At 69.5% G+C, this 57,671-nt stretch carries 48 protein-coding genes and 1 pseudogene (1 of these 49 running past the window's edge); 30 read left to right on the top strand and 19 right to left on the bottom strand.

Features of this window, described 5'->3' with window-relative positions:
• Positions 1-72: the beginning of a flippase-like domain-containing protein gene (locus IPN47_10815; protein ID MBK9408515.1), read on the bottom strand. 924 nt of this gene lie to the left of the window's left edge; the window shows 72 of its 996 coding nt (coding positions 1-72); its start codon is at positions 70-72; the stop codon falls past the left edge of the window.
• Positions 73-211: 139 nt separating this feature from the next.
• Here IPN47_10815 and IPN47_10810 point away from each other — a divergent pair, with 139 nt between their 5' ends.
• The 5 genes from IPN47_10810 to IPN47_10790 all read left to right on the top strand — a co-directional run bounded on the left by IPN47_10810 (position 212) and on the right by IPN47_10790 (position 3,574).
• A complete protein-coding gene (locus tag IPN47_10810; protein ID MBK9408514.1) occupies positions 212-775 on the top strand; it encodes an RNA polymerase sigma factor in 564 nt (187 codons plus the stop codon).
• Positions 772-1,500, top strand: coding sequence for a zf-HC2 domain-containing protein (locus IPN47_10805; protein ID MBK9408513.1), 729 nt, complete (start codon positions 772-774; stop codon positions 1,498-1,500). The genes IPN47_10810 and IPN47_10805 overlap by 4 nt, the downstream gene beginning before the upstream one ends.
• Before the next feature lie 8 nt (positions 1,501-1,508).
• Positions 1,509-2,414 (top strand): DUF4097 family beta strand repeat protein, encoded by a 906-nt coding sequence (locus tag IPN47_10800; GenBank protein ID MBK9408512.1) that lies wholly within the window; start codon positions 1,509-1,511, stop codon positions 2,412-2,414.
• Positions 2,415-2,561: 147 nt separating this feature from the next.
• Positions 2,562-3,122 carry a hypothetical protein gene (locus IPN47_10795; GenBank protein MBK9408511.1) on the top strand — a complete coding sequence of 187 codons (561 nt, stop codon included), beginning with the start codon at positions 2,562-2,564 and terminating at the stop codon, positions 3,120-3,122.
• A gap of 38 nt (positions 3,123-3,160) precedes the next feature.
• Positions 3,161-3,574: a prepilin-type N-terminal cleavage/methylation domain-containing protein gene (locus tag IPN47_10790; GenBank protein MBK9408510.1), complete on the top strand. Its 414-nt coding sequence runs from the start codon at positions 3,161-3,163 to the stop codon at positions 3,572-3,574.
• A gap of 61 nt (positions 3,575-3,635) precedes the next feature.
• On the opposite strand, the gene IPN47_10785 is transcribed toward IPN47_10790, so the two are convergent.
• Entirely contained in the window at positions 3,636-6,152 is a 2,517-nt protein-coding gene (locus IPN47_10785) for a TonB-dependent receptor (GenBank protein ID MBK9408509.1), read from the bottom strand.
• Positions 6,149-7,258 carry a DUF4974 domain-containing protein gene (locus IPN47_10780; GenBank protein MBK9408508.1) on the bottom strand — a complete coding sequence of 370 codons (1,110 nt, stop codon included), beginning with the start codon at positions 7,256-7,258 and terminating at the stop codon, positions 6,149-6,151. The genes IPN47_10785 and IPN47_10780 overlap by 4 nt, the downstream gene beginning before the upstream one ends.
• 141 nt (positions 7,259-7,399) lie before the next feature.
• On the opposite strand from IPN47_10780, the gene IPN47_10775 reads away from it, so the two are divergent.
• Both IPN47_10775 and IPN47_10770 read left to right on the top strand, forming a co-directional pair.
• Positions 7,400-8,050, top strand: a complete 651-nt coding sequence (locus IPN47_10775; GenBank protein ID MBK9408507.1) for an RNA polymerase sigma-70 factor — start codon at positions 7,400-7,402, stop codon at positions 8,048-8,050.
• Between the two features lie 47 nt (positions 8,051-8,097).
• On the top strand, positions 8,098-8,928 hold the full coding sequence (locus IPN47_10770; protein ID MBK9408506.1) for a hypothetical protein: 831 nt from the start codon (positions 8,098-8,100) through the stop codon (positions 8,926-8,928).
• Between the two features lie 93 nt (positions 8,929-9,021).
• Here IPN47_10770 and IPN47_10765 read toward each other — a convergent pair whose 3' ends face one another.
• The 6 genes from IPN47_10765 to IPN47_10740 form a co-directional block, all read right to left on the bottom strand.
• On the bottom strand, positions 9,022-9,828 hold the full coding sequence (locus tag IPN47_10765; GenBank protein MBK9408505.1) for a DUF4397 domain-containing protein: 807 nt from the start codon (positions 9,826-9,828) through the stop codon (positions 9,022-9,024).
• A 14-nt stretch (positions 9,829-9,842) separates the two neighbouring features.
• Complete coding sequence (locus tag IPN47_10760; GenBank protein ID MBK9408504.1) at positions 9,843-11,216, bottom strand: RagB/SusD family nutrient uptake outer membrane protein; 1,374 nt, start codon at positions 11,214-11,216, stop codon at positions 9,843-9,845.
• A gap of 19 nt (positions 11,217-11,235) precedes the next feature.
• On the bottom strand, positions 11,236-14,283 hold the full coding sequence (locus IPN47_10755) for a TonB-dependent receptor (protein MBK9408503.1): 3,048 nt from the start codon (positions 14,281-14,283) through the stop codon (positions 11,236-11,238).
• A gap of 87 nt (positions 14,284-14,370) precedes the next feature.
• A complete protein-coding gene (locus tag IPN47_10750; GenBank protein MBK9408502.1) occupies positions 14,371-15,054 on the bottom strand; it encodes a methyltransferase domain-containing protein in 684 nt (227 codons plus the stop codon).
• Between the two features lie 289 nt (positions 15,055-15,343).
• Positions 15,344-17,929 (bottom strand): zinc-dependent metalloprotease, encoded by a 2,586-nt coding sequence (locus IPN47_10745; GenBank protein MBK9408501.1) that lies wholly within the window; start codon positions 17,927-17,929, stop codon positions 15,344-15,346.
• Positions 17,930-18,153: 224 nt separating this feature from the next.
• On the bottom strand, positions 18,154-19,125 hold the full coding sequence (locus tag IPN47_10740; GenBank protein MBK9408500.1) for an SMP-30/gluconolactonase/LRE family protein: 972 nt from the start codon (positions 19,123-19,125) through the stop codon (positions 18,154-18,156).
• A gap of 204 nt (positions 19,126-19,329) precedes the next feature.
• Here IPN47_10740 and IPN47_10735 point away from each other — a divergent pair, with 204 nt between their 5' ends.
• The 11 genes and pseudogenes from IPN47_10735 (at position 19,330) to IPN47_10685 (ending at position 31,305) form a co-directional block, all read left to right on the top strand.
• Positions 19,330-20,691 carry an aspartate aminotransferase family protein gene (locus tag IPN47_10735; protein ID MBK9408499.1) on the top strand — a complete coding sequence of 454 codons (1,362 nt, stop codon included), beginning with the start codon at positions 19,330-19,332 and terminating at the stop codon, positions 20,689-20,691.
• Between the two features lie 8 nt (positions 20,692-20,699).
• Positions 20,700-22,043: an acetyl ornithine aminotransferase family protein gene (locus tag IPN47_10730; protein MBK9408498.1), complete on the top strand. Its 1,344-nt coding sequence runs from the start codon at positions 20,700-20,702 to the stop codon at positions 22,041-22,043.
• Positions 22,044-22,057: 14 nt separating this feature from the next.
• Positions 22,058-22,943, top strand: a pseudogene (locus IPN47_10725) (CoA transferase subunit A).
• A 112-nt stretch (positions 22,944-23,055) separates the two neighbouring features.
• Complete coding sequence (locus IPN47_10720; GenBank protein MBK9408497.1) at positions 23,056-23,793, top strand: CoA-transferase subunit beta; 738 nt, start codon at positions 23,056-23,058, stop codon at positions 23,791-23,793.
• Between the two features lie 114 nt (positions 23,794-23,907).
• Positions 23,908-25,062, top strand: a complete 1,155-nt coding sequence (locus IPN47_10715) for a P1 family peptidase (protein MBK9408496.1) — start codon at positions 23,908-23,910, stop codon at positions 25,060-25,062.
• A 200-nt stretch (positions 25,063-25,262) separates the two neighbouring features.
• Positions 25,263-25,838 (top strand): hypothetical protein, encoded by a 576-nt coding sequence (locus IPN47_10710; protein MBK9408495.1) that lies wholly within the window; start codon positions 25,263-25,265, stop codon positions 25,836-25,838.
• A 27-nt stretch (positions 25,839-25,865) separates the two neighbouring features.
• Positions 25,866-26,378, top strand: a complete 513-nt coding sequence (locus IPN47_10705) for a hypothetical protein (protein ID MBK9408494.1) — start codon at positions 25,866-25,868, stop codon at positions 26,376-26,378.
• Between the two features lie 70 nt (positions 26,379-26,448).
• Positions 26,449-26,979, top strand: coding sequence for a Rieske (2Fe-2S) protein (locus IPN47_10700; protein ID MBK9408493.1), 531 nt, complete (start codon positions 26,449-26,451; stop codon positions 26,977-26,979).
• Between the two features lie 115 nt (positions 26,980-27,094).
• The gene (locus IPN47_10695) at positions 27,095-28,534 is read left to right on the top strand and encodes an aspartate aminotransferase family protein (GenBank protein ID MBK9408492.1); all 1,440 of its coding nucleotides are present in this window, start codon (positions 27,095-27,097) and stop codon (positions 28,532-28,534) included.
• A 54-nt stretch (positions 28,535-28,588) separates the two neighbouring features.
• Positions 28,589-30,025: an NAD-dependent succinate-semialdehyde dehydrogenase gene (locus tag IPN47_10690; protein MBK9408491.1), complete on the top strand. Its 1,437-nt coding sequence runs from the start codon at positions 28,589-28,591 to the stop codon at positions 30,023-30,025.
• 56 nt (positions 30,026-30,081) lie between these two features.
• Positions 30,082-31,305, top strand: coding sequence for a lytic murein transglycosylase (locus IPN47_10685; protein ID MBK9408490.1), 1,224 nt, complete (start codon positions 30,082-30,084; stop codon positions 31,303-31,305).
• 5 nt (positions 31,306-31,310) lie between these two features.
• On the opposite strand, the gene IPN47_10680 is transcribed toward IPN47_10685, so the two are convergent.
• From IPN47_10680 to IPN47_10660, 5 genes are all read right to left on the bottom strand, one after another.
• The gene (locus IPN47_10680) at positions 31,311-31,463 is read right to left on the bottom strand and encodes a hypothetical protein (GenBank protein ID MBK9408489.1); all 153 of its coding nucleotides are present in this window, start codon (positions 31,461-31,463) and stop codon (positions 31,311-31,313) included.
• 43 nt (positions 31,464-31,506) lie between these two features.
• Positions 31,507-32,466, bottom strand: coding sequence for a hypothetical protein (locus tag IPN47_10675; GenBank protein ID MBK9408488.1), 960 nt, complete (start codon positions 32,464-32,466; stop codon positions 31,507-31,509).
• 69 nt (positions 32,467-32,535) lie between these two features.
• Complete coding sequence (locus IPN47_10670) at positions 32,536-34,296, bottom strand: glutamine--tRNA ligase/YqeY domain fusion protein (GenBank protein MBK9408487.1); 1,761 nt, start codon at positions 34,294-34,296, stop codon at positions 32,536-32,538.
• 187 nt (positions 34,297-34,483) lie between these two features.
• On the bottom strand, positions 34,484-35,452 hold the full coding sequence (locus IPN47_10665) for a hypothetical protein (protein MBK9408486.1): 969 nt from the start codon (positions 35,450-35,452) through the stop codon (positions 34,484-34,486).
• A 150-nt stretch (positions 35,453-35,602) separates the two neighbouring features.
• Entirely contained in the window at positions 35,603-36,178 is a 576-nt protein-coding gene (locus tag IPN47_10660) for a hypothetical protein (GenBank protein MBK9408485.1), read from the bottom strand.
• A gap of 224 nt (positions 36,179-36,402) precedes the next feature.
• Here IPN47_10660 and IPN47_10655 point away from each other — a divergent pair, with 224 nt between their 5' ends.
• From IPN47_10655 to IPN47_10635, 5 genes are all read left to right on the top strand, one after another.
• Entirely contained in the window at positions 36,403-37,008 is a 606-nt protein-coding gene (locus IPN47_10655) for a response regulator (GenBank protein ID MBK9408484.1), read from the top strand.
• 58 nt (positions 37,009-37,066) lie between these two features.
• Positions 37,067-39,013: a HAMP domain-containing histidine kinase gene (locus IPN47_10650; protein ID MBK9408483.1), complete on the top strand. Its 1,947-nt coding sequence runs from the start codon at positions 37,067-37,069 to the stop codon at positions 39,011-39,013.
• Positions 39,014-39,127: 114 nt separating this feature from the next.
• Positions 39,128-41,296 carry a hypothetical protein gene (locus IPN47_10645; protein MBK9408482.1) on the top strand — a complete coding sequence of 723 codons (2,169 nt, stop codon included), beginning with the start codon at positions 39,128-39,130 and terminating at the stop codon, positions 41,294-41,296.
• Between the two features lie 98 nt (positions 41,297-41,394).
• A complete protein-coding gene (locus IPN47_10640; GenBank protein ID MBK9408481.1) occupies positions 41,395-42,366 on the top strand; it encodes a caspase family protein in 972 nt (323 codons plus the stop codon).
• A 167-nt stretch (positions 42,367-42,533) separates the two neighbouring features.
• Positions 42,534-45,980 carry a glycosyl hydrolase gene (locus IPN47_10635; GenBank protein ID MBK9408480.1) on the top strand — a complete coding sequence of 1,149 codons (3,447 nt, stop codon included), beginning with the start codon at positions 42,534-42,536 and terminating at the stop codon, positions 45,978-45,980.
• A 172-nt stretch (positions 45,981-46,152) separates the two neighbouring features.
• Here IPN47_10635 and IPN47_10630 read toward each other — a convergent pair whose 3' ends face one another.
• Positions 46,153-46,809, bottom strand: coding sequence for a DUF885 family protein (locus IPN47_10630; GenBank protein MBK9408479.1), 657 nt, complete (start codon positions 46,807-46,809; stop codon positions 46,153-46,155).
• 234 nt (positions 46,810-47,043) lie between these two features.
• Entirely contained in the window at positions 47,044-48,057 is a 1,014-nt protein-coding gene (locus IPN47_10625; protein MBK9408478.1) for a DUF885 family protein, read from the bottom strand.
• A 156-nt stretch (positions 48,058-48,213) separates the two neighbouring features.
• Here IPN47_10625 and IPN47_10620 point away from each other — a divergent pair, with 156 nt between their 5' ends.
• Together IPN47_10620 and IPN47_10615 are read left to right on the top strand one after the other, a co-directional pair.
• Entirely contained in the window at positions 48,214-49,992 is a 1,779-nt protein-coding gene (locus tag IPN47_10620) for a serine/threonine protein kinase (protein MBK9408477.1), read from the top strand.
• Positions 49,993-50,249: 257 nt separating this feature from the next.
• Positions 50,250-50,507 carry a hypothetical protein gene (locus IPN47_10615; protein MBK9408476.1) on the top strand — a complete coding sequence of 86 codons (258 nt, stop codon included), beginning with the start codon at positions 50,250-50,252 and terminating at the stop codon, positions 50,505-50,507.
• 208 nt (positions 50,508-50,715) lie between these two features.
• On the opposite strand, the gene IPN47_10610 is transcribed toward IPN47_10615, so the two are convergent.
• Together IPN47_10610 and IPN47_10605 are read right to left on the bottom strand one after the other, a co-directional pair.
• Entirely contained in the window at positions 50,716-51,270 is a 555-nt protein-coding gene (locus tag IPN47_10610) for a hypothetical protein (protein ID MBK9408475.1), read from the bottom strand.
• 227 nt (positions 51,271-51,497) lie between these two features.
• Positions 51,498-52,028, bottom strand: coding sequence for a DinB family protein (locus tag IPN47_10605; protein MBK9408474.1), 531 nt, complete (start codon positions 52,026-52,028; stop codon positions 51,498-51,500).
• 304 nt (positions 52,029-52,332) lie between these two features.
• Between IPN47_10605 and IPN47_10600 the strand changes: the two genes are divergently transcribed.
• The 5 genes from IPN47_10600 (at position 52,333) to IPN47_10580 (ending at position 56,008) form a co-directional block, all read left to right on the top strand.
• Positions 52,333-54,042: an Ig-like domain-containing protein gene (locus IPN47_10600; GenBank protein MBK9408473.1), complete on the top strand. Its 1,710-nt coding sequence runs from the start codon at positions 52,333-52,335 to the stop codon at positions 54,040-54,042.
• A gap of 149 nt (positions 54,043-54,191) precedes the next feature.
• Positions 54,192-54,815, top strand: a complete 624-nt coding sequence (locus tag IPN47_10595; protein MBK9408472.1) for a hypothetical protein — start codon at positions 54,192-54,194, stop codon at positions 54,813-54,815.
• A gap of 255 nt (positions 54,816-55,070) precedes the next feature.
• A complete protein-coding gene (locus IPN47_10590) occupies positions 55,071-55,364 on the top strand; it encodes a hypothetical protein (GenBank protein ID MBK9408471.1) in 294 nt (97 codons plus the stop codon).
• Positions 55,277-55,495 (top strand): SET domain-containing protein-lysine N-methyltransferase, encoded by a 219-nt coding sequence (locus IPN47_10585; GenBank protein MBK9408470.1) that lies wholly within the window; start codon positions 55,277-55,279, stop codon positions 55,493-55,495. Before IPN47_10590 ends, IPN47_10585 begins: the two co-directional genes overlap by 88 nt.
• Positions 55,496-56,008 carry a hypothetical protein gene (locus IPN47_10580; GenBank protein ID MBK9408469.1) on the top strand — a complete coding sequence of 171 codons (513 nt, stop codon included), beginning with the start codon at positions 55,496-55,498 and terminating at the stop codon, positions 56,006-56,008. It begins immediately after the preceding gene.
• A gap of 66 nt (positions 56,009-56,074) precedes the next feature.
• Here the strand turns inward: IPN47_10580 and IPN47_10575 are convergent, their stop codons facing one another.
• On the bottom strand, positions 56,075-57,139 hold the full coding sequence (locus IPN47_10575; protein ID MBK9408468.1) for a hypothetical protein: 1,065 nt from the start codon (positions 57,137-57,139) through the stop codon (positions 56,075-56,077).
• Positions 57,140-57,671: the final 532 nt, after the last annotated feature.

Genomic DNA, 57,671 nt, shown 5'->3' with positions numbered 1-57,671 from the left:
GATGACGTACGCCGACACACCGAACGTCGCCAGGAAGGAGACGGCGGTGGCGAACCAGCGGAGAGGGGTCAAGACGTCGGGGCGGGGGCGTGGGGGGTCGTGAGGGCGGGGAATCTATCCGAACTGGGGGCCCGACTAAACAGTTGGGGGGCTTACGGCATCCTATTGAACGAATGACCGCCCTGGCGCCCGGCCACTATCCCTCGTGGGGATGACCCTCCCCGACCCGCGCGACGCGGACGCCGCCCACGAGGCGGCGCTGGTGTCGCGTGCTCGTCAGGGGGAGTCGGAGGCATTCGAGGCGCTGTATCGGTCGACGGCCGGTCGGGTTTTCGCTCTGTGCCTGCGCATGTCCGGCGACCGGGAGCGCGCGCGGGAGCTCGCGCACGACGTCTTCGTGCGCGCGTGGGAGAAGCTCCCGGGCTTTCGCGGCGAGGCGGCATTCAGCACCTGGCTTCACCGGCTGGCGGTGAACGTGGTGTTGGAGCGTCAGCGGGGGGAGCGGCGCCGTCAGGCGCACGAGGAACCGGGGTTGGAAGAGGATGACGAAACGCCGGCCATGCGACGCGTGGTGAGAATCGACGAGGGCGATCGGCTCGACCTCGAGGCGGCGATTGCGCGCCTCCCGACCAACGCGCGCACCGTCTTTGTGCTCCACGAGGTGCAAGGGTACCGGCACGACGAGATCGCGCAGGCGATGGCGATCGCTGAAGGGACGGTGCGGGCCCACCTGCACCGCGCCCGCCGACTGCTGATGGAGTTCCTGTCACGATGAGCATGCACCTGGAGTGGGATCGCCTCAACGACTGCGTCGACGGGCGACTGTCTGCCGCCGACGAGGCCGACGTGCGCGAGCACCTGGCGGAATGTCGCGACTGCCGCTCGGCGGTCGACGCGCTCCGCGCCCTCGGCGCCGGTACGCGGGCGCTGCCACCGGCCATCGAGCCACCTCCCGGGTTGTGGCAGGATGTTGCCGCCACGATTGCGGCTGGCGGTGCGCGGACCGGGAAGCCGTTGTCGTCACGTCCCCCCGACTCGCCGCCCGTTGTGCCGGTGCGCCCCGGGCCGTCCCGTCGCTGGCTGGCTGCGGCCGCGGTAGTGCTGATGGCGCTGTCGTCGGGGATCACGGCGCTCGTCCTGCGCCGTGACGGTGTGGCGCCGGTGCCCGTGGTGGCGACCGGCACCCCGACAGTGCCCACGCCGGTTGCGGCTGGCGGCACGGCCCCGGTCGTGCCCGCGTCCTTCGCCGCCACCGAGGCGGCCTATCTCGACAACCTCGCCGAGTTGCACGCCGCCTTCGTTGCCCAGCGCCACGCCCTGGCCCCGACGACCATCGCGGTCGTCGAGCGTTCGCTCCTCACCATCGATGCTGCCATCGCCGAGGCGCGCGCTGCCCTCGTCGCCGATCCTGCCAACCAGGCGCTCGCGGAGCTCCTCTCCACCTCGTACCGACAGAAGGTGGAACTGCTGCGCCGCGCCGCCGAATCCTCCGAGACGTGATGACCCACATGATGCGCGCAGGCGCCACGGCGCTGGCCCTCGTGGCCTGTGCCTTGCCCGTGACGGCGAGCGCCCAGCAGAAGGTGAACCAACGCCATGCCGTCGCCCCCGACTTCTCGTTCCGGGTGAAGGGGAGCGTGGGGACATTGCGCCTGACGGGATGGGCGAAGGACTCGCTCGCCGTGACCGGCGCCCTCCCGGCGGGCGTCCGCATGGAGGTCATGATCGGCGGCGACGGCAAGTCGCCGGCGCGCGGGGCCAAGATGTTCATCGAGTCCCCCAACGATGCGGTGGCGAGCGGCGGGTCGATCGAGATCCGCGTCCCGACGCGGGCGCGGGTCTGGATCAAGGCCGGCACCGCGGTCGTCGAGGCACGCGACCTCGAGGGCGGGCTCGACATCAGCGTGATCGGCGGGAGCGTGACGGTCGTCGCTTCGCCCCGTGAGCTGCAAGTCGAGGCGATGGACGCCGGGGTGACGATCGATGGGACGCCAGCCTGGCTGCGCGCCAAGACCGCCACCGGCGACGTCACCGTACGCGGCGGCAGTACCGACCTCGCCCTCACGACGGTGAGCGGAACGCTCCGACTCGAGCAAGGAACGGTCGAGCGGGCGCGCCTCGAGTCGGTCACCGGCGACATCCACTTCATGGCCACCCCGGCCAGGGGAGGCGACGTCACGATCGACTCGCATAGCGGGGCGATCGAGCTCGCCCTCCCGCGGCGCGGTGACTTCTCCCTCGTTGCCGCCTCCATCACCGGTGCGGTCCGCAATCGCTACGATGGCACGCGCGTCTCGCCCGGTCGCGAGGGACGCGGGGCAGAACTCGCCATCGAGCACGGCGACTCCCCCCGTGTCTCGGCCCGCTCGTTCAAGGGGACGATCACCGTCAGCGTGCTCGGCGCCCGTCCCTGAATCCGCGCGACCGCGTCCTGACGTGGGGAGACGACCCGCCGCTCAGCGGCGACGCAACGTGCGACGACGACTAAACGCGCGACCCCTGGGCGGCATCTCATCGGTGCGCCGAAGTTCCGGCAGACCCTAACGATGAGAGGAAGCCCCATGTTCGCTCCCCGCACGCTGGCGATGGCCCTCCCGCTCGTGCTCGCGCCTCATGTGATCCACACGCCGTATCCTGACGCGGTGGTGCCTGCCGCCGTCGCTGGGCCCGCCGCGACGGCGGCGCTGGTCGGCCCCCCGTGGATCTCGATCGAGTATCCGGTGAACCCGTACGACGCCACCACCAAGGGTGCCTTCCTCGTGGTGCACGCCTTCCACCATGGGACCCCGACCGCCTTCCCGGTCTCCGGGAGCGCCGAGGGGATCGTGAACGGCGAGCGGCGAAGCGTGCCGCTGCGCTTCGCGACCACCTCGCGCACCGGGACCTTCGCCCTCACGCGGCAATGGCCTAACGAGGGTACGTGGACGCTCGTGGTCTCGGTGGCGCAGGGGCCCGAGGATCGGGTCTCGGCGATCGTCGACCTCACCCGTTCCGGCGACGTGGCCGCCATCCGGGTCCCCACGCGGCAGCACGAAGGCCATACCCTCCCGGCGGCCGTGGCCATGTCGGAGGTCGAACAGTCGTTGCGGCAGCGGGCCGCGCAACTCTCGGCCGTGCGATAGGAGTAGCAGGAGCGGGGCGCGACACGCAGATTCATGGCGTGCGCGCCCCCCTGATTTTCCGCCGTCGCCGCGTGAGCCGCGGGACGCCCCGAGGATTCACCTTCGTCGAGATCCTCGTCGCGATGGTGGTCTTCTCCATCCTCACGGCGCTGGCGGTCGCACGTTTCCGGGCGATGAAGGAGCGTGGCTACCTCGCCGAGATGAAGACCGATCTCGGCAACCTGCGCATCGCCGAGGAGGCCTACTGGGCCGATCATGGGCAGTACACGATCAACCAGGCGCTGCTCGACTACCGGACCGGCTCCCGCGTGACCGTGACCCTCACCACCTCGGATCCGTTCGCCGGCTTCGACGCCGAAGCGATCCACGTCTCGGCCCCAGGGGTCATCTGCAAGATGTATGTGGGGCGCGCCGCCGCCGCGACGCCGAGCGGAGAGGTCAAGTGCAAGTAGCGGGGGCGTGAGCGGCACGGCGCCCGCTCCGCGGGGGCCGGCGAAACGGCGAGCACGCCGCCTAGCGCGACAGCCGCAATCCGAAGGTCGCCGTGCGTCCCTGCGTGATCTGCAGGTTGTCGCGCTCGTTCTGCTGCACGTTGGTGAGGTTGTCCACGCGCAGGTACCACTCGGCGCCACGCGCCAGCGCGTAGTTGAAGCCGATGAAGGGCTTGGTGATCGACGGATAGTCGACCCAGTAGCTGCGCATCTCGGGGCGCATCGACTGCCCCGCCATCTCGCCGCCGTAGAAGCTGAGCCAATCGTAGCCGACCCACGCGCCGACGAAGTTGGCGCCCACGGTCGTGCGGAAGCGGGCCGCTTCCCACGTGAGGGAGGCCATGCCGGCCGATGCGGGGACCTCGGGGACGCGATCGCCGATGTTGAGGTCGCCCGTGTACCAGCGCGAAAGCGCGCGCACGCGCGAGTCGGTGAGCGCCCACGTCAGGTCGCCGCGCAGCGATCCGGAACGCACGCTCCCCTCGAGCTCCACGCCGCGATTGTGGATGCGACCCACGTTCTGGAACTGCACCGTGCGGGCACTCATGCGACGGTTGGCCACCACCTGCTGGATGAGCCCGTCCGCTGTCTGGCTGTAGGTCGTGAGCGAGAGGTTGGCGCGATCGCCCACGTACAGCTCCACGCCCGCCTCGGTCCCCGATTGCACCTCGGGCTGCAGCTCGGGGTTGGCGACCTGGCGAAAGCCGAGCGTCTGGATGGCCCGGCGCGCGTTAGGCTGCGGCGGGCGAATCCCCTTGCCGTAGGCGGCCCGGAACTTCACGGTGGTGGCGCCCAGGTCGCGCGTGAGCGCCGCTCCCAGCATCGGGGCGTACGCCGTCCCGTAGTTCTCGCCGAAGCTCGAGTTGCGCTCACCCCGCAGCCCCGCGGTGAGGAAGAGGGAGTTGTTCACCTCCATCTTCACCTGCCCGAAGACGCCGCTGTTGTCGACCTGGTCGTTGTAGAGCGAGGCGAGCCCTGTGCCGGTCCCCGAGAGGTCGGCACGGAAGCCGAGGCGCTCGCGCAGGAGCGTGCTCCGCTCGGCGCCGAGCGTGGCGCCCAGCGAGAGCGTCGGCGTGTCGACCATGCGCACCGCCATCGCGTATCGCAGCGACGACTTGCTGACGTTCTCCTTGGTGGCGCCGAGCAGTGCGTCGGCAACGGTCGCGGGCTCGCGCTGCGGGGCGATGGCGCCGGCGTGCCGGTCGATCCCGACCACGAGCGTCTGCCGCCACCACGCGCGCGGCTGGAAGTCGGCGGTGAGGCCGTACGTCTCGTTCTCGATCTCCTGCGACTCGAGCAGCGGCCGGATGCTGGACGGGACGGGATTGGAGCCCAGCAGCGGGTTGGAGGGGGCGACGAAGTGCACGTCGGCGTAGCGCATCGTGGCGTCGAGGCGGAGTGGGCCGAGCACCGTGCGAGCGCCGCCGAAGGTGCCGCGATAGCCCGACGAGCCGCCGGGAACGATCGCCCCGACCTGCTCGAACGTCCCGCCGATGCCTAACGAAGACCGCCCGCCCCCGGCCGTCAGCATCGCCGAGTGATGCTGCGTCGCGCTGGCGTTCTCGGTGAAGCGGCTCTCCATCATCCCGCCGGTGAGCGCGGCATCGAACTGCGGCTTCCAGTTGGCCGACGGCGATCCCTTGCGGGTCACGATCTGCACCACGCCGCTGATCGCATCGGAGCCGTAGAGCGCCGACCCCTGCGGCCCGCGAATGACCTCGATGCGCTCGACCGAGTACGGATCGACGGCAAAGAGCAGGTACGGGCTCGCCAGCTCGACACCGTCGACGTAGGTCTTGAGGTAGTTGGCGTTGAACGAGCTGGAGCCGCGCACCGAGCCGATCTGGGCGAACGGCCCCGACACGCCGAGGTCCCAGGCGACGACGCCGGGAATCCCACTGCGAAAGAGCTGCTCCATGCTCGTCGCACCGCTCTGGGCGATCTGCGAGGCGGTGAGCACCGAGACCGCGCTGGCCAACGAGCGCTCGGGAGCCCCAGATGCCGGCGTCCCCATCACGAGGATGCGGTCCATCACCTGCGGACGCAGCGACTGCCGCGTGTAGAGCGGCGAGAGTGTCGGGGCGCTGGAGTCGGCAAAGAGCGCGGCGACGCTGAACGGCGACCGCCCCGGCACGCGCACCAGCACGACATACCCGGACGGGCTCACGACGACGTCGAGGTCGGTGTCACGCAGGATGTCGTGAATGACCTCCCCCACCGGTGCTTCGTCGCGCGCGATCGTGATGCGGCGAGCGCTGGGGATGATGTCGCTGCTGTACGAGAGCCGAAGCGCGGCCCGCGAGGCGACCTCACGCAGCGCCCGCTCGATCGACACGTCAGCCAGATGCAGGGAAACGGGGCGCGAGAGAAGGGCGCCCCGCGAGGCGTTGCGAAGGGCGAGCGTGCTATCGCCGCGGGCGAGCTGGCGATCCTGCGCCTGGGCCGAGTGCGTCGCGACCGGGGTGGCAAGCGCCACGAGGGCGGCGCTCGCCAGTGCGCGCGCCGCCCTCCGTGCCGTCGCCCCGCGACGTGGTATCACGCACCCGCCTCCACCAGCGCCGGCGCGTCGGACGAGGGCGGCGTCGAGGAGAAGCCCGACCCGGTGAACTCCACTCGGTTTCCGTCGCGAACGAAACGCACGTCGAGGCTCATGCCAATGATGCGAAGGACTTCGTCCAGGGTCTCGCGCTCGAACTCCACCGTAAGGTGCTTGTCGGCGAGCGAACTGTCTGTGATGCGCGCTTCGACCCCATACCAGCGCTCGAGTTCGCGGGCGACGTCGGAGAGCGGGGTGTCCTTGAAGATGAGACGTCCGGACGAGAAGGCCGTGAAGGGGGCGACATCGATGCCGCGCTGCACGTCGATGCGCCCGGCCTCGCCGACGGTCGCCATGTCGCGTGGCTCGAGGACGACGGCGGTGTCGGCCGTGGCTCCGCGCCGAATGGCGACCGACCCCGAGGCGACCGCCACGCGAACCTGCGGGGAGTCGCCGTAGCTGCGCACGGCGAACTCGGTCCCGAGGTCCTCGACCACGGTGCCGCCGACGATCACCCGGAAGGGGTGCGCCTCGTCGTGCACGACGGTGAACAGCGCCTCGCCGGTCAGCTCGACTTCGCGCGCACCGGCTCCATACCCGTCACGCGTCCTGAGCGACGACGAGACGCCAAGGACGACGAGCGAACCGTCGGGGAGCTTGATCGACCGTCGCTCGCCCGACGCGGTGGTGAACGACATGGGCGAGACGGCGGCGACCTGACCGGCGCCGCCGTCCGACGAGCGAAGCCTGGGGAGGAGCAGCGCCCCTCCGATGATGACGACAGCGGCCGCGGCCACGCGCATCACGGAAGCAGTATCCTGCCACCAACGACGCCGTGAGTCGATTCTGGAGACCTTCGAGTGCTTTCGAGGTGCCGGCGACGACTCCGCGAGGCGCGAGGAGAGCTTTCCCCAGGCGGCGTCGACATTCCACGCGGGCTCGGGGAGTGGCGTCGTCCAGGCGAGCTTCATCGCCTCCAACGCCGCCCCCCGGGCGGGGTCACCGGCGACCCACCGCTCGGTCTCAGCCCGGTCAACGGCCGAGCCTTCCCCCGCGAGGTAGCGGGCGAGGCGATCGTAGTCGTTGTCGGCGAGGAAGTCGGGTTGCATGGGCTCTGGAACGCGCACGACAGGGAGACACGCGGGCAACCGAACCCCCTTACTCCCCGAACTCGGGGCATGTTAACGTGCCGTCGCCAGTTGGCGCGAGCCGGGGCCACCGCCCCGATCGATGACGTCCCTCCTCCCCAGATGACCGCACCGCTCGACGACGACGACTCCTCGATAGAAGGGGCTGAGCTGGACGGTCCCGAGCTGCCGCCGCCGGACTTTCCGGCTCCAGCGGGGGCGTCGTCGCGAGGGGATTCCGAGCTCGTCCGTCGTCTGCGCGCGGGTGACGAGCGTGCGCTCGAGGAGCTGTTTCGCGCCTACTACGCCGGGATGTGCGCCTTCGTCCGCCGCTTCGTCTACGCGCCGGACATCGCCGAGGAGCTCGTCCAGGACGTCTTCTTCAAGCTGTGGTCCAAGCGCGAGTCGCTATCGGAAATCGATGCGCTGCGCACGTACCTGTTTCGGGCGGCGCGCAACACCGCCCTCAATCACCTGCGGCGCAAGAAGTTGGAGAACGCGTGGGAGGAGCAGGAGGCGGCGCGCGGCGAGCCGATGACCACGGTGGCCACCGACGACGATGCCTCGACCGACGACGTCGCGCGCGCGGTGAACGGCGCGATCGGCAAGCTCCCCACGCGCTGCCGAGAGATCTTCGTCATGAGTCGCGAAGGGGGGATGACCTACGCGGAGATCGCCCACGCGCTCGGAATCAGCATCAAGACGGTCGAGACCCAGATGGGGCGCGCCCTCAAGTCGTTGCGCGTCTCGCTGGCCAAGTTTCGCGGGGGATAGGGGATGGGCGCGGAGCGGGGTGTCTTCTTGCGGATGAGGAACGCGACATGAACTCGACCTTCCGGGCCGCCAGACGCCGTTGGCCGCGCACCGCGGCGGTGACGTTGGGGCTCGCGGCGACCGTCGCCTGTGTCGACTCGCCCGGTGTGGCGGACCCTGCCTCGGAGGTGGAGCCGCTGGCGGCGACGTTCGACGCGATGTCGAAGGCGTCGGCGCAATACGGCGACCTCGCGCGCAGCGATGGCTTTGCCCATGCGGCGCTGGCGGTGCGCGGTGGCGTGACGCCGTCGCGCCTGGAGGTGCAGACCGGGACGACGAGCGAGGTCTACGACGCCTTCGTGAGCGCGGTGCAGTGGGCTCCCGCTGTCCCGGCGTCGATCCGGCCGCCGGCGCGCCGCTCGCTGGTCGGGTGGCGGCGCGGCGACAACGGGAAGACCCGTGTCTTCGTCCTGACGTCGCCCAGCGACTCGGCGCCGATCCTGAGCCCGCTGTCGTTAGGGCCGGCGGCATCGACCGCTGCCGTCTTTGCCGCCGGATCGGCGATGCAGCAAGAGGTGGGCGACTCACCCCAGGGCTATCCCGACCTCAGCACCGCGTGGTACGGGACGGCCGGGTGGGTCAAGCTGCGCGAGGTGGCGGTGCTGGGGACGTGCGCCGACTCGGCGAGGCAGGCCAATGCGCTGGGGATGTCGCGCTGCGAGGAGGCGCGCTATCTGGTGCGCTTCGACCTCACGATGCAGCGCCTATCGGGACGACCGCCGCAGGAGGTGCCCGGGAGCGCGGTGCGACGCGTGTCGAGCGTCGGCGAGCCGGTGGTGAACGGGGTGCGCATCCTCTTCTCGTGTGCCGCTCCGAAGAGCGACACGGGGTGCAAGTAGCGGCCGCCCGTCCACGCATCGTTGCCTAACGCAGCGCGGGCCGCCCCTGGTCGGGACGGCCCGCGCTTCTTTCGGACTGTGTTGCCGTTCGGCTCAGCGATCGCTCAGCACGAAGGCCTGCAGCGGGGCGCCGCCGCGGGCATTGTCGGCAGCGACGATCGTGCGCCCCGTGCCGCCGGTGAGGGCGAGCGCGGCGACGTTGATGGCAACGTTGGCGGCGCGTTGCGCCGGCGCGGTCCCCGCCGGGACGACGCGCACCTGATACGTTCCCGGCGCGACGGTGAGGTACCCGGAGACGGCGCGGTAGGCCACGTTGGAGAGCGTGGGGGTCGCGGCGGCCAGGTCGGCACCGACCGCGGTGACGAAGATGTCGACGTTCCCTGCGGTGGGGCTCAGGTGCACGACGCGTACCCGCACCTGGGTGGCCGGCGCGGCGGGGTTGGTGTCGACGGTGACGAACGGGGTGATGGCCGAGCCGGCGGCGCCGCCGATGGCGTAGATGCTCTTGTCCTGTCCTTCGACGACGGCGAACGGGATCGTCGCCACCGTCACCGTGGTGTCGGCGGTGCGCTTGAGGACGAGCGAGCGGTCACCGGTGAGGACCGCCGCATAGGGCGCCGTGTTGGGAGCGGCGAGCGAGGCGGGCGTGCTCTGCGTGTAGGTGAGGTTCACCCCGAATGGGAGGCGTTCGAGGATCGCATTCACCCGCCCGCGTGTGGTGTCGGTGATGACGTTCACGAAGCGCACGCGTCCCTGCGCCCCCGTCGGCTGCAACGGGCCGGCGGCCGTGTCGGTGCCGCAGGCGGCGCTCCCGGCCACGAGGGCGAGGCTGGCGAGGAACCACGGAAGTCGACGCGCCACGCGCACCGTCCGAATGGAGTGGATGGATGTCTGGGTCATGATCGGTCGGCGCCTCACTGGACGGGGCATGAGGCGGGGAAGGCGGAGGGCTCCGCAGGATCGGGGAGCGCGGCGAAGGTGGCGTTGGGGTTGGCGTTGCGGTCGCCGACGGCGTACGGGAGCCAGCAGCGCTGCGCGTCGGTCGGGACGCCGGGGGCGGCGAACGGCCCGCGCACGGCGCCGCGACGGCGCGCATCCTCCCAGCGGAGCCCGGTCCCCAACAGTTCGTAGCGTCGCTGGGTGTAGATCTCCGTCAGCAGCTGCGCCTGGGTGAGCGGCGCGGTGAGCGCGGGGAGGCACGCCTTGGGGTCATCCAGCCCGCGTCCACCGGTGCAGTCGGTGCGCACCGAGTCGAGCACGGCCTGCGCCGCCGAGAGTTGGTTCTGGTTGGCCAGAGCCTCGGCCTTGATCAGCAACGCCTCGTCGGGGAGATAGACGGGGAGCGGAGCGGTGGGATTGGCATATCGATTCCACGGATCGAGCAACGCACCGACGCGTCCGCTGAGGGTGGTCGACGGCACCACGAAGTACTGGAAGCGTCGATCCTCCGGGAGCATCGAGAGGCGCCACTGCCGCCGCACGGCGATCCCGTTGGTCCCGCCGGTGACGTTGGCGTACGGGTTCACGCTCGGGGCCGGGAAGGTGAGCACCGACAGGGCGGCGGTCCCGGTGCGCGCGACGAGGTTGGCCGCCGCCAGCGCGGTGGCGTCGTCACCGGCCATGCGTGCATAACGCGCGCGCAGCAGGTTGAGTGTGTTGGTGAGCGAGACGCCCGGCGTGAGGATGCTGGTGGTGAAGAACGCGCTGGGCGGGGTAGCGGCGAGGATCGTGACGGCCGAGTCGAGCAGGGCGCGCACGTACGGGAGCGCCTGCGCGCGCGTGACGTAGGTGGGTGCCGTCTCGCCGAACGTCTTGATCGGGAGCTTCTGGTACGACTGGATGGCCTCGCCTAACGCCTCGGCCTTGAGCATGTAGGCCAGCACCTGCAACCCCGACTTGGTCCCGGCGTCGAACTGCGCCCCCAGCGCGTTGGCGCCGTTGAGCAGGTCGTCGGCGGTGCGCACGGTGCGGTAGATCGAGTTGAACACGTTGTCGGCGATGCCGGTCCCCGACGGGACGGCCCCCTGCTCGGCGTCGCTGATGGAGATGAGGGCGGCGGAGGTGGCCGCGAACTCGTCGGTCACCAGCCCGGCCATGTAGGCGTAGTTGAAGTACGAGGTGGCAAAGCGCCCCTGCAGCCCGGTGGCGAGGGCGATCACGCCGTCAGGGCTGGTGGTGACTTGCTCCTCGGTGGGGGCATTGGGGTTCTGCAGGTCGAGCGAGCAGCCCGCGAGGGCGAGCATGGAAACGGCGGCCGCGGCCACCGCGAACGGTCGGATGAGTCGCATGGTAGTCTCGTGCTCCCGGTCAGTACGTGAATCGCGCACTGATCGACCACACGCGCGGGATGGGGTAGCCACCGAAGTCGAAGCCGCGGTCGGCGGCGGTCGTCTGCGCCGAGCCAAGCCCGCCGGCGTTGGTGCCGAAGAGGTTGATCTCGGGGTCGTAGCCGCTGTAGTCGGTCCAGACCCACAGGTTGCGCCCGGACAGGGTGAGGGCGATGCCGTCGCGGACGACGCGCTTCACGAACGGCTGGTCGAACGTGTAGCTGGCGGAGAACTCGCGCAGCTTCACGAAGCTTCCGTCCTCGATCCAGTACTCGAAGATCCCCTGCGTGCGGGAGTTGAAGCCCGGCGGGAGCTTGCGCGGATCGCCGTAGGGGAGGAGTTCGCGCTCCATCTCCTTGGAGTTGCTGGCGACGCCGGCGTTCTGGGCGCGGGTCGACAGGTTCATGATGTCGTTGCCGAAGACGCCGTCGAGCAGGACGCGCAGGCGGAGCTTCTTGAACAGCGTCATCTCGTTGAGGAGCGACGCCAGGAACGACGGGTTCGGGTCACCGATGACGTTGTTGAGCGAATCGTTGCAGGTGCCGCCGGAGATGGCACGCCGCTGGGCCGCGGTCCCCATGTCCACCGTCTGGTTGCTGCGGCGATAGCGTCCCAACGAGTCGAGCAAGAGTGCGCCGGTGACGCAGTTGCGCGCGGCGTACGAGCCGTAGAACACGCCCGCCGGCTGCCCCGTGCGAATGCGATTGGGATAGCCGCCGGCCGACTGGAAGTCCTGGATGGACAGCGACTCGACCAGGTTCGTGTTCTTCGTGTAGGTCGCCGTCGACGACCACTGGAAGTTGGGCTGGTCGACGTTGGTGGTACGCAGCAACACCTCGATCCCCTTGTTGGACATGCTCCCGATGGGGAAGAACTGGCGTGAGAAGCCGGTGCTGGTGGGGAGCGGTCGGAAGAAGAGGAGGTCGTCGACGATGCGGTCGTAGTAGGTGACCTCACCGCCCACGCGCCCGTTGAGGAAGCCGACCTCGGTCCCCAGCTCCCATTCGCGCGCGCGTTCGTTGCGCAGCGTCGGGTTGCCGAAGGTGACGTCGTTGACGAAGCCCGGGCGTCCGGCGAAGGGGCTCTGGGCAAAGGTGACAAACTGCGAATAGGCGTTGACGATCCCCGGCTGCGAACCCGCCCATCCCAGGGCGCCGCGCAGGCGCAGGTTGTTGAACAGTCCCGAGCGATTGTCGACCAGGACGTACGAGGCCGAGAACTTGGGGAAGAGCTGCCAGCGCTCGGACGGGGCGAAGGTCGACGACGCGTCGTACCGGGCGGCGGCGCTGAGGAAGAGCTTGTCGGCGAACGACACCTCCTGCTGCGCATAGAAGCCCAGCGTGCGGAGCTCGACCTCGGTCTGCCCGGCGGAGAAGACCGAGCCGGCACTCACAAGGTCGCCGACCGGGGCAAGGCCGTTGGCCGAGGCCAGCGTGGTGCGCACCTGTTGCTGCGTAAAGTTGAAGCCGCCCGTGGTGCGCAGCTCCATCGTGCCGAGGGCCGGCCAGCTGTACGTCGCGACCCCGTCCTGGTTGATGACCCGGTTGCCCTGCCACGCCGATTGCGACTGCCCGGTGGCCAGGAGCGAGGTGCCGAGCACGGCGCCGCGGGGGATGAACTGCCGCTGCTCGAAGCCGATGTTGTCGATGCCTAACGTATAGTCGAGCAGGAGCGCCGGGATCGGCGTCCAGGTGAGCTTGGTGGAGCCGATGAACCGGTCGATCACCTGCGGATTGCGGATGCGATCGATGGCCAGGAGCGGGTTGGTGCCGAGCGCCGGCGGGAGGGGGTAGATCCCGTTGACCGGGCGGAAGTCGACGTTGGTGGGGGCGAAGAAGAGCGACCCCATGATGCCGTAGCTGTTCTGCTCGCCGAAGGCCTGGACCTGGTTCTGCGTGTTGACGTAGTTGGCCGTGACGTTGGCGATGAGGCGCGACGCGAGCTGCTGCTGCAGGTTGATGCGCGCCCCCGAGCGACGCGACGACGTGGAGCGCATGATCCCGTCTTCATCGCTGAAGTTCCCGCTGATGAAGTAGCGCGTCTGGTCGTTGCCCCCCTCGACGGTGAGGTTGGCCTCGCTGGCCGGCGCCCGCTGGAAGATGTCGTCCTGGTAGTTGAAGCGCTGGACCGGAAGCCCGGCCTCGTTGTACGGATAGAAGTTGAATGGCTGCTGCGCGCGCAACTCGTTGGTGGCGTAGCGCAGGTTGAGCCCAAACCGCGGCTTGCCGATCGTCCCCTTCTTGGTGAAGATCTGCACCACGCCGTTGTTGGCGCGCGAGCCGTAGAGCGCCGCCGCCGCCGCGCCGCGAATGATCTCGATGCGCTCGATGTCGGCCGGATTGAGGTCGGCCAGGCGGTTCTGCGGGTTGGCGCGCGTGCCGAGGTCGGCGAGCTGCGCCGAGCCGTTGTCGATGATGACGCCGTCGACGATGTACAGCGGGTCGGAGCCGGAGATGAAGGAGTTGGTCCCGCGCAGTCGTACGGAGACGCCGCCGCCGCCGGGGCCGCCGGAGTTCTGCGAGATCTGCGCACCGGCCACCTTCCCCTGCAGCGCCTGGTCGATCGTGGTCGCGACGGCGCGCGTGATGAGCGTCGAGTCGACCGAGGCGATGCTCGTCCCGATCTTCCGCTTCTCGGTGGGGGCGGCCGAGCCGGTGACGACGACCTCGGAGAGGTTGACCGCGCTCACCTGCAGCGACACGTCGAGCGTTGCAGTGGCCCCGGCCGCGATGGTGACGGTGCGGGAGACGGGCTGGTAGCCCAGGCGGCGAACCGTTACTGCGCGCGTCCCGACCGGGACGCTGACGAGGGCGAAGCTTCCGTCGGCGGAGCTCAACGCCCCGATGCGCGTGTCGGCGACGAGGACCTGGGCGTCACCCAGTCCGCGCCCGGAGGCGGCGTCGGTGATGCGTCCGCGAATCGTCCCCGTGTTCCCCTGCGCGCCAGCGGCGAGCCATGGGGTAGCGAGCCACGGGGTGGCGAGGACGAGGGCGGCGATGAGGCCGCGTCGTATACCAGGGAGGGGCATCTCTACGACTCCAGAAATCCGATGAGGGGGAGGGGTGGTGGTGCCGACATCAGCGGTGCGGTGAGAGGTAAAGCGGTTCCGGACGCCCTACGGTTTCGCTTCGGCGACGATGAGCAGCGATGCCGGCTTGAGCGTGTGCGGGTGCAACGGCTCGGCGAGCTCGCGTACGACGAACCCGCTCTCGATGATGAGGGTGACCCACGTGGCGAGCGTGCGGAAGAACCACGGGGCCGGGTCGGTGAAGCTCGGGCTGAAGCCAGCCCACGACCCGGGGCGCCAGCCGTCAACATACGGGAGTTCGCCCAGCGTCGACGCCGGATGCAGCGTCTGAACGATCAGGCGCCCACGTGGGACGAGCAGGGAGGGGATGCGCCGTACGAGCGCGTCGACCGCCTCCTTGCCGATGAGGGAGAAATTGGCCACCGCGACGTCGACCTGCACATCGAGCGCCCCGGCCGCGATCGCCTCGTACGACGCCACGCGATAGTCTCCCCCGGGGGCGGCGAGGCGCGCGGCCTCGACCAGTTCAGGGATGACGTCGACACCGATCGTCGTTATGCCATGCTCGCTCAGGGCACGGGAGAGCCACCCTTCGCCGCAGCCGATGTCGAGCGCCGTGGCCGGCGCTTGCCGCATCACCGCCTCGAGGATGGCGCGATCGGTGACCAGGCGGCGCGAGTCGATCTGCCCTTCGCGCACGGCCGTGGACCACGGAGCGGCGTTGCGGCGCCAGGAGTCGATGATCTTTTCGTCGCTGAGCGGAGAGGACATACCGGTCGCGTGGGGTGCGTGATGCAGCGCGCGGGCGCGAAAGCTGAGCGGTGCGAGTGCGTCGCGCCACCGGTGGAGGTGATTCCCCTGACCGCGCCCCACCGCGCCCGACAACCTCAGCCGGAGCGCTGCGCTGGAGGGGGATGGCCAGACAACCGGCCAAGTGCAGTCGGAACGCGAGACGGCCGCATCCCCTGGGAGGGAGATGCGGCCGTCTCGACGTGCAGCTGCCGGCTGACGGGTCAGCGCTTGGTTGTGCGTTAACCGGTGGTCCGTCGGCCGGTGTCCGTCAGCTGTTGGGGTCGAGGATCTTCTTGATCTGCGCGCGGGCATCGTCGAGATGCGCGCGCGTGGTGCGATCGGTCGCGCGACCGGCTGCTGCGGCCAGCTGGCCGTCGAGCGCTCGCAGCTCGGCGCGGAAGATCGACTTGATGTCGCTGGTGGCGCGCGCCCCGGCAAACTGCGCGGCGAACTGCGCCGGGAGGCCGGCGGGCATCACGACGGGTCGCGGATTGATCTTCGACTCGACGGCGGTGAGGTAGGTGCGCTGCAGCTCACGACGATAGGCATCGATGCGCACGTTCCCCGACGACAGCTCGCTCCAGATGCCGTTGCGCACGTCGGCGGCCATCTCGGCCAGCGTGTACGCCTCGCCTGGCTTGGCCATCGCATCGAACTCGATGAGGCGCTCGAGGCGGCGGTCGTTCATGAGCTGGCTGAGGACACGCCCCTGCGCGCCGTTGATGCGCCGGATCGCCCCTTCGACTTCGATCTTCCGCAGGATGTCGTCGAGCAGGAAGTAGGTCGGCGTGGCGAAGGCGTTGTCGTTGAGGAACTTCACCGCGTCCTTCTGGTGCTGCCGCGAGTTGGGGACGTAACGCGGACCCGACTGGCCGGCGTACTTCTCCTGCGCCTGCGTCCCGCCCACCACGTCGGCCACGTGCGACAGCTCGGTCGCCCACTGGCCGATGAGGCGCCCGTACATCTGCGACAGGTCCTCGTAGTCCTTGCCGTCCTGCACCGTGGCGGGGACGAGGAGCGGGACGATCTGCTTGATCGACTTGATCCCCCACCCGGTCGCCTTCACGGCGTCGGCATCACCCACGGCCTCGCTGTGGTCGCCCGGATCGGCGCCGCGCGAGTCGGACATGTTGAAGCGGTACCAGGGGGTCGCGTCCTGCTCGCGCGACCACTTGTCGAGCGTCGCCCACTCCTCGTCCGGCGTCTTGGCCGACGGGATCGGCGTGTAGCCCCAGCGCGTGATGTACTTGTCCCAGGGGCCGATGCGCGGGATCAGGTCGTCGAGCGGGATGCCGTCTTCGGGCTGCGCGGTGTAGTTGAAGCGCGAGTAGTCCATGATCGACGGCGAGTGCCCCATCCGGGCGACCCACGTCTTGGAGCGCACCGAGTCGACCGGATACGTCGACGAGCCCTTCTGATCGTGCTGGAAGCCTAACGTGTGCCCGACTTCGTGGGCGACGACGAACTCCACCAGGCGTCCCATCAGCGCGTCGGGGAACGGCCACTGGCGCGCGCGCGCGTCGAGGTGCCCCACCTGCGTGAAGTACCACGAGCGCTGCAGGTTCATGATGTTGTGGTACATGTAGATGTCCGACTCGAGGATCTCGCCCGAGCGCGGGTCGTTCACGTTCGGCCCGGTGGCGTTCTCGATGGTCGAGGGGAACCAGCGCACCACCGAGTAGCGCGCATCTTCCGGCGACCAGTTCGGGTCGTCCTTGGGCGCATCGGCGGCGACGATCCCCTTGATGAAGCCCGCCTCCTCGAAGGCCACCTGCCACTGCTCGATCCCCTTCTTCACGTAGGGCTTGAGCCAGTCCGGCGTGGCCGGATCGACGTAGTACGTGATGGGCTTGACCGGCTCCGACTTGGCGGCGCTCGGGTCCTTCTTTTCCAGGCGCCAGCGCACGATGTACTCGCGCTCCTGCGCGCGCTGCTCGGGGCGCGAGTAATCGAGGTTGCTGAGCGAGAAGAAGCCGATGCGCTTGTCGGCCAGGCGCGGCATCATCGGGACGTCGGGGAGCTTCACCATGCTCCAGTGCATGACGAGCGACGCCGTGCCGTTGGCCGCGGGGGCGAACGGGTTGGCCTGGGCCGCCGGCAGTCCGGGCGGCGACGCGATCGTCAGCACCGCCTCGACTTCGACGTTGGTCGGGAACGCCAGGACCTTCTCGATGAACGAGCGGGTGGCGTCGGGGGCCCCGCGGAACTGGTTCCCCGGTCCGATCTCGCTCGGCGGCGCCGTGTACAGGCGCGTCACGTCGATCACCGCGGCGCTGTCGGCGCCGTAGGCATCCACGTTGAAGGCGGCGAGGATCAGGTCAAAGTTGGAATTGCGCACGGCGCGGGCGATCGCCGTCGTCGAGTCGGCGACGGTCTCGTAGGAGACGTTGCGCAGGAGGATGCGATTGTCGCGACGCTCCCAGCGCACCACGCGGCGCGGCCCCACCTGCTGTCCGCCGTAGCCGGCGTTCACCGGGACGCGGGCCGCACGGGCGACCAGGAGGAAGTCCTTGTTCAGCGCGCTCTTCGGGATCTCGAAGAGGAGGCGGCTACCGATGCGGTGCGTCTTGAAGAGCCCATCGCGCGTGACGGCGTTGGGGGTGACGACGCGGTTGTACGGGCGCGGCGCCGGATCGGTCGCCCCCGCCGCGCCCGGAAAGCCGGGGATCTGCGCGCGGGCCGAGTCGCCCTGCGGTGCCGCCGGGGTCGGGGCAGTGGGACGCGGCGCGTTGGCGCCGGCATTGGGCGCCCGAGGCGACGGGGCCGTGGTCGGTGGCGCCGTCTTGCAGGCGCCAAGGACGGCGAGCGTCGCCGAGAGGGCGATCGCAGATCGCGAGAACGACAAACGCGACATGAAGGGATCCGTGGGTGGGGTGGATCGTGTGGACGCGCCACCAGGCGCGACGAACGACCCAAGCGTGCCTTAGTGTACGCTGTTCGGTCGATTCGCGCTGGAGGCCCGGCGGGGGGCGACGGCGACCCGGCCGTCCCCACCGCCGATGCTGCCGTGGCGGGTGCCGCGGCTCACCGTCCGTGCCGCCAGACGACGGGCGACACGGACTCGGCGATCTGCTGCGCTTACTTGGGGATCGCCACGTACTCCACGCGCCCCGCGTTGAAGCGCGGAACGGCGACGCGCTGGCGCTTGCTGTCGACGCCGATGTCGGCTGGCGCCTCCATGTCCCCCTTGAGTCGGGTGAGCGCGCCGTTGGCCACGACGTTGAGCGACGAATCGGCCCAGCTGGTGACGAGGAGGCGGCCATCGCCGAGCACCTCGAGGCCATCGTACTGTCCGGGGCCCGTGGCGAGCTGCGTGGTGGTCGTCTCGCCGGGCTTCCAGGCGATGATCGCCGGGCCGCCGAACGAGGCGAGGACAAAGCGCGCGTTGGCCGCGTCCCAGGCGATCCCGTTGGGGCGCGTCAGGAGCGAGTCGCTTTCGAGGGCGATGCTCGGCTTGCCGCCGGCGATCGCGAAGATGCGATCCTTGCCGGGGTGCGAGAGTTCGCCGGTGGCGCTGAAGGCGATCCCCGTGTCGGTGATGTAGACGGTGCCGTCAGATGCAATGGCGACGTCGTTGAGGAAGGTGGCCCCCATCGGCGCGAGGTCGATGGTGGCGATCACCGCGCCGGTGTTCTTGTCGAAGGCGCGGACGACGTCGATGTCGGCGACCCAGAGCGTGTCGCCGGCGATCGCCATCCCCTTGGGGGCGTTCAGCGTCACGCCGTTCTGCCCGCCGCGGACCACGTCGACCGGGGTCCCCGGATTGGCGGCATCGAGGCGCACGATGGCGCCGTTGTTGTCCTTCTGGTTCGGGTTGCCGTCGATGTTGCTGACGAAGTAGGCGTCGAGCGCGGCATCGTAGCGCACGCTCTCCGGGACCTTGAACCCTTCGGTGGCGGGCGGCAGCGCCTCGACGGCGGGGGCCGGAACCGCGGCCGTGGAGTCGGCGGCGGGCGCCTTCTCGCCCCCGCACGCAGCGACGAGCGATCCTAACGAGACGAGGGCAAGCCGGCGCCAGGGGGCGACGCGGGACGGAAGAAGACGGGACATGGGAGCTCTCCTGTGCACGTGACGGCCCCGTCGGTGCGCGCTGGCCGGTTGCGCCGCGGCACGGGGCTCGGAAGGAAAACTACCGCCCTCGCCGCCTGGTGCCCGCCGCGCGACGTTTCGGCGAAAGCCACGCGACAGTCCGGCAGGGGTCCGTTGCGTCGCGCCCACGCGCGGGCCACATTCGCGCCCGTGCCCCAGCCATCGATGCTCACGCCCGGCGGAACGCCGCATCGCTACCCCGAGTCGCCGGTCTTCTATCGATCGCTGACTCGCGACTACCCGCTGGCGGTACGCGGCGAGGGGTGCTGGCTGGAGGACGCCGACGGCCAACGCTACCTCGACGCGGTGGGGGGCGCCTTCGTGGCCAACATCGGGCATGGGGTCGCCGAGATCGGCGCGGCGATGGCGGCGCAGGCGTCGCGTCTGGCCTACGTGAACGGCACGGCCTTCACCAACGAAGCGGTCGAGGGGCTCGCTGAGCGGCTGGTCGCCCGGGCGCCGGGGCTGGGGAAGGCCTACATCCTTGGGAGCGGCTCCGAAGCGGTCGAGGCGGCGCTCAAGCTGGCGCGGCAATACTGGATCGAGCGCGGAGCGCCGACGAAGCACAAGATCATCGCCCTCGCCCCCGGCTACCACGGCAACACGATGCTCGCGCTGTCGGCGTCGGCGCGCGAGCACTACCGCGCGTATTGGCGCGAGTGGCTGGTGGACGTGCACCGGATCCCGGCGCCGTATGCCTATCGCTGCCCGTGTGCGGGAGCGGGCGACTGCCCAACATGCAGTGGGGCGGCGCTGGAGGCGGCAATCCTCGAGGAGGGGAGCGACCGCGTCGCCGCCTTCATCCTCGAACCGGTCGGGGGGAGTTCGACCGGGGCCAACGTGCCGCGCGACGACTACCTGCGCACGGTGCGCGACATCTGCACTCGGCACGACGTCCTCCTCATCGCCGACGAGGTGCTGTGCGGCGCCGGGCGCACGGGGACGTGGACGGCGATCGAGCAGTGGGGGGTGCGCCCCGACCTCCTGACGTTAGGCAAGGGGATTGGCGGGGGCTACGCGCCGGTGAGTGCGCTCATGGCGAGCGATGCGGTGGTCGACGTGATCGCGCGCGGGAGCGGTTACCTGATGCACGCGCAGACGTTCTCGCATCACGCGGTGATGTGCGCCGCGGGGGTCGCGACGCTCGATTACCTGGCGCAGCACCGACTGGTGGAGCGCTGCGCGCAGGTGGCGCCGGTCTTCCATCGTGCGCTGTCGCGGTTGCGCGGGCTCCCCGGGGTGGGCGACGTGCGGGGGCACGGCCTGCTGGCCGCGGTGGAGTTTGTCGCCAGCCCCGATTCGCGCGCCCCGTTCCCTCGCTCGGAGAAGGTGGCCGAGCGCTTCACCCGCGCCGCGCAGGCGGCCGGGCTCATCGTCTGGCCTAACGTGGGGCAGGCCGACGGCACCAACGGCGACCTGGCGCTGTTGGCGCCGCCGTTCATCATCACCGAGGCGGAGATCGACGAACTGGTCGACCGCTTTACTGTCGCGGTCCACGCGACGTTCGCCGCCCCCTCGACTGCGTGACACCCGTCATGACCGACCGCGATTATCCGAAGATCGTCGTTCCCCCGCCGGGCCCCAAGGCCAGGGCCGTTGTCGACCGCGACTCCGAGTGGACGTCGCAGTGCTACATCAAGGAGTATCCGCTGGCCATCGCCCGCGGCTCCGGAGTGATGGTCGAAGACATCGACGGCAATCGGTACCTCGACTTCATGGCGGGGATCGCGGTGGCGTCGACGGGCTACGGACATCCCCACGTGGTGCAGGCGATCCAGGCGGCGGCCGCCAACTTCCTCCACATCTGCGGGAGCGACTTCTACTACGAAGGGATGGCGGCGCTCTGCGAGCGACTGGCCAAGGTGGCGCCGGGGCCCACCAAGAAGCGCGTCTTCCTGACGAACTCGGGGACCGAGGCGACGGAGGGGGCGATCAAGCTGGCGCGGTACGCCACGCGTCGCACCGCGATGATCGCCTTCAAGGGCGCCTTTCACGGGCGCAGCACCGGCGCGGTGTCGCTGACGTCGAGCAAGTCGCGCCAGCACGCCGGCTTTGGGCCGCTGCTCCCCGATGTGCACCACATCGACTACGCATATCGCTATCGTTGCCGTCACTGCGCCGACAAGCCGGCGTGCACCAAGGGGTGCGTGACGTCGATCGAGCACGATCTCTTCGCGCGTCATCTCGATCCGCACGACGTGGCGGCGATCTTCGTCGAGCCCATTCAAGGCGAAGGGGGCTACGTCGTCCCCCCCGCGGGCTTCCTCACCGAGCTGCGCCACCTCTGCGACAAGTACGGCATCCTGCTGGTCTTCGACGAGGTGCAGAGCGGGATCGGGCGCACGGGGAAGATGTTCGCCTGCATGCATGAAGGGGTCGAGCCCGACATCCTGCTCACGGCCAAGGGGCTGGGGTCGGGGATGCCGATCGGGGCGATGATCGTGCGCGAGACGGTCGACAAGTGGCGCAACGGGGCGCACGGCTCGACGTTCGGCGGCAACCCGGTGTGCTGCGCGGCGGCGCTGGCCACGCTCGACGTGGTGGAGCAGTCGGCGATGGCCAACGCGGCGGTGCAGGGGGAGCGCCTCAAGGCGGGGGCCGAGGCGCTGATGGCGAAGCACGCCTGCATCGGCGACGTGCGCGGCGTGGGGCTGATGGTGGGGCTGGAGTTCGTGAAGGACCGCACGACGCGCGAGCCGGATGGGGTCCTGGTGCAGCACATCGTGGAGCTGGCCTTCGAGCGCGGACTGTTGTTGTTAGGCGCTGGGAAGAGCGCGTTGCGCCTGGCGCCGCCGCTGGTGATCGATGCGGTCGACATCGACCGCGGGCTGGCCATGCTGGATCAGTGCATCACCGACGCGACCGCGGCCGCGCGGTGAGCAAGGTCGTCTCCATGCGTGAGGCGATCGCCGCGCACGTGCGCGACGGCGACACGCTGGTGATCGAAGGGTTCACGCACCTGATCTGTTTCGCGGCGGCGCACGAGATCATCCGCCAGCGGCGGCGCGACCTCACGCTGTGCCGACTCACGCCCGACGTCATCTACGACCAGATGATCGCCGCCGGCTGCGCGTCGAAGCTCGTCTTCTCATGGGCGGGAAATCCCGGGGCGGGGTCGCTGCACGCCTTTCGGCGCGCGGTCGAGTCCAGGCCGCCGACGCTGGCCATCGAGGAGTACTCGCACTTCGGGATGGTCGCGCGCTTCAGCGCCGGCGCGGCGCGACTCCCCTTCTGGACCCTCAACGACTACCAGGGGACCGACCTGTCGGTCGCCAATCCGCAGATCCGGAGCATCACCTGCCCCTACACGGGGCGCGAGCTGGCGACCGTCCCCGCGCTCAACCCCGACGTGACGATCGTGCACGCGCAGCGCGCCGACGCCGAGGGGAATGCGCAGGTGTGGGGGCTGCTCGGCGTGCAGAAGGAGGCGGCGTTTGCGTCGGCAGCGCGTGATCGTGGTGGTCGAGGAGCTGGTGGATTCGTCGGTGATTCGGGCCGATCCCAATCGCACGATCATCCCCGGGATGATTGTCGATGCGGTGGTCGTGGAGCCGTGGGGGGCACACCCGTCGTATGCGCAGGGGTTCTACGACCGCGACAACGCGTTCTACGTCGCGTGGGAGGATGTGTCGCGCGATGCGTTGCGACTGGCGGAGTACCTGGACGCGTGGGTGTACGGCGTGGCCGACCGGGCGGAGTACATGGCGCGGCAGCCGGAACTCACGAGGCGGTTGGCGGCGCGCGCGGCGATGAGCGGGGAAGTGTCGTATGGGTACTGAAGGGCGGGACGGGAGACGGGAGACGGGAGACGGGAGTGCGCCGCTACGCGGCGCGGATTCGACGGCTGCTCCCGACTCGACCTCATCGTTGTCGTACTCCAACGCCGAGCTCATGGCGTGCGTCGCGGCGCGCGAGCTGCGCGACGGGGAGGTGGTCTTCGTCGGGATCGGGCTCCCGAACCTGGCGTGCAACCTGGCCCGCGCGACCCACGCACCACGCCTCACGCTGATCTACGAATCGGGGGCGATCGGGGCGCAGCCCGAACGACTGCCGGTCTCCGTCGGCGATCCGTCGTTGGTCACCGGTTCGCTCATGATCTGCGGCATGGCCGATGTCTTCCAGCTCTTCCTGCAGAACGGGCGCATCGAGGTCGGCTTCCTGGGCGGGGCGCAGGTCGATCGGTGGGGGAACATCAACACCACGGTCATCGGCGATTACGCCTCACCCAAGGTGCGGCTGCCGGGGAGCGGCGGGGCGGCGGAGATCGCGATTCATGCGCGGCGCACGCTCATCATCGCACGCCTCAACCCACGCGCCTTCCCGGCGCAGGTCGACTTCATCACCTCGCCAGGGCATCGGGCGCGCGGCGGCACGCGGCGAGAGCTCGGGATGCCGGGTGCTGGGCCGACGCGGGTGATCACCGACAAGGCGATCCTCGCCGCCAACGCGTCGACGGGTGAGCTGGAGCTGGCGGCGCTCTATCCCGGCGTGAGCGTGGACGACGTGCGACGCGGCGTGGGGTGGGAGCTGGCGGTGCGTGAGGCGCTGGACGAGGTGGTGGGGCCGAGCGAACATGAGCTGCGGCTGCTGCGCGAGACGCTGGATCCGCAGCGACTGTTTCTGGGCTGACGCGCGCGCGAGCGCGACCCGGTGTTCGCGCGGCTCGACGCCGTACGCGCCGCCTGGGTTCGCCTGAGTGCGCCTGCGCGGTGAGGCGGTGATGCGATGACCAGGAGGGGCGCGATGCGAGGACCGGTGCACCTGTCGGCGATGCTCATGCTGTGCGTGCTCGCCGCCACGCCAGCCACTGCGCAGGCGCGCCCGCGCGCGCGCGACCTCGGCGTCCCCTTTGATGGAACGCCGGGGCCGCACAATGCCATCACCGACGTTGCCGGCGTCGAAGTTGGTCACCTCACGCTCGTCGTTGGCGAGGGAAAGACCAGCGTACGCACCGGCGTCACCGCGGTGCTCCCGCGCGGCAAGCAATGGGCCCCGGTATTCGCCGGCTGGTTCGCCGGCAATGGCTTCGGTGAGATGACGGGGGCGCCGTGGGTCGTGGAAGGGGGGATCCTGGGCGGTCCGGTGATGATCACCAACACCTACTCGGTGGGCGTCGTGCGCGATGCGGTGAACTCCTGGTTCGCGGAGGTGGTGCGACAGGAGATCCCGTGGCACCAGCCGGTGGTCGGTGAGACGTCGGATGCGTTCCTCAACGACGCCGCGGCCCAACGGGTCACCAAGGCACACGCCTTCGCCGCCCTCGACTCGGCGCGTGGCGGTGCCGTGCGCGAAGGCAACGTCGGCGGTGGGACCGGGATGGTGGCGCACGGCTTCAAGGGAGGGATCGGCACTGCGTCGCGCCGAGTGGGTGAACGCTACACGTTAGGCGTGCTGGTGCAGGCCAACTACGGGACGCGCGAGGCGCTGACCATTGCCGGCGTGCCGGTGGGGCGAGAGGTGACAGGGGCCGGGCGCGAGCGGCGCGACGGCGGTGCAGCTGACGGAACGCCGCCGGCCGATCGCGATGGATCGATCATCGTGGTGGTCGCCACCGATGCCCCGCTCCTCCCACACCAGCTCGAGCGCCTCGCGCGGCGCGTCCCCATGGGGATCGCGCGCCTCGGCGGCACCGCATCCAACGGGTCGGGCGACATCTTCATCGCCTTTTCGACGGCCAATCCTGGTGCGGCGGCGTCCACCGGCGAGACGCCGCTGTCGTGGCTCCCCAACAACGATCTCAGCCCCTTCTTCGTGGCGACGATCGAGGCGGTGGAGGAGGCGATCGTGAACGCGCTGGTTGCGGCGGAGACGATGACCGGCGCCGGCGGGACGGTGTACGCTCTCCCGCACGACCAGCTGCAAGCCGCCCTGCGAAAGTACAACCGACTGCGCAGGTAGCGGCCGTCGCGCGCCACGTGCCGTTGCGCACGTGCTAGGTCCTCACAAAGAAGGGACGCAGCGGCGCCTGTTCGGCTGAGGCGACCATGGTGCGTTGTCAGGGCGGCGCCCGCGGGCGCGTGTTGTCACTACGGCGAACGGCGGAGCGCGCGACACGCCGTTCATGAACTGTGTAGTGCACATCACCACCGGATCGCTGGATGCTCTCACTCCTCCTTGCAGCCGTCGTCTTTTCTGGTTCGCTCGAATCGTCTGCGCGTCCGGCAGGGGACCCGGTTGGCCCTCGTCGCCTCGCCTCGCCGTTTGCGCTCCCGTCCGGTCTTCCGGCCGACACCACGCGCCCGCGCCGAGTGGCGGTGGAATACAGCGACGCGTACGCGACGCGCCTCACGATCCACCGCGTCGCGAGCTACACCATGCTCCCGCTGTTGGGCGCGGAGTACATCCTGGGGCAGCGGCTGCTCGACCACTCGAGTTCGACCACGCGCAACCAGCATGCGGTGGTGGCCGGCGCCGTGGCGACGCTCTTCGGCGTGAACACCATCACCGGCGTCTGGAACTGGTGGGAGGGGCGCAACGATGAGAATGGCCGTACGCGCCGTACGGTGCACACCGTCCTGATGCTTGCCGCCGATGCGGGCTTCGTCGCCACCGGCGTGCTCGCCAACTCCGCGAGCGGTTCGCACGACAAGGCGCTCACGCACCGCAACGTGGCCATCGGCTCGATGGGGATCGCCACCATCGGGACGGCGATCATGTGGTTCTGGAAGGACTGACCCCTCGCACGCACGCGGAGACGGCCAATGTCCATGCTCGAACGCGCCGTGGAGGTCGTGGCCCCCTGGCAGACAGTATTTGAGAACTCCACGCTGCTCTCCACCTCGGTCATCGCCCTGCACCTGACGGCGTTGCTCGTCGGCGGTGGACTGGCGATCGCCGCCGATCGCAGCACGCTGCGTGTCGGGAATACGGCGCCTGACGACCGGCAGCGGCAGCTCGCCGAGCTGGGCGCCGTGCATCGCCCGGTGCTGGGGGCGCTCACGGTCCTGTTCGTCAGCGGCGTCGCCCTCACCGCCGCGGACCTCGAGACCTACATCGTGTCGCCGGTGTACTGGATCAAGTTCGGCTTCATCGTCCTCCTCCTCGTGAACGGCGTCGTCATGACGCGCACCGAGGGGGCGCTGCGTCGCGACTCCGCGCTCGCGCCCACCGTCGCGCAGTCGCTGTGGCGACGGATGCGCGCGAGCGCCTGGACGAGCATCGCACTCTGGATCGCTACGCTCGTCCTTGGGACGGCGCTGGTGAACATGGCCTGACGAGCGCCAGACGACGTACGACACCCCATACCACACCACACGACACACCAGGCACCACGGAGACGCCGCCATGAACGACCCCATCATCACCACGAGCACGACGCCCGCACACGCGAGCGAGGAGTGCGGCGGGCGCTGCGCGCACGAGACGGTGCGCGAGGGGCTCGCCTTCCTGGGCGCCGAAGCGGCGCGCCTGGACCGGCGTGGCTTCCTCACGCAGTCGATGCTGGCGGCGGCCGCGCTCGCCCTCGCTGCCTGCGGTGGCGATGCGATCACCAGCAACGCGCCCACCACCGTCGGCTCGAGCATCAAGATCGCCGACTATTCCACGCTCTCCTCGGTTGGAGGGGTCGCCCTCGTGACGCTCAATGGTGCACCACTCGCCATCGTCCGCACCGGGACCGACACCTTCATCGCGCTCTCCCGCGTCTGTCCGCACGAAGGGGCGCTCGTGACCAGCACCAGCACGGGCTTCACCTGCTCGCGCCACGGCGCCAAGTTCGGCACGACCGGCACGTGGCAGAGTGGACAGCGCACCTCGAGCCTGCGCAGCTACACCACCACGTACGACGCCGCGACGGGGACGCTCACGATCGGTTGAGTGGACGCGCGGCTGCGCGTCGCGCGCCGGGGGTTCGCGATCAGGACGCCGCATCCGGAGGGGGTGCGGCGTATCTTGTTGCGGCACGTCCCGCCGCCCCAGCCCCCGCTCTCGCATGACCCCAGAGGAATTCCGCGCCGCCGGTCACCAGCTCATCGACTGGCTCGCCGACTACCGGACGCGCGTCTACGACGGCTCGCACCCCATCATGGCGAAGACCGCGCCGGGTGAGGTGCGCCGTGCCATCCCCGCCGCGCCGCCTGACGAGGGCGAACCGTGGGAGGCGATGCTGCGCGACGTCGACCGAATCGTCGTCCCAGGGCTCACGCTCTGGCAGCACCCCAACTTCCACGGCTACTTCCCCGCCAACTCCTCGCTCGCCTCGGTACTCGGTGACCTGCTCAGCACGGGGCTCGGCGTGCTCGGGCTCTCGTGGCAGTCGAGCCCGGCGCTCACCGAGGTCGAGGAGGTCGCGACCGACTGGCTGCGGCAGATGGTCGGGCTGTCGCCAGCCTGGCAGGGCGTCATCCAGGACACGGCGTCGACCACGACGTTGCTCGCCCTCATCTGCGCCCGCGAGCGTGCCACCAACTTCTCGTTAGGGCGCGGCGGGTTGCAGCAGGTGGAGTCGCCGCTCGTCGTCTATACCTCGCAGTACGCGCACAGCTCGGTGGACAAGGCAGCGCTCCTGGCCGGCTTCGGGCGTGACTTCGTGCGCCACGTGGCCACCGACGACACGTACGCCATGCGCGCCGACGCGCTCGAGGCGGCGATTGCCGCCGACCTGGCGGAGGGGCGCACGCCGTGCGCGGTGGTGGCGACGACCGGCACGACGACGTCGACCGCGCTCGATCCGGTCGCGGCAATCGTCGAGGTCGCGCAACGCTACGGCCTGTTTGTCCACGTCGACGCCGCCATGGGCGGTTCGGCGATGATCCTCCCCGAGTGCCGCTGGATGTGGGAGGGCATCGAGGGGGCCGACTCGGTGGTGGTAAACGTGCACAAGTGGCTGGGCGTCGCCTTCGACTGCACGATGCACCTGGTGCGCGACAGCGACCTCCTCGTGCGCGTGATGTCGACCAACCCCAGCTACCTTCGCTCGGCCGTCGATGAGCAGGTGCGCAACTATCGCGACTGGGGGATCCCGCTCGGGCGCCGCTTCCGCGCGCTCAAGTTCTGGTTCCTGGTGCGGGAGCAGGGGGTACACGGGCTGCAGGCGCGCCTGCGTCGCGACCTCGACAACGCGCAGTGGTTGGCCGCGCAGCTGCGGGCGGCGCCCGGGTGGAGCGTGCTGGCCCCGGTCCCGTTGCAGACGCTGTGTGTGCGGCACACGCCGTCCGGAGTGGAGGGCGCGGCGCTCGACGCCCACACGCAGCGCTGGTGCGACGCGATCAATCGCGCGGGACAGGCCTATCTCACCCCGGCTATCCTCGATGGGCAGTGGGTGGTGCGCGTGTCCATCGGGAGCGAGGTGACCGAGCGCGCGCACGTCGAGAGGTTGTGGGGGATCATGCGCGAGGCCGCGGCCCAGAGCGCCGCCGAGCTCGTGTCCTGACTCCCCGTCAGGTGCACATCATCCACCGTCGTATCCCCGTCGCGAGGCGCTGACATGTCCGACCGAACGCCGCTCACCCAGGCCTTCATCGCCGGGCGCTGGAGCTCCACCTCCTCCACGTTCGACGTGGTGAGCCCGGCCACCGGCGTGCACCTGGCGGCCGTCGCCGACTGCGGGGAAGCGGAAGCACGCGCCGCGGCCGACGCCAGCGTCGAAGCGTTCGGTGGGTGGCGTCAGACGACCGCGTACGAGCGCGCCGCCATCCTCACCCGGTGGAACGACCTCATCCTCCGCGACGAGGCGTGGTTGGGCGAGCTGATGGCCCGCGAGATGGGGAAGCCGGTCACCGAAGCGCGTGGTGAGGCACGATACGCCGCCGGCTTCGTGAGCTACTACGCCGGCGAGGCGATTCGCGTGCACGGCGAGACGATCCCGTCGCAGTTCGCACGCAAGCGGCTCCTCGTCAACGCGCGCCCCGTTGGCCCGGTGTACGCCGTCACGCCGTGGAACTTCCCGGCCGCGATGATCACGCGAAAGGCGGCGCCGGCACTCGCCGCCGGCTGCACGATGGTCATCAAGCCCGCCGAGCAGTCGCCGCTCACCGCGTTGCACCTGGGGAAGCTCTGGGAAGAGGCGGGCGGGCCGCCGGGGACGCTGCAGATCCTCCCCTGTCGCGATCCGATTCCTGTCTCCCGCGTCCTCATGGACGACGCGCGCATCCGGAAGATCAGCTTCACCGGGAGCACCGAGGTCGGGATGCTGCTGTACGCGCAGGCGGCCCGAACGATGAAGCGGATGTCGCTCGAACTGGGCGGGCACGCGCCGTTCATCGTGTTCGGCGATGCCGACGTGCATGCGGCGGTGCGCGAGGTGGTCGCCTCCAAGTTCCGCAACGCGGGGCAAACATGCGTCTGCGCCAACCGCGTGTACGTGCACGGGAGCATCGTGGACGAGTTCACCTTCCTTCTGGCGACGGCGACCGAGGCGCTTCGCGTAGGCGATCCGCTCGATCCCGCGACGCAGGTGGGGCCACTGGTCGATGAGGCAGCGGTGGCCAAGGTCGAGTCGCACGTGGCCGATGCGCTGGTGCGCGGCGCTGGCATCGTCACCGGCGGGACGCGCCTCAACGGGCGCTTCTTCTCGCCCACCGTCCTCACGGGCGTCGCCCCCGGCATGCGCATCCTCGAGGAAGAGACCTTCGGCCCCGTCGCCCCCATCCTGTCCTTTGCCGATGACGACGCGGTCGTGCGTGCGGCGAATGACACCTCGGCCGGTCTCGCCGCCTACATCTGGACTCGCGACCTTTCGCGCGCCTTCCGTGTCTCCGAAGCGCTCGACTACGGGATCGTCGGCGTCAATGATGGCGTCCCGTCCACGCCGCAGGCGCCGTTTGGCGGGGTCAAGTTCTCCGGCCTGGGGCGTGAGGGCGGTCATCAGGGAATCGCCGAGTACCTCGACGTGCAGTACGTGTCGTTAGGGTTGGACGCGTGATCGCCTCGTCGGTGACGACGCCGCGAGCGTTGGCGGCCGCGGGAGTGCGATAGCGGATGCGACGGCACTCTCACGCGGCCGTGCTCGCCGTCTTGACGCTGGCGGGAGCGGCGCGCCTCGCGTTCGCGCAGCCCGCCCCGTCCCAGGACTCGCTCGCGCGCTGCCTCTCGGCCCTGCGGTCGTCGCCGAGCGCCAGGCGCATCGCCGACAGCACGTGGACGCGCCACGTCACGGGGCTCACGCTCGATACACGCATCATCGAGCAGCGCGACGCACAGCCCGAGTTCAAGCTCCCCATCTGGGACTACCTCGCCGTCATGGTCGACGACGAGCGCATCGACGATGGCCGACGGCTGATGCGCGAGCACCGCGCGACGTTCGACACCATCGAGCGGCGCTACGGCGTCGACCCGCACATCGTCGCCGCCATCTGGGGGATCGAGAGCAACTTCGGGCGCGGGATGGGGAGCTTCGACGTCCTGCGCTCGCTGGCCACGCTCAGCTGCAACGGGCGCCGGCAGGCATACTTCAGCCGCGAGTTCCTCGCCGCCTTGCGCATCGTGCAGAAGGGCGACGTCGATGGCGCACGCTTCCTGGGCTCGTGGGCCGGCGCCTTTGGCCAGGTGCAGTTCATGCCCGGCAGCTTCGAGTGGCTCGCCGTCGACTTCGACGGCGATGGGCGGCGCGACATCCTCCACACCCCTGGCGATGCGCTCGCCTCGGCGGCCAACTACCTGCGCCGCGCGCGCTGGCAGTCCGGCGGCTCGTGGGGGATGGAGGTGCGCCTCCCCCCCGGCTTCTCGGGGCGCGGGGAGGGGCGCAAGATCCAGCGTCCACTGAGCGTCTGGCATACGCGCGGGGTGCAGCGGGTGGACGGCGCGCCGCTCGTGCGGGCGGGACAGTCGCCGGCGACCAAGGCCGGGTTGCACCTGCCGGCAGGGCCGAATGGCCCGGCCTTCCTGGTCCGCGAAAACTTCGGCGCCGTCTATCGCTACAACGCCTCCGAGGCGTACACGCTCGCCATCGTCCACCTCGCCGACCGCCTGCGTGGCGGCGCCCCCTTCGTCACACCGTGGCCCACCGACGACCTCGGCCTCTCGCGCGCCGACCGTCGTGAGCTGCAACGCCTGCTCGCCTCGCGCGGGCACGACATCGGGGCCCCGAGCGGGGTGCTCACCGTGCGCACGCGCGAGGCGGTGAAAGCGGAACAGCTTCGCATCGGGCACGCCGTCACGGGGCGCCCGGGGCAACGGCTGCTCCGGGCACTCCGCGAACCGTAGCGCGACTACACCGGGAACTGCTTCCAGTCGCCGTCCCAGCTCGCACACCAGATGTTGCCGTCGAAACCGTTGACGAGACATCCGGGGTGTTGGGTGAGCGACTGATCGCCGAGCGTGTCGATCCTGCCGCGAAGGTCGCGTCGCCAGTCTTCAACCACCCCTTCCTCGCCCCTCCCGTCTGGTCTCCCCCTCCGGCCGCGCTCAGCGCGTGGTGCCGTACGGAATCGGCGGGAGGCCGTAGAGCACGCGCAGCCCGCGCACCAGCGCCGTCCCCGTGGCGTCGCCGTGCCCCATCCCGTCGAGCATCTCGGTCCACAGCTTGAGCCCTGGGTAACCCCGCCCCGAGAGCGACGCCGCAAAGCGGGCCATCCCGCTCACGATGTGGCCGCGTCCCTCGAGGTAGGGATCGTTGATCTCCAGCGTCCCGGCCGTCAGGTGGATCGACGCCTTGAGGTCCTTGTGCGTCGCGGCGTAGTCGGCCTCCAGTCGGTGAATCACGTCGCCGCCATACGCCATGGCCGGCGAGTTGAGCATGTACTTCGTGAAGCGCGACTCGGGTTGGAAGACGGCCCACGAGGCGAAGAAGCCGCCGGCCGACACACCGAACAGCCCGAGTTGTGTGGTGTCGACGGCGAATCGCTTGGTGAGCATGGCGATCAACTCCTCGTTGATCACCGTGAGGAACTTCGGCGCCCCGCCCGTGCAGCGGTCGGGAGGGGAGCCCATCGTCTTGCACGTCCGCTGGACCTCCACGCCGAACGGGTCCTTCATGTCCCAGTTGGGCGGGGAGAACTCGTAGACGCGGCGCGAAACGAACGCCTTTTCTCCGTCCTCGGGCGGCGTCCCGATGCTGGCAATGATCATCTCGTCGATCGCTCCTTGGTTGATGAGCGATCGGGCGGCGTCCATCGCGACCGTGAAGGCGTTGTTCCCGTCGGTCACCACCAAGAGCGGGAGCTTCTTCCCCGATTCGGGCTTGAAGCTCGGCGGGACCCAGACCGAGACGTCGTACTTCACCCCCATGAGCGGCGAGTCGAACAGGAACGACGAGATCCCTTCGGTGGGGAAGGGGCGCGGCTGTAACGTCTGGGCACCCACTACGGAAACGGTCGCCACCAGCAAAGCGGCGGCGACCGTGAATCGACGTACGACGTTGATCATGACCTGGCGAATGGAGGTGAAACGTCAGCGCGGAGCGCCCGCAACTTTACCGCTCGCCCGGAGGGGTCGCTATCCCTTCCCCTTCTCCTTCTCCCAGCTATCGCGCAGCGTCACCGTGCGGTTGTACACCGGCATCCCCCCCTCGGCTGACGCCACGGCGTCGTGCACGAAGTACCCCGTGCGCTCGAACTGATAGCGCGACCCCGCCTCGTCGTTTGCCGTGCTCGGCTCCACGTAGGCGTTCGGCACCACCACCAGCGAGTTCGGGTTGAGCGCCGAGATGAAGTCCTTCCCCTCTTCCACCGCGTCGGGATCGGCGACGGCGAAGAGGCGATCGTACAAGCGCACCTCGCAGGCGATCGCATGACGTGCCGAGACCCAGTGGATCGTCCCCTGCACCTTGCGGCCGTCGGGGGTGTTCCCTCCCTTCGTGGCCGGATCGTAGGTGCAGCGCAGCTCCACCACGTTGCCTGACGAGTCCTTGATGACCTCGGTGCAGGTGATCAGGTAGCCGTAGCGCAGGCGCACTTCGCGCCCTGGGGCCAGCCGGAAGAACTTCTTCGGCGGATCTTCCATGAAGTCGTCGCGATCGATCCAGATCTCCCTGGAGAACGGGAGCGTGCGCGACCCTTCCTTGGGGACGTCGTGCGGGTAGTACGGGGCGTCCAACTCCTCGACCAGATCGTCGGGGTAGTTGGTGAGCACCACCTTGAGCGGCTTGAGCACGCAGAGCACGCGCGGGACGCGCATGTTGAGGTCGTCGCGGATGGCGTGCTCGAACTTGGCGAGCTCCGTCCGAGCGTCCGAACGCGCCACGCCCACGCTCTCGGCGAAGCTCTTGATCGCTTCCGGCGTCACGCCGCGGCGGCGCAGCCCGGCGATGGTCGGCATGCGCGGATCGTCCCACCCGGCCACGTGCCCTTCATTCACCAGGCGGAGGAACTTCCGCTTGGACATGACGGTGTAGTCGATCTGCAGGCGGGCGAACTCGGTCTGCTCCGGCGGCCGCACGAAGCCGGCCTCGCGCACGAGCCAGTCGTAGATGTCGCGGTTGTCCTTGAACTCCAGCGTGCATAACGAGTGCGTGATCCCCTCGATGGCGTCGCTGAGCCCGTGGGCAAAGTCGTACAGCGGGTAGATGCACCAGGCATCGCCGCGGCGGTAATGCGACGCCTTGCGGATCCGCAGCAGCAGCGGGTCGCGCATGATCATGTTGGGGTGCGCCATGTCGATCTTGGCCCGCAGCACGTGCGCCCCGTCCTCGAACTCCCCCGCCTTCATCCGCTCGAGCAGGTCGAGGTTCTCGTCAGGGGTGCGCGCGCGATACGGCGAGTCGGTCCCCGGCGTGGTGACGGTCCCGCGTCCGGTGCGGATCTCCTCCTCGTTCTGCGAATCGACATACGCCTTCCCCTCCTTCACCAGCTTCACCGCGATGTCATACAGCGGCTCGAAGTAGTCGGAGGCGTAGAACTCGTTGTCCCACTCGAAGCCCAGCCATCGGATGTCGTCCTTGATGGCGTTGACGTACTTGAGGTCTTCGGTGAACGGGTTGGTGTCGTCGAAGCGCAGGTTGCACTTGCCGCCAAAGTCGCGGGCCAGCCCGAAGTTGAGGACGAGCGACTTGGAGTGCCCGATGTGCAGGTAGCCGTTGGGCTCGGGCGGGAAGCGCGTGCAGACGGCGCGGCCGAACTTCCCCGAGGCGACGTCGTCCGCGACCATCTCGCGGATGAAGTTGCTGCGCGGCGCGGAAGCCGGCGCCGGCGAAGGCGCCGAGGCGGGAGCGGGCGCCGGGGTGCTCGGCGTGGCGGGCGAGGCAGGATCGTGGGTCACGGGAAGTTCCGGCAGGTGCGATAGGGCTGGTGATGCCAACCGGGTGGACCCCCTTGGGAGGGCCACCCGGCGTCCGTACAAACTAACGGCTTCCCCGCCCGTTCGGCTGTTGCCGAGGTCTGTTCACGGGGGCAGAGCTGGGCGCTGACCCCAACTCTGCCCCCAGCTCTGACCCCAGCCGCTGGGCCTACAGCGGCGTGATGGCGTAGTCGATGAGGACCCCGCCCACGAACGAGGTGCTGATCCGCTTTCCGTCGGCGGTATAGCCGCGCTTCATCACCGTCATCGACCCTTCCTTGACCTCGTTGGCCGATGCGGCGGGGCCGAGCAGCGCCTCGACCTCGGTCAGCGTCAGCCCCTTCTTGAGGGCGAGGACGGCCTGGGCGCTCCCGACCGGGATCGCCGCGGCACCCGGGGTGGCAGGCGCGAGGGAGTTCGCCCCCGCGGGAGCGGCGGCCCCCTGTCCCGCCCCCGCGGCCGCGACCGGCATCCCCGCGATGTCGGCGTACGGCGCGAGCGCCTCGGCGACCCCCTGCGGGGTGAGCGCAAAGGGCGGGATCCCGTTCCGGTAGCGGATGTTGAAGCGCGAGCCGCTCTCGGCGCGCTTGACCCGCAGGTTCGCCTCACGCGCCTCGTTGGCCTGCGCGGCTTCGGCCTTGGCCTTCGAGTTCTCGCGCTCGCGCTCGGAGCGGGCGTTGGCCAGCTCCTTCTCCAGCCGCTTTCGCTCGGTAGGGCCCTGGGCGGCCTTGATGCGCGCCTTCAGGTCGCGCTCTTCCTTGGTCTCGCTCTCGGTGGCGGCCGAGACCGAGGAGGAGGAGTTCACGCGGTCGCCGAAGGTCCCCCACCCGCCGCCACCGAGCTGGAACTCGATGTGCGAGTCCTTCTTGACGACGACCTTGGTGATCATGACCTGCTGCCCCGGCTTGAGCGCGGTGCCGAACTCCTTCATCCGGTTGGCCATCTCGCGCCAGTTGACCGGCATCGATTCCTGCGGAAAGACGTCGACGCCCTTGCTCGTGGCGGGCATGTCGACCTTCACGGTGAGGGACTTGCCTTCGAAGGCGGCGCGCAGAGCGGCTTCGTTCTGCGCCAGTGCGCCCTGCGACGGGACGGCCAGCGCCGCCAGCGCGGCGAGCGCCCAGGAATGAACACGCATGGGAGAGTGCCCGAGAGGGGTGAGGAGAAAAAGGTAGCGAAGGCTGGACTGAGGGCCAGAGCGTGGGATCGGTACGACAGGTCCTGTCCAACGCGCTCCCCCCGCTCGACTGCGCGGTCGCCGCGTGCTCGCCGCACGAGCACTGCGCAATCACTGCGCGAGGCGAAAGTACGACGGGTTCGACATGTCGTTGTTGACGCCGATCAGCAGGTACGTCTTGCCATCGTCGTGCAGCTTGAAGGTCCACCCGTACTGGCTCCCCTGCTTGTTCGCGACGTTGTCGGGGCGGTCGTAGTTGTTGGCGGCCACGCAGGTGTCGCGCGCCTTGATGGACCCCGTCGTCGGATAGACCTTGATCACCGCCCCCTCGACCACCGCGCGCCCTTCGTTGTAGATGAAGACCTGCGACTTGCAGCTGTAGGCCCTCGTGGCGATGAGGATCGACTGCGTGTACGTGCCGTTGGGCCTGAACTCGAACAGCACCGCGGTGCCGTAGGCATTGTCGATCCAGGCGCCGGTGTAGGCATCGTGGAAGTTGGTGGGCGAGCTGACGCCGTAGACCCACGTCTCCACGAGTTCGGTGGGGAAGGCGGTGCCGTTGCCCGCGCCGGCGTTGCCGTCGGGGGCCGTGGCGGCGGAGGCATCACCGCCGCACGCTGCCAGCGCGGTGGAGAGGATGAGGGTGGCGGCGGTGAGCTGGCGCCGTGTCGAGTGCAAGGCGAGCATGAAAGGGCTCCGGTGAGGGACGTGGGGCGGCGACGCGCCGCACCGGGAGCCTAAAGGGGGCGGGCAGGCCTCGCGTGAGTCGTTCGACCCACGGCATGTCCTCTGTGTCGGGGTCCCTGCCCAACCACCGCAGGGAGAGCGGAATGGGTAGAATTACCCACGATCCTGGCACCCGGCGGGGGCACCTTCCCTCAGGCGATACCCGAACCGCGTCGAGCCCAGCCATGAAGCGTATCCTCATCGTCGAAGACAACGTCGACCTCGCGAGTGGGTTGAGGCGGAACCTCGAGGTCGAAGGGCACAAGGCGACCGTCGCCGGCACCGCGGCGGCCGCCATCGAGACCGCCATGCGTGAGTCCCCCGACCTCCTCGTCCTCGACCTCGGCCTCCCCGACCGCGACGGCTACTACGTGCTCGAGCAGCTGCGCTCGCGCGGCTGCAGCGCGCCCGTGCTGATCCTGAGTGCGCGCGGGCTGGAGGCCGACAAGGTCAGGGGATTCCGCCTGGGGGCCGATGACTACGTCACCAAGCCGTTCGGGGTGGTCGAGCTCATGGCGCGCATCGGTGCGCACCTGCGGCGCGCCAGCGCCGACGAAGGGCCGGCGACCAATGGCGCGTTAGGCGACGACGCATTGCAGCAGCGATTCGGCCTCACCGACCGGCAGGTCGAGGTGGCGCGTTTGCTGGCGCAGGGATTGTCGAACGCCGAGATCGCCGAGGCACTGGGGTTGAGCACGTACACGGCCCGAAATCATACCGAGGCGGTGCTGCTCAAGCTGGGCGCGTCCACGCGGGCGCGGGTGGGCGCGATCCTGCGTGGGCAGGCATGACGCGCCCTCGCGTCACGTCGTGCGGCGCGCGCGTGCGTCTCCTGCGCGGAGGCGCTGCGTGAGCCGGCGCACGCGATGGCGTGAGCGCGTACGTCCCTCATGGACGCGGGCGATCATCCCCAGCGCCCCCACCGCCCTCTTTGCGCTCTTGCTGCTGGCGATGATGGGCGTGTCGCTCGTGGCCGGGCGCCAGCTGCGACGCAGCCGGGAGAGCCACGTCACCGCGACCGACGAGGCGCTGACCGAGTATGCGATCTTCGCCGCGCGCCTGTTCGGCGAGCGCGTCTTCTCGATGAGCAACTCCGAGCGCACGCGCGCGTCGGCGGCCGTGCTGGCAGCCCCGCCGCGCCCCCCCTCGCTCGTCACGCTCGACGACTTCGCCTCCACCGTCGAGGAGGTGCTCGAGGGAGAAGGGTACGACATGACGGCTGACCCGCTGGCGGGCTACTTCCGCCTGGGGACGCACCGCGGCGCGCGCTTCGAGGCACTCGGCTCGGCGCGCCTTCCCGAGGTGCGCGCGCAGATCGACTCGGTCCTCGCCGACATCGAGCCGCCCAAGCTCAATCGCAACGAGACCGCGCAGCGGCACCGGCTCGTGAATGGCGAACCGGTGACCATCGTCGTCGCGATGCACCGCGACGCCGAGGGGAAGGTCATCACCTGGTTCGGGTACCTGTTCACGCGGCTGCGGCACTGGCAGGTGAGCGCCGACCGGCTCCTCGCGCAGCAGCCGCTGCTGCCTCCGTCGCTCATCGATCCCAGCTGGCGCTACGGTGCCGCGTATTCCACCGATTCGCTCATCGCCATCTCGGCGTTCACCCCGGAGGGGAAGCTGCTGTACCGGTCGCGGCGCGCCTTCGAGTCGGGGATCGAGGGGAAGTTCGAGTACCGCACCGTGGCCGGCGGCGTACGCATCGTGGCCACGCTGCACCCCAACCTCGTGAACACGGTGCGCGAGCGACTGCGCGCCAACCAGCGCAATGTCCTCACCATCTTCTATGAGATGGGAGGCAAGCAACGGCGCGTGGAGATCTCGGTCGAGGACCTGCTCCCGGCCCTCACGGTCCTGCTCGCGCTGGCCGCCGTGTTGCACCTGTGGCGCGAGCGGACATTGGTGAGGGCGCGGCGCGACTTCGTGGCCAGCGTCTCGCACGAGCTGCGCACGCCGCTGGCGCAGATCCGCATGTTCACCGAGACGCTGCAGCTGGGCCGCGAGCGCAACGCCGAGGAGCGCCAGGCGTGGCTCAACATCATCGGGCGAGAGGCGCGCCGGCTGGGCGACTTGGTGGAGAACATCCTCCTCTTCTCGCACATCGACGCCGACCGGGCCAAGCTCGAGCTCGAGCGCACGGACCTGGGGGAGCTGATCGAGGAGGTGGTGGAAGGCTACGTCCCGCTCGCCGAGCAGCGCGGGATGCGCATCCTGGCCGATGCGCCGTCGCGCATCTTCTCGATGGTCGACCCCCGGGCCATGCGTCAGGTGATCGTGAACCTGCTCGACAATGCGCTCAAGTACGGCCCCGCCGGGCAGACGGTGAGCCTGGAACTGGAGCGCATCGGCTCCGTGGCGCGCATCACCGTCAGCGACCAGGGGCCGGGGATTCCGGCCAACGATCGAAAGCGGCTGTGGGAGCCGTTCGTACGCCTGGGAAAGGACGCGGGGACGACCGGGGGGAGCGGGATCGGGCTGGCGGTGGTGCGCGGGCTGGTGGAGAAGCATGGCGCGACGATCACGCTTGACGACGCGCCGGCAGGCGGGGCGCGCTTCATCCTCGAGTTCGAGGTGAGCGAGAGTGCGGCGGGGCTGCCGCTGCGGGCGACGGGGGAGTTCCGCGCGCCGCGGATGGTGAACGGGGTCATGATTTCGGGGGCGGTGCAGGCGGTGCCGAGGCCGGCGGTGGTGCCGCCGTCGACGACATCGGGCGACGACGCGGCCGGCGCGCACGACTCGCAGGCTTCATCGCCGGTCGATGCCGACATGCGCAACCCGTCGCTAGGGAGCTAGCTACTGGCGCCACGGGCGACCGGGCGCCAGACTCCCGTGTCGGCATCGGTGCCGCACTCGACGGCGTACGATGCACGCCTCGTCAGGTCCCCCTCGCTGGACGAGTCGCCGCGAATGATCCTCGCCATTGCCTGCCCGCACTGCGGTCGGCGCCCAGTCCTGACGGCGCGCAACGTGAAATACGCGCGCTCGTTCCTCTGGGGCGACCCGCTCTATAGCGAGATGTACCTGGCGGGATGCCGATGGTGCGTGCGGTGGCGTGTGCAGCGCACCGTGTTGCGCAACGTCTTCGAAGTCCCCGTCTCGATCCTGACGCGTACGCTGGGGCTCCTCAACCTCTTCGCGATCGTCCCGCAGAACCTCTTCGCGGTGGTCTGGCGCGGGTCGCAGGAGCACCAGCTCAAGTGCCTCTCGATCTGGCTCTACGACGAGGGAAAGGAAGTCGACGACGTCGTCATCGGTGAGGACGGGCTCACGGGGAGCGATCGCGCGCTCGTGCTGCGCCTCGCCTACCTCCTGCGCAACGCGGCGGCGGCTGACGGGGAGATCTCCGCCGAGGAAGTGCGCCGCGCGGTCGCGGCGATCGGCAGCTTCACGGAGGGGCGCTGCACGCCAGAGCTGGCCCACGCGCTCCTGACCGAGGGGGTCGACGAGGCACCACCGCTTGTCGGCTTCGACTTCGGGCGGCGCATCGCGCTGCTTCGCGCGGTGCTCGACGTGATGGCGGCGGATGATGAGCTGACGGATGATGAGCGGCACTTCGTTGCAACGGTGGGCGACGACCTCGCCCTCCCACCGGAGTTCGTCGACTGGTCGCTCGAACGGCCACAGCGCCCCGCGGGGGCTGGCCATGCGTCGCCCGATGGCACGCTCGACCCCGACGTGCTCACCCTCGCCTGCCTAACGCTCGACCTCGAGCCGTCGGCGTCGCTGGCGGCAATCAAGGCGCGCTACGCCGAACTCGCGGTGCAATACAATCCGGTGACGGCGGGGTGGAGCGCCAACACCAACGGCGCCGGCGTCGTCCCCTCGGAGCAAGAGGCGCGGCGACTGGAGTGGGCGTACGCGGTGATGCGGAAACGGGCGCTCGAAGCCGAGAAGGCGAAGGGAAAGGCGAAGGGAGCGAAGAACCGTACGACGAACGATCGTGCGGTGAGCACCGCGTCGATCCCGCGTCCCCGCCGTCGTGAGGTCACGGCGCCGGTGCGCGCGGCGCTGAACCCATCCGCGCTCGTCCCCGAAGGACCGGCGGCTGCGCCTTCTGTGCAGTCGGGCGAGATGGCGCCGTCGTGGGAGGTCACGCCGCCAGTAGCAACCGAGACACCCGCCGATGGTATGGCGGCGGCGCGCGATGCGGAGTTCCCCAGCGAGACGCGCGCCACCACACCGCCGGCGTCGGACACAGCCGGCGCCGCCGCGCTCAAACGCCTGATGACGCGGCGCCGGCGTTGGCGGCGTGGCGGACCTATCCTCGTACTGGCCTGGGTCGTAGCCATCGCGCTTGGCCTCCTCGGCGCCTACATCCCAGCGCTCGACATACCGACCGTGCTGGCGATGCTGCTGCTTCCCACCCCCTTCCTCGTTCTCATCATCCTGCTCCGCATCCGGTGGCTCTTCACGCGTCGCCCGCGCCTCGTCCTCCTCCTGCGCCCGTTCAGTGAGCCGACGGTGAACGACGCCCTCGTGCGTCTCGTCCAGCGGCATCTCGGCTTCCTCGGCTTCACGTACACCCTGGCCGACGCCGACGTCGTCGCCAACGAGCTGCAACACCGTGTGCTCGGCGCGATTCCCGGGGTGAACCTCTTCTCCCCGCGCCGCTTCAACGCACGCACACGCGGGGAGCTGATGCAGCTGGCGGCATCGCTGGATGAATCGATGCGCCGCACGTGGGGTTGGCTCTTTTCCAGGCGCCGCCTCTTCGTCGTCCCCGCCAGCGATACCTTCTGGCGCGACGCGGTGCAGCTGCTGATCGAGTCGGCCGACGTGGTCCTGGTCGAAGTGTCCGAGACTGCGCCCGGCGTGGTGTGGGAGTTCGAACAGCTCCGCCGCTCGGCCGCGGGGGCGGGGGTCGTCTTCCTTGCGCGCCCCGATCGCCGGGAGAATGCGCAGCGCTCGGTCGACCACTTCTTCCACCGGCGCGCCGACCAGCTCTTCACCTACGACGAGCGCGGCGTCCTGACCGACGAGCGTGGCTTCCTGCGCGCCGTCGCGCAGGGACTGGCGGCACGCGAGATGTCGGTCGGAGAGAAATGGCGACCGGTGCAGCGGGAGGTCGCCTCATGACCGGAAAATCTCCCCGCAAGGCCGAGTTGGTTGGCGACGAAGGAGACTCGCAGCAGCAAGCGCAGGGGCAAGAGACGAACCCACTGGAGACGACACGGATGCGCAAGGCCTTGGTCATCGGCATCGACCACTACGACAAGCTCAAGCCGCTGCACGGCTGCGTGAACGACGCGCGGGCGGTGAGCGAGGTCCTCGAGGTGCATGGCGACGGCTCTCCCAATTTCGGCGTGTCGCTGCGTACCGCCTCCAGCGCAAACCAAGGGATCACCCGCGGCGATCTCAAGGACCTGATCGAGGAGCTGTTCGCCGACGATTCCGAAATCGCCCTCCTCTACTTCGCCGGTCACGGTCACGTCGAGGCGACCGGTGGCTACCTGTGCGGGAGCGAGACGCGCCGCGGCGACGACGGGCTCGCGCTCGGCGAAGTCCTCACGCTCGCCCTCGCGTCGAAGGCGCAGAACAAGATCATCATCCTCGACTCGTGCCATTCCGGGGTTGCGGGGAATCCCGCCGGGCACACGAGCGCGGAGCTGTCGGACGGAATGACGATCCTCGCCGCGTCGACCGAGACGCAGTACGCCAGCGAGGAGAACGGGAGCGGGATCTTCACCACGCTGCTGGTCGATGCGCTGGCCGGCGCGGCGTCGAACCTGGTGGGCGACGTCACGCCGGGGAGCGTGTACGCGCACGTCGACCAGTCGCTGGGACCGTGGCAGCAGCGCCCCGTCTTCAAGACCAACGTCAAGCGCTTCGTTTCCCTTCGGAGGGTCCTCCCGCCGCTCCCGCTGCAGGAGCTGCGTTTGATCGCCAAGCTCTTTCCCGCGGCCGACTTCGACTTCCGTCTCGACCCCACGTTCGAGCCGGAGCTGCGCGGGCGTCCCGAGGGGGCGCCGCCCCCCGATCCGCGCAACACCGCGACCTTCGCCATCCTGCAGCGCTACAACCGAGTGAACCTGGTCAAGCCGTTCGACGCGCCGCACATGTGGCACGCGGCGATCGAGTCCAAGTCGTGCCGCCTCACGCCGTTGGGGGCCCACTACCGACGCCTGGTGGCGAACAAGAGGATATAGATGCGAGGCGCGCGCGGCGCGCGCGCCGTGGGATGGGAAAGGCGCGCCCTTCCTGCGCCTATCGCGGTTGGGCGGTTGACGCGGAATCCTGACTTGCGTCCTCGGTCCCGCGGGCGTATTTCGCGCGCACGCTGCCCACTCGCGGCGGCGTCCACCTCGAGGACCTCATGACCGTTCGCACCCGTTCGGGATCCCGCGCCGTGCGCGCCCTGACCCGCGCTTTCCGCTCCACGACGCTCGCCGTGCTCGCCCCGGCGACGCTCGTCGCGATCGCCCCGGCACTCTCCGCCCAAGCGCGCCCCGCCGGTCGAGTGGCTGGTGTGCGCGCCGCCGCCGTCCCGCCGGCCCCCACCGGGCCGCTGACCTTCGACTCCACCGTCTTCGGCGCCCTCCGCTGGCGCGAGATGGGCCCCGCCCGCGGCGGGCGCTCGGTGGCGGTCGCCGGCTCGGTGCAGCGCCCCAACGAATACTGGATGGGGACCACCGGTGGCGGCGTCTTCAAGACGGTCGATGGGGGGCAGAACTGGAGCGCCGCCAGCGACAAGTACTTCGGCGGGACGATCGGGGCGGTGGCCGTCGATCCGCAGAATGCCGACATCGTTTGGGTCGGCGGCGGCGAGACCGACATCCGCGGCAACACCGCCGGCGGCGACGGCCTCTGGAAGACGACCGACGGCGGCAAGACGTGGACGATGCTCGGCTTCCGCGAGGAGCACATCGCCACTATCCGCATCCATCCCACCAACAAGGACGTCGCCTGGTTCGCCGTGTTCGGCAACCCGTTCAAGGCGGGCGACACGCGCGGTGTCTACAAGACCACCGATGGCGGCAAGACGTTCAGCAAGGTGCTGTTTGTCAACGACTCGACCGGGGCCATCGACCTGCATCTCGACCCGTCCAATCCCGACGTGATGTACGCGGCCACCTGGCAGGCGTATCGCACCTCGTGGGCGATGTCGTCAGGCGGGACGGGGAGCGCGATCTGGAAGTCGACCGATGGTGGCACGACGTGGACGTCGCTGACGAAGACGGCCAAGGGGCTCCCGACCGGGACGGTCGGCAAGATCGGGTTGACCATCTCGCCCGCCAAGCCGAGCCGGCTGTGGGCGGTCATCGAGCATGATTCGGGGGGCGTCTACCGCTCCGACGATGCCGGCGCGACGTGGAGCTACATCAACCGCGACCGCAAGCTGCGGCAGCGCGCCTGGTACTACTCCAACCTCGTGGCCGACCCCAAGGACACCAACGTCGTCTACGCGCTCAACGTCGGCTTCTACCGCTCCAAGGACGGGGGCAAGACGTTCCGTGAGGGGATCAACGTCCCCCACGGCGACAACCACGACCTGTGGATCGCCCCCAACGATCCGCTGCGCATGGTGGAAGGAAACGACGGTGGTGCCACCGTCAGCACCAACGGCGGGAAGAACTGGACCGACCAGGAGTTCGCCACGGCGCAGATGTACCACGTGGACGTGACCAACGACTATCCGTACCAGATCTGCGGGGCGCAGCAGGACAACTCGACGCTGTGCGCGCCGAGCCGTGGCGAGGGGCGGGTGAACATTGCCGACTGGAAGGACGCCGGCGGCGGCGAGTCGGGCTACGTGACGCCGCACCCCACCAAGCCGGGGATCGTCTTTGCCGGGAGCTACGGCGGGTTGCTGACGCGCAAGGACATGCGCACCGGCTTCACGCGCGATATCACCGTGTATCCCATCAACCCGATGGGCTACTCGTCCAAGGACATCAAGGTCCGCTTCCAGTGGACCTTCCCCATCGTCTTCTCGCGCCACAACGACAAGGTGCTGTACGCGGCCGGCTCGCGCCTCTTCCGCTCCACGGACGAAGGGGAGAGCTGGGCCCCGGTGTCGCCGGAGCTGGCACGCCGCGATCCCAAGACGATGGACGCCTCGGGCGGCCCGATCACCAAGGACCAGACCGGGGTCGAGACCTACGCGCTCATCTTCGCCTTCGACGAGTCCCCCGTTAGGCAGGGGGTGCTCTGGGTCGGCACCGACGACGGGCTGGTGTGGGTGTCGAAGAACAACGGCGTCAGCTGGGAGAACGTGACGCCCAAGGACATCGGCGACTTCACGCGCATCAGCATCATCGAGCCAGGGCACTACGACGCCGGCACCGCCTACGTCGCCGCCAATCGGTACCAGCTGGGCGACAAGTCGCCGATCCTCTACAAGACCGACGACTACGGCAAGACGTGGACGAAGATCGTCAACGGGATCGCCCCCGATCACTTCCTGCGCGTGGTGCGCGAGGATCCGGTCCGCCGCGGCCTGCTCTTCGCCGGCACCGAGCGCGGCGTCTACGTCTCGTTCGACGACGGGCGCAACTGGGCCTCGCTCAAGCGCAACCTCCCGCTCGTTCCGGTGCACGACCTCCGCATCAAGGACGCCGACGTGATCGCGGCGACGCACGGGCGGTCGTTCTGGGTGATGGACAACATCGCCGCGCTGCGGCAGCTCAAGGCCGAGACGCCCAAGCAGGCGGCGCACCTCTTCCAGCCGAGCGATGCGATTCGCTCCGACTTCGGCGGCGGCTTCTTCGCGCAGTTGATGGCGCTCTTTGGCGGTGGCGGTGGCGTGGGGTCCAACCCACCGGGCGGGGCGCACATGCAGTACTACCTCAAGGATGCCAACCAGAAGGTGACGCTCGAGTTCCTCGATGCGGCGGGCAAGTCGATCGCCGGCTTCACCAGCGAGCAGGACCCGGAGACGTCGGCCGATTCGCTGCGCGTGGAAGGGATGAAGGCGGCCGCCATCGACTCCATGGTCACCAAGGCGGGCTTCTCGCGTGATTCGGCCACCAAGGTCGTCACCGCGCGCTTCGCCGACCCGTCGGTGCTGATGCAGAACATCGACATCGAGGAGTTCTTCTCCCGCGCCCCGCGCCCGCCGCGCGTCCCCAACAAGGCGGGGATGAACACCTTCTCGTGGGACATGCGCTATCCCGACGCGGTGCGCTTTGACGGGATGATCATGTGGGCCGCCGGCACCACCGGCCCCGTGGCCCCGCCGGGGGCCTACAGCGTGCGCCTGACGGCAGGGAACGAGACGCAGTCGCGCACGTTCCGGCTCAAGCGCGACCCGCGCAGCGACGCGACCGATGCCGACCTGCAGGCGCAGTTCAAGCTCCTCATGGCGATCCGCGACAAGACCACCGAGGCCAACAACGCCGTGCGCCTCGTGCGCAACATGCGCTCGCAGGTGGAAGACCGCTCGAGCAAGATCACCGGCGCGACGGCGCAGGAGTTCAAGCAGCTGTCGGGCGAGATGATGACCGAGATGTCGGCCGGCGAGCAGGAGGTCTATCAGGTCAAGAACCAGAGCTCGCAGGACCCGCTCAACTACCCCATCAAGCTCAACAACCAGATTGCCTCACTGGCAGGCACCGTGGGGACGGGGGAGTATCGCCCCACGAAGCAGGCGATCGAGGCCTACGAGTCCCTGAGCGCGGAGCTCGACAAGCAGCTGACGGCGATCAACAAGGGGATGAACTCCCGGCTGCCGCGGTTGAACGCGATCCTCAAGGCGGCGGGATTGCCGGAGCTCAAGCCGAGCACGGAGCAGGTGAAGCCGCGGCCGAATACGGTGTCCTAGCAGTTAGGGCAGTTCAGCCTCGCAAAGCGGGACGCGGAGGTTCACGGAGGCTTCTGCGGATGGGCGCGGAGGACGTCGGCGCTACGCAGCCCTCGTCCATGTGCCTCCGTGAAACCGCCATGTCCACCGTATCCCGCTTCGTTGTCGAATGTCCTCGTCTTCCCGTCTTCCGCTACTCGAACATCAGCCGCCGAATCTGCTTGAACGGCAGGTCGCCGTACGCGAGCAGCTGGTCGTTGAATCGCCGGAGCGAATAGTGCACCCCCATGCGGCGTTTGTACTCGTCGCGTAGCTGCAGGATGACCAACTCGCCGATGATCTCGCGCCCGGGGGGCGTGGCGTTCTGGGAGTCGCGCTGCACCTCGAGGAAGGCGTTGGTCGGCTCCATCCCGATGTGATCGATGTAGGCCTTCACCGCCTGCTCGAACGACATCTCACCCTTCGCCATCTTGAGCTTGGTGAGGATGCGCTGCACCCGCCACATGCGCATTTGGCGGCGTGCCATCTTGGTCTTGAGGCGCTCCATGTAGGGGAGGACGTCGTAGTATCCCTCGTCCTCCAGCAACCGCTCCAGGTAGAACGACCACGACTGCGAGAAGTAGCCGCTCTGGAAGAGGCGGCGCATGGGACGGGTCACATGCTGCGCGGCGGCGGCGCGTTGGGCGGTGTGGCCCAGCCACTCATGATACGAGATCACGTGCGTCCAGTACGGGTTGTAGCTGCGGAGGCGGCTCGCCTGCTCCGCCTCGGTGAGCCACGGCTCCAGCGGGGTGAGGACGTAGTATCCGGACAAGCGCCCGGCCACCGTGGGTCCGTACTGCGCCCCCAAACGAGAGCGTGCGACGCGCCATCGGCGTGGTGAGCACGGCGCCGTAGTCGAAGTCGGGGATGGTCGCCACGTGCGCCCCCGCACCGCGCAGCCAGGCGGTGGTCAGGTCAACGTAGCGCTGCGCCATCGGGATCACCCCCTCCCACGGCGGCGCCTCGTCCTTCATCTGTTCCCACACGGTGCGCAGGTCACCCGACGGGTGGATCTCCTTCGCCAACGCCCGCATCTCGGCCGTCAGCTGCACCGCCTCGCGCTCGGCGATGCGCAGCATCTCGTCCACGCCGTAGCCGTCCAGCCGCCTGAACTGCGGTAGAACTCGATGTCGCTCGGCTTCCATGTGGGAGGGCGCGTGGAGCGCGGCAGCAGATCGCGCTCCATCCAGAGGCGGAACTCCTCGGTGGCGCGCGATGCCTCCTGCGCCGCTCCGATGAGGTCGCGCTTGAGCGCCGGGTCATCCACGGCCGCCCGCGGAACGTACTCGTCGAGGAGGAGGCGGGCGTAGCGCGCCTGCGCGATCGCGTTCTCGGTCCACGTTCGCGCCGGCACCTTCAGGTTGGCGCGCGCATGCGCGAGCACCGCGGGAAACTGGCGCAGTTCCGCGAGCGCGTCCAACACCCCGGCGTCACTGATGGCCCCCGGACGCAGGAAGAGACGGTCGGTGGCGCCCAGGGCGAGATAACTCGCCGGGACGACTTCGTGCACCCTGAGCGAGTCGATCTCGAAGGCGCGGGTGCGCAGGTAAGCGTCGAGCAGGTCGTAGTCGACCTGATCGTCGCGCCCTAACGAGCCGCGGTCCAGCGCGCGCAGGCGCGTGAGCAGGTCGCGATAGGCGGCACTCGCAGCGGCGTACTCGCGCGCCGATCGGGTGGTGACCCGAACGCCGGCCGCGTCGGATACCAGGGCGGCGAGGCGCGGCGGCGCCGGAGGGGCCTGCGCGCCGCCACGCACGTGAGGGGCGGCGAGGGCCAGGAGGGCGGAGAGAAGGCGAAGGCGCATACCAAGCGGGAGTGAGCGTCGCGCCAGAGCGTCGAGAAACGTGAGGGAACCAGACGTCGGCATGGGACCCGCATGGAGGCATGCGCCGCGCATCGGTGCGTCGCCGCTGGCTTCGGTCGGGGGCTCGCCGAAGATGTCTCGGCGCTGGCACCCCGGCCAGTTGCCGCGCGTGGTGAAGCGCTGCTTGCCCGGGCCATCGAGATCGAAGGCGAGGTGCCCGTCCTGCACGCCCCGCGTCGAACTGGCTTCCATGCCAAGTGGCTCGACGGGCGTATCGACGATCCCGGCGCCGGGTCGAACGGGACCACCTTGAACCGTGGCGTCTGGCCGGTCGACGCGTCCTTCACGGAGGGATGGATCGACACCCTTGGGGCCTGCCCGCCGTCCGGACGCGAGCATCGCAGGCAGATGACACTAACATCAACTGAGAGCGATTCGCTCTTTCTCGACTTCCAGGAAGGGCTCGCCGGTCGTTACTCGATCGACCGCGAGCTCGGGCGCGGCGGGATGGGGATCGTCTACCTCGCCCGCGAGGTCCACCTTGACCGCCTGGTGGCGATTAAGCTCCTCCCCCAGCGCTCGCTGCCCGCGCGGGAGCTACGCGACCGCTTCCTGCGAGAGGCACGACTCGCCGCCAAGCTCACGCACCCCAACATCATCCCCATCCATGCGGTGGAGGAATCCGGAGCGTTCGTCTTCTACGTGATGGCGTTCGTGGAGGAGAAACCCTGGCTGAGCGTGTGCGCACGCGCGGACCGGTGTCCAGCGCGGGAGGCGGTACGGATCCTCCGCGAAGCAGCTTGGGCTCTCGCCTTCGCCCATGCGCAAGGCTTCGTGCACCGCGACATCAAGCCCGACAACATCCTCATCGAGTCGGCCACGGGACGTGCCCTCGTGGCGGACTTCGGGATCGCCGCCGCGATCGGCGACGCCATCGACGAGCGGATTGTTGGGACACCGGAGTTCATGAGCCCGGAACAGGTCCTCGGCGGCCCCCTCGATGCGCGAAGCGACCTCTATGCCCTGGGGGCCACCGCGTTCTTCGCCCTCTCGGGAAGGCTCCCGTTCGAGGGGGCGAATCCCACCGAGGTCCTCGCGCGGCAGGTGAGCCAACCCCCACGCCCGCTGGCATCCCTGGGGGTCGCCGTGCCCCGCAAGCTCGCGGCGCTGGTGGATCGTTGCCTCGCCAAGGATCCAGCGCTGCGCCCGTCGAGTGCGCAGGCTCTGGGGGAACAGTTGAACGTCGCCATCGAGCCACGACGCGAACTCCCGGTCGCGTTGCGTGCCTTTGTGCGCCGACAGGCCCGACTGGACGGTGGCGGAACCCTCGTGACCGGGGCCCTGCTCCTGCCGGCGTCGGTATACGCGTCGGCGACGCTCGGCGGGTCCTGGGGGGTCTGGACACTCGTCGCGGGTGCGATGCTCCTCCCCATTACCTACCTCTCAGCAGCAGCGCGGCGACTCGCGAAACTCGGCTTTGCGCACCAGGATCTCCAACCCGCCTTTGCCGCCGAGCTGGAGCGTTCACGCGAGGAGCTGCAGATCGCGAATGCCGGTGCACGGGCGACACCCGCGGAGCGACTGCTCGCCGGCGTGGCGTCTGTCGCGGCCCTCACATTCGCCCTCGCGTGGGCTCCGCCGCTCCTCGGCGGCGGGGTGGGCGCGACAGCGATGGGACATACCATCTTCCTCAGCTTCGCCACGAGCGTCCTGGCGGGGCTGGGTTGGCTTGCCCTTGTGCAGCGCCGCCGCGATGTGGACACGGCTTTCTGGTCCAAGGTGTGGACGGGGCCAGTGGGAAAGGCACTCTTCGGTCTGGGTCGTCGGACACTGGGACGAGCCGCGCCGGCCAACGCGGTGACGCATCGGGCGACCGAGCTGTCGCTCGGCCTGGCCGGAGGCGAACTCTTTGAGAGTCTCCCCAGGGCGACACGGGACGCCCTGGGTGATGTGCCACGTGTGTTGCAGCGTCTGCAGGAGGATGCTCAGGCGCTGCGAACGAAGCACAACGCAGTCGCCCGAGTGCTGGATGAAGCCGGCGAGGCAGCGGCTGGCCAAGGCTACGCGGAGGTCAGGGCCCACCGGGACGCCTTGCACGCGCGGCTCGGCGACGTCGTGAGCGCGATGGAAACGATCCGCCTGCAGTTGCTGCGGCGGCCCCGCCGGGCCGTCACCACCCAGCGGTGACGACCCATATCGGGACCCGAGCTCGGGGTTGGGGTCGGGGGTGGGCGCGCTGTCGCCTCATCGCCGCTCATGGCGAGGTTGAGCACTCGCTTGCTGGGCGCCGACTACCGTCGCTTCCGCGCCCGTCGGCGCTCACGACCACCCCCAGCGGGGCCCGGGGGTGGTAACCGCGTAGTGGCGGCCTGCGGGGCCGGGGGGGTGCCTCCCCTCCCCGCCTTGGCCGTCGCGGCGCAGGCGAGCAGTCGGGGTGCGGTGTCATGGTCGTCGTCGGCAATTTCAACAACCAGATTGCCTCACTGGCCGGCACCGTGGGGACGGGGGAGTATCGCCCCACGAAGCAGGCGATCGAGGCCTACGAGTCCCTGAGCGCGGAGCTCGACAAGCAGCTGACGGCGATCAACAAGGGGATGAACTCCCGGCTGCCGCGGCTGAATGCGATCCTGAAGGCGGCGGGGTTGCCGGAGCTCAAGCCGAGCACGGAGCAGGTGAAGCCGCGGCCGAATACGGTCTCGTAGGGGGAGGAAGACGGGAAGACGGGAAGACGGGAAGACGGGAAGACGGGAAGACGAGGAAGTTCAACAGCCAAGCGAGACACGGAGGCTCACAGAGGATTCACGGAGATTCACGGAGGACGTCGGCGCTATCGCGACCTTCCTCCGTGAGCCTCCGTGTCCTGCTTTTGTAGCGTTGGTATCTCGTCTTCCCGTCTTCCCGTCTTCCGCCCTACCGCAGCCTCAGCCCCAGCAACGGCACCCGCACCTCGTTAGGCCCGCCCGGCACCGGCGTCGACCCGCTGGCTTCGCCACCATGCTTGATGGCGTAGACCGCGGCGCCGATTGCCAGCGTGCTGAGGACCGCCGTGGCCCACGTGGTGCGCCGACGGTCGAGACGGCGAACCTCGGTGGTGCGCAGCTCGCTCCGCAGCAGCGGGAGCGGCTGGTAGAAGGCCACGGGGCGAACGGTCGCGTCGGTCGTGCGGCTGGTCTGCACCGAGAGCACGACGCTGTCGGCGTTCACGCGCGCCACGTTGCCGCTCAGCGAGAAGTCCTCGAGGAAGCGCGCCTCGTTGTTCCCCCCGTTGCGCAGCCGGTCGACCGCGACGGCGGTGAGCTGCACACGCACCGGCATCTCCGGCTTGAGCTCGGAGAGGGTGACCGGCTGGTAGCTGTAACACCCGGTCGAGAGCACGGCGCCGAGGGCCAAGGCGAGAGCGGCGGCGGGGCGCGACGGGCGGAAAGAGATCCCGGGGCGAATGGATCGCGAGCGCGAGGTGGGCATGGGTCGGGGCGAGGCGGGAACCGGGGCGCCGGCGGGTACCGCCCCGCCGAGCCCCGGATGCGACGAAGATGGCGACCGCGACCCATCGCTGCCATCCCCGCGGGACGGGGCGAAGGCTCGGGCGGGGGGCCGCTGAGCAGAAGGACACCCGAGTGCCGTGGGGCCCCCCCGCACCGACGGCGCCGACGCCGCCAGTCGACGGCGCGCGACGCCGCCAGTCGGCGGCGCTACTTGGCCCCGACCTCGAGCAACTGCCGCGTGTGGTGGGCCGTGTGCACGGTGATGAAGCGAATCGCCCGCGGGAGCTCGATCCGGCCGAAAATGTGGTGCGTGATCCCGGCGCTCCCCTCGCCCCAGCGGCGCGCGATCGACCCCTCGGCGCTAGAAGCCGCGACCTGTAGAGCCTGCAGCAATGGTGCGCGCTGGAACGGACCGTCGCCGGGGCGAATCTCCGATGAGGCGCGCGCGCCGGCGGGAAGCCTACCGGTGGCCAGGATGCGCGGGAGGATGCGCATGCGCAGGAGCTGCCGCACCAACCACGGAGTTCGGATGCGGAGCCCGCTCCCCCCCGCCAGTTCGTTCTGGACGACCGTGTACGTCAGGCGTACGTGCTCGGCCACCTGCGCCGGTGACCACTTGTCCCGCGCCATCGGGCGGTCCCACGCGTCATCGGGGACGGCGCGCGCTGCGACGAGAAAGGACTCGACGGCGGCGGCGTGGGCCTTGATGGCGGCGTCGCGCTGGGCGGTGTCGGTCATGTGGAAGCGAGGGGCGTGGATGTGGGAGACGAGGCGAACGGTAGCCCCGCGCATCGTGGCAGGCCAGCGCAGTCGGCCGCGGAGCGAGGAGAGTCCTCGGCACGAGACCACGCTGGCGGCAGGTGACGGGGCGACCGCCGCCCGCGCGTACTCCTCGAAGTCCAGACGATCCCCAGACAGCTCGGCACTATCGTATCGGGTTCGCGGATCCGACGGATGTCCCCTGCCAGCCTCGCGTATCGTGATGCCGCATCTCCGCCTCTCCACGGTTTGGTCCGATCGTCGTGTTGTCGCTAACGGCGTCGTGCGTGCCGCGCTCCCGGCGCTGGTCGTGGCGATCTTGGCGTGCGGAGATGGTGCGGCGCCTCCCCAATCGCCTGGCGGGGTGGCCGACATCACGATCGTCCCGGCTTCGGCCCTGCTCACCGTGGGCGAGACACGGCAGTTCACCGCCACACCGCGAACCGCGACCGGCGACACGACGGCGTCGGTGGGCATCACCTGGAGTTCGAGCGCGCCGAACGTGGCCAGCGTCTCGGCCGTCGGGCGCGTGACGGCGACCGCGGTCGGCGAAGCCACCATCGTCGCCTCCGCGGGGGGCATATCGCGCGGAAGCCGCCTGCGGGTCGAGCCGCCGCAGGTGGTCGACCTCGTCATCGCCCCCGATTCGGCGGTCATCGAGGCGGGCGATTCGCGCCGCTTCGTCGCGACGCCGCGTTTTGCGCCCGGTGCCACCGAAGTCCCCATCACGTCAACGTGGCAGTCGTCGGCTCCCGCCGTCGCGGCCGTCTCTTCCACAGGGCTCGTGAGCGCGGTGAGCGCGGGAGTGGCGCTCATCAGCGCGGCTTACGGCGACGTCCGGAGCACGCGCGCGATGCGGGTGGTGCCGCCGATCATCGAGCAACTCGCGCTGTGCTGGCCGATGCTGCAACGCGGGCTGTCGACGCCGACCGCGACCAGCTGCAGCGATTCGCTCACGCTCCCGCCGGCGTGGAACGCGCCCGTCATGCTGGCGTCTCCTGCCAAGCCGTGGGCCGAGATTTCTCCCACCGCCGTACGCTTCGAGGTCGCCGATCCGACCGTCGTCACCTTCGTTGCGGTCGATTCACTCGACTACCTGCCGAAGGGGTGGGTCGCGCGTGCACTGCGCCCCGGAACGACCACGTATACCGCAACCGTCGGCACGGTGAGCCTGCGGGGTCGCCTGACCGTGCGTCCGCTCCCGGCACGGCTGACCGTCGCGTCGTCCGACTGGGTTGGGGGAGGGAGCCCGCGGATCGAATCGTGGGGGATGGATGGCACCCCCGATCGGCTCCTGGTCCCCGGCGGTCCCCTGATCGACACTCAGTCGAGCCTCCTACGCATGAACGCGGGGCTCGAGTGGTCCCCCGATGGGAGCATGTTGCTCTTTTCGAGCGGCGCGCGGCATGTCTCGCTCCTGTCGGCTCGCGGCGGCATGCCGCGCCGATTCGAGCTGCAGGAGGAGATCCTCTCGCCGTCGTGGGATCGCGATGGAACGATCGTCTACTCGAACACGGGAGGGGCGGTGCGACGCATGCAGAAGGACGGCCTCCCCGCCAACTACGCGAACCCCAATGTCACCGAGCCGGCGTACTTCGTTCGTACCGCGTCGAACGAGCGATTCACCTTCGGGTGCGAGATGGAGAATCCGTTCTATCCGTACTCCGAGAACTTCATCTGTGTGCAGGACTCCACACGCCGAGTGAAGATCGACTACGGGATGAACCCCGATTGGGCGCCGGACGAATCCGCGATCGCCTTCGTGTCGGGGAGTGTGACCATCGTCGACATGCGGACGTACGCGGGGCGCGAGCTGCACCTTCCCATGCTGCAACGACCGGCCTTCGCAGCCCGCTGGTCGCGGGATGGCGGATCGCTGGCGATCGTCACGTGGGCGGGCGCGCTCTGGGTGGTGAACGGGGATGGCTCTCCGCCGATGTACCGAACCGCCACGGGAGGGGGGCGGCCGTTGGCGGTCGCGTGGGAACCGTGATCGGCCTGGACGCGGCTGCGACTGACGCCTCGTGAGGGAGTGACACCTCGGCCTCCACTCGCGCGTAAGGAGCCCCTGACGGCACGAACCGCGCGACCGGGAATCCGGAGGCGCTCACCCGCGTTCCGACGTTGTCCCCTCGAGCGTTCATGCGACGTTTGCTCCCCCTGGTCGGCGTCCTCGCCTCGACCGTCATCTTCGCCGTCGCGGCCGCGCGCTACCCCGGAGGATACGACTGGATCAACCAGTCGATCTCCAGCCTCTTCCAACCGGAGACACTGCGAGGCGCGCCGAACACCGCGCGACCACTCGCGGCGCTGGCCGTCGTCATCTTCGCCGCGAGCATGGCGGTCGTCTTCCACACGATCTCGACGCGCGGCCCCACGCGATTCCACAGCAAGACCATCAGGATCGCCGGCATCAATGCGATGGTCTACACGGCGCTCGTGGTGACGCCGATGCACGATGTCCTCGTCGCGCTCGCCCTGATCTTCTTCGTGACGACGATGGTCACCATCTTCCATCGGCTCTACGTGGAGCGGCGCGTCGGCATGCTGGGGGCGGGCGTCGTGTGCCTGGGGATGACGCTGACCAACGCCACCATGTACTACGGCGACCTGTTCTACGGATTCCTCCCCATCGTGCAGAAGCTCGCGCACGCGGCGTGGGTCGTGTGGCTGTTCGGGCTCTATCTCGGCGACTCGCGGGCCGTCGATGGTGCCGGCGAGGCGCAACCGGCGTTGGCGGCGGCCGTCGACGGACGGCGTCGTTAGGGGGACACGCCTAACGGCTGGCGGGTGCCGGCCACCGACGAATGGCGTGATGCGCCGCCCTTTCACCTGGTGGTGCGCCCGCTGGCGCGTCACGCCGGTGGGCGAGCGAGATCGAAGCGTGGGAGGTCCACAGGCTTTGCGATTCCCAAGGGTGCTCCCCGTCGCAGGCGTCGTGCCCTCGCCCCGGGCCTCGTGCTCGGCGTGACCACCCGCAGTATCTTGCACGCCGCGCCCCGAGACGCCACGAGCCCACGCATGACCCCAGACCAGATTCTCCGAGAACTGCGCGACCAGACCTACGTCATGCTGCGCCCCTCGCCCATCGAGGGGATCGGCGTCTTCGCCATCCGCGACATCCCCAAGGGGTGCCGCGACATGTTCTCCCCGCCTGGTGCACCTGACGAGTACCTCGCCGTCCCCCGCGCCGAGATCGACGCGCTCCCCGCGCATGCGCGAAGCGCCTGGTCGAGACCTATTGCCTCTTCGACACTGACTGGTACTGGCTCCCCCGCGATGGCTTCAAGCGAATGGACCTCTCCCACTTCCTGAATCACTCGGACACGCCGAACGTCGCGTCGATCGAGGAGGGGAAGTGGTTCGAGGCGTTGCGCGACATCGCCGCTGGTGAGGAGCTGACGGTGGACTACGGCGAGCTGGTGGACGACGAGACCGCGACTTGAATGACGACCATTCCGTCTCCCTCCACGCCGTCCCACCCTGCCCGCCGCTACGTCGTCGCCATCGCCACGCTGCTCTTCATCGGCGCGGTCGCCATCGCGACGTCGTCTGTGGTCGGATGGCTCTCGGCGACCGGGCGCCTGATCCCGGGCGCCGCGCCGCTGGGCGTCGGACTCGTGCTTGCCCTCGCCTGGCTCAGTCCCAGATGGCAGGCCGGCGGATGGGCCTTCCTCACCGTCTGGCTCCTCCCGCTGGTCTATGCGGTCACGAAACAACCGATTGAGTACATCGCGCTCGCCGTCGTCCTCGGCGGGACGCTGCTCGCCCTGTGGCGCTCACCGTGGTTCCTGGTGGGCGTCTGGTTCTTTCATCCGGCGTGGGACCTGATTCCGCGCACGCTCCCCGCGCAGATGCACGACCTCCCCGTCGCCTGCATCATCTACGACCTCATCGTCGCCTGCTACCTGGCGTGGGCGGTGTCGCGGGGGCGCATCGTGGCACTCGGGCGCCGATAGGCGGAGACGTCCGACTCGTGCAAGGACGCTGTCGCCACGAGTCGCCTGCGTCCGTTGCCACCAGCGCTACGGAAACCGACAGCGCGAGCCCCCCGCCACGTCGACGAACACGTTGCCGAACGCAGGATCCGTGTAGTCTTCTCCCCACGGCAGCGTCGAGAAGAGGAGGATCCCGCAGGTGGGCGAGCGGCGGATCGTGACGTGCCGCAGCGCTCCCCCGAGGTCATCGTGCAGGCGCACGGCCCCCCCGACTCCGCTATCGGCCAGCCCTGCATCGTCAATCTCCACGTACTCGAGCCGCGTCGGGAGCGTGGCTGATGCCGAGAACTCCACGCCGATCCAGGTCCTGCCACTCGCCCCGGGATGGCCGTGAGACGCACCGGGTTCGACGCGGTCCCCAGCGCGCAAGGCGCCGTTGTTCACCACCACGCGCTCGTCTGCCCCGACATACAGTCTTACGCCCTGGGCGAGCGTGAGCACGGGCGCATGTGCGAGGTCGCCCAGCGTCAGCCCCAGGCGCGCGCGAAAGGGGATCCCCACGTCGCGCCAGCTTGCCGTCTCGTAGAGCTCGCGTTGCGACAGCTCGACCACGTCGGTCGCATTGCCTGTGTAGGTGCCGGCGGGGATCGAGGCCGCGGCGTCGGGCGCGACGCGCCACGGGAGGCGCCCCGATTGGGTAATGGTCACCCGTCGCGAGCCCGCGCCGATGCGTCCGCGCGCCACCAGCTGCACGGCCACGTCCGCCGCCCGGCGAATCGTGACGCTATCAAGGAACACGCGCGTCGGTAGGACGCCCGACGCCTCGACGAGCAGGCAGGTGATGCAACCATCGAGCGTGACGTTGCCGAACGTACTCGAATCGCCCCCGCCGTTCACCGCGATGCCGAGCCATCGCGCGCTGCCCGATGACGGCTCGATGACCACCGGCGCCCCGCTCGTGCTCCCGACGTGCAGTTGTCCGCGCCCGTTGCTGCCGACGATGAGGGCGGCGACCGAATCCATGCGAAGGCGCGCGCCGGCGGCGATCGTCAGTGCGGGGGCGCGCGCGCCGTGCACGAACACCGGCGCGGTCAAGCGCCACGGCAATCCCGCATCGCCCCACGTGGCCGAGTCCGCGACGATGCCACTCACGATGCGCAGCTCCTGCACCGCGTTCCGCGATACGTCACCCCGGTTGGCAGCCGACCCACCACATCGGGCGGGCGCTGAGCGGGAAGGACCCCCCGTTCTCGATTGTCAGGTTGCGAGAGCCGGGGGCGAAGGTGACGTAGCGGCCGAGCACGAGACCGACGCCGCGCGCTCCGGTGATCGTGAGCCCGTCGACCAGGAGCTCCAGGCCCCTCGTTGAAGGAGTTGGGGACCGCGACAATGCAGTCGCGCGGTCCTCGTTGAGGAGCTGCTCCCACCGCACCCCTCGACTTGCAGCTGGCGAAGCTCGGCGCGCGCCGCCCCTCGAGGATCACCCCGATCCATGTCCCGGTTCCCGGGGAATCGCCCACGAAGCGCACCGGGGCCCTCCGCCGGAATCACCAGCGCGCTGCGTTTGCCGCTCGCGTCGAGCGTGTCCGACACCGCCAGCAGGCTCCCGGGCGGAACCGCACTTCCGCCCCCGGCTCGATCGTGAGCACCGGATGCCGCGGCCCCCACGCGCAGCTCTCCGTAC

This window comes from Gemmatimonadota bacterium (assembly GCA_016719105.1).
In the GTDB taxonomy this organism is placed as follows: domain Bacteria; phylum Gemmatimonadota; class Gemmatimonadetes; order Gemmatimonadales; family Gemmatimonadaceae; genus SCN-70-22.
Note: the sequence above shows the minus strand (reverse complement) of the source record. Positions and strands in the feature narration are given on the sequence as shown.

What these genes read in the sequence shown, in the direction of transcription:
- IPN47_10810 (MBK9408514.1), top strand. Translation starts at nt 212, where the DNA reads ATGACCCTCCCCGACCCGCGCGACGCGGACGCCGCCCACGAGGCGGCG.
- IPN47_10805 (MBK9408513.1), top strand. Translation starts at nt 772, where the DNA reads ATGAGCATGCACCTGGAGTGGGATCGCCTCAACGACTGCGTCGACGGG.
- IPN47_10800 (MBK9408512.1), top strand. Translation starts at nt 1,509, where the DNA reads ATGATGCGCGCAGGCGCCACGGCGCTGGCCCTCGTGGCCTGTGCCTTG.
- IPN47_10795 (MBK9408511.1), top strand. Translation starts at nt 2,562, where the DNA reads ATGTTCGCTCCCCGCACGCTGGCGATGGCCCTCCCGCTCGTGCTCGCG.
- IPN47_10780 (MBK9408508.1), bottom strand. Translation starts at nt 7,258, where the DNA reads ATGCAACCCGACTTCCTCGCCGACAACGACTACGATCGCCTCGCCCGC.
- IPN47_10775 (MBK9408507.1), top strand. Translation starts at nt 7,400, where the DNA reads ATGACCGCACCGCTCGACGACGACGACTCCTCGATAGAAGGGGCTGAG.
- IPN47_10770 (MBK9408506.1), top strand. Translation starts at nt 8,098, where the DNA reads ATGAACTCGACCTTCCGGGCCGCCAGACGCCGTTGGCCGCGCACCGCG.
- IPN47_10765 (MBK9408505.1), bottom strand. Translation starts at nt 9,828, where the DNA reads ATGACCCAGACATCCATCCACTCCATTCGGACGGTGCGCGTGGCGCGT.
- IPN47_10760 (MBK9408504.1), bottom strand. Translation starts at nt 11,216, where the DNA reads ATGCGACTCATCCGACCGTTCGCGGTGGCCGCGGCCGCCGTTTCCATG.
- IPN47_10755 (MBK9408503.1), bottom strand. Translation starts at nt 14,283, where the DNA reads ATGCCCCTCCCTGGTATACGACGCGGCCTCATCGCCGCCCTCGTCCTC.
- IPN47_10750 (MBK9408502.1), bottom strand. Translation starts at nt 15,054, where the DNA reads ATGTCCTCTCCGCTCAGCGACGAAAAGATCATCGACTCCTGGCGCCGC.
- IPN47_10745 (MBK9408501.1), bottom strand. Translation starts at nt 17,929, where the DNA reads ATGTCGCGTTTGTCGTTCTCGCGATCTGCGATCGCCCTCTCGGCGACG.
- IPN47_10740 (MBK9408500.1), bottom strand. Translation starts at nt 19,125, where the DNA reads ATGTCCCGTCTTCTTCCGTCCCGCGTCGCCCCCTGGCGCCGGCTTGCC.
- IPN47_10735 (MBK9408499.1), top strand. Translation starts at nt 19,330, where the DNA reads ATGCTCACGCCCGGCGGAACGCCGCATCGCTACCCCGAGTCGCCGGTC.
- IPN47_10730 (MBK9408498.1), top strand. Translation starts at nt 20,700, where the DNA reads ATGACCGACCGCGATTATCCGAAGATCGTCGTTCCCCCGCCGGGCCCC.
- IPN47_10720 (MBK9408497.1), top strand. Translation starts at nt 23,056, where the DNA reads ATGGCGTGCGTCGCGGCGCGCGAGCTGCGCGACGGGGAGGTGGTCTTC.
- IPN47_10715 (MBK9408496.1), top strand. Translation starts at nt 23,908, where the DNA reads ATGCGAGGACCGGTGCACCTGTCGGCGATGCTCATGCTGTGCGTGCTC.
- IPN47_10710 (MBK9408495.1), top strand. Translation starts at nt 25,263, where the DNA reads ATGCTCTCACTCCTCCTTGCAGCCGTCGTCTTTTCTGGTTCGCTCGAA.
- IPN47_10705 (MBK9408494.1), top strand. Translation starts at nt 25,866, where the DNA reads ATGTCCATGCTCGAACGCGCCGTGGAGGTCGTGGCCCCCTGGCAGACA.
- IPN47_10700 (MBK9408493.1), top strand. Translation starts at nt 26,449, where the DNA reads ATGAACGACCCCATCATCACCACGAGCACGACGCCCGCACACGCGAGC.
- IPN47_10695 (MBK9408492.1), top strand. Translation starts at nt 27,095, where the DNA reads ATGACCCCAGAGGAATTCCGCGCCGCCGGTCACCAGCTCATCGACTGG.
- IPN47_10690 (MBK9408491.1), top strand. Translation starts at nt 28,589, where the DNA reads ATGTCCGACCGAACGCCGCTCACCCAGGCCTTCATCGCCGGGCGCTGG.
- IPN47_10685 (MBK9408490.1), top strand. Translation starts at nt 30,082, where the DNA reads ATGCGACGGCACTCTCACGCGGCCGTGCTCGCCGTCTTGACGCTGGCG.
- IPN47_10675 (MBK9408488.1), bottom strand. Translation starts at nt 32,466, where the DNA reads ATGATCAACGTCGTACGTCGATTCACGGTCGCCGCCGCTTTGCTGGTG.
- IPN47_10665 (MBK9408486.1), bottom strand. Translation starts at nt 35,452, where the DNA reads ATGCGTGTTCATTCCTGGGCGCTCGCCGCGCTGGCGGCGCTGGCCGTC.
- IPN47_10660 (MBK9408485.1), bottom strand. Translation starts at nt 36,178, where the DNA reads ATGCTCGCCTTGCACTCGACACGGCGCCAGCTCACCGCCGCCACCCTC.
- IPN47_10655 (MBK9408484.1), top strand. Translation starts at nt 36,403, where the DNA reads ATGAAGCGTATCCTCATCGTCGAAGACAACGTCGACCTCGCGAGTGGG.
- IPN47_10645 (MBK9408482.1), top strand. Translation starts at nt 39,128, where the DNA reads ATGATCCTCGCCATTGCCTGCCCGCACTGCGGTCGGCGCCCAGTCCTG.
- IPN47_10640 (MBK9408481.1), top strand. Translation starts at nt 41,395, where the DNA reads ATGCGCAAGGCCTTGGTCATCGGCATCGACCACTACGACAAGCTCAAG.
- IPN47_10635 (MBK9408480.1), top strand. Translation starts at nt 42,534, where the DNA reads ATGACCGTTCGCACCCGTTCGGGATCCCGCGCCGTGCGCGCCCTGACC.
- IPN47_10625 (MBK9408478.1), bottom strand. Translation starts at nt 48,057, where the DNA reads ATGGAAGCCAGTTCGACGCGGGGCGTGCAGGACGGGCACCTCGCCTTC.
- IPN47_10620 (MBK9408477.1), top strand. Translation starts at nt 48,214, where the DNA reads ATGACACTAACATCAACTGAGAGCGATTCGCTCTTTCTCGACTTCCAG.
- IPN47_10615 (MBK9408476.1), top strand. Translation starts at nt 50,250, where the DNA reads ATGGTCGTCGTCGGCAATTTCAACAACCAGATTGCCTCACTGGCCGGC.
- IPN47_10610 (MBK9408475.1), bottom strand. Translation starts at nt 51,270, where the DNA reads ATGCCCACCTCGCGCTCGCGATCCATTCGCCCCGGGATCTCTTTCCGC.
- IPN47_10605 (MBK9408474.1), bottom strand. Translation starts at nt 52,028, where the DNA reads ATGACCGACACCGCCCAGCGCGACGCCGCCATCAAGGCCCACGCCGCC.
- IPN47_10595 (MBK9408472.1), top strand. Translation starts at nt 54,192, where the DNA reads ATGCGACGTTTGCTCCCCCTGGTCGGCGTCCTCGCCTCGACCGTCATC.
- IPN47_10590 (MBK9408471.1), top strand. Translation starts at nt 55,071, where the DNA reads ATGACCCCAGACCAGATTCTCCGAGAACTGCGCGACCAGACCTACGTC.
- IPN47_10580 (MBK9408469.1), top strand. Translation starts at nt 55,496, where the DNA reads ATGACGACCATTCCGTCTCCCTCCACGCCGTCCCACCCTGCCCGCCGC.